This window comes from Staphylococcus sp. GW821-FHT11H10 (assembly GCF_058807855.1).
This window is the reverse complement of the sequence record NZ_JBXARC010000004.1, coordinates 1-57,671: the sequence shown is the minus strand read 5'-3', so window position 1 is coordinate 57,671 and position 57,671 is coordinate 1. Positions and strand designations below refer to the sequence as shown.

General features: G+C 32.9%; 50 protein-coding genes and 1 pseudogene (1 of these 51 running past the window's edge). 18 read left to right on the top strand and 33 right to left on the bottom strand.

The window, feature by feature from the left end:
- The 7 genes from AC1RRU_RS03770 to opp3b all read right to left on the bottom strand — a co-directional run.
- On the bottom strand, window positions 1-40 hold the 5' end (the start) of the coding sequence (locus AC1RRU_RS03770) for an ABC transporter ATP-binding protein (RefSeq protein ID WP_053019857.1). The gene continues 929 nt to the left of window position 1, outside the view; the window shows 40 of its 969 coding nt (coding positions 1-40); its start codon is at window positions 38-40; its stop codon lies beyond the left edge, outside the window.
- 46 nt (window positions 41-86) lie between these two features.
- A complete protein-coding gene (gene opp4A, locus AC1RRU_RS03765) occupies window positions 87-1,799 on the bottom strand; it encodes an oligopeptide ABC transporter substrate-binding protein (RefSeq protein WP_053019855.1) in 1,713 nt (570 codons plus the stop codon).
- A 185-nt stretch (window positions 1,800-1,984) separates the two neighbouring features.
- Window positions 1,985-3,646: a peptide ABC transporter substrate-binding protein gene (locus AC1RRU_RS03760; RefSeq protein WP_053019853.1), complete on the bottom strand. Its 1,662-nt coding sequence runs from the start codon at window positions 3,644-3,646 to the stop codon at window positions 1,985-1,987.
- Window positions 3,647-3,670: 24 nt separating this feature from the next.
- A complete protein-coding gene (locus AC1RRU_RS03755) occupies window positions 3,671-4,615 on the bottom strand; it encodes an ABC transporter ATP-binding protein (RefSeq protein ID WP_053019852.1) in 945 nt (314 codons plus the stop codon).
- Window positions 4,608-5,687: an ABC transporter ATP-binding protein gene (locus tag AC1RRU_RS03750; protein ID WP_053021629.1), complete on the bottom strand. Its 1,080-nt coding sequence runs from the start codon at window positions 5,685-5,687 to the stop codon at window positions 4,608-4,610. The genes AC1RRU_RS03755 and AC1RRU_RS03750 overlap by 8 nt, the downstream gene beginning before the upstream one ends.
- Window positions 5,688-5,704: 17 nt before the next feature.
- A complete protein-coding gene (gene opp3C, locus AC1RRU_RS03745) occupies window positions 5,705-6,772 on the bottom strand; it encodes an oligopeptide ABC transporter permease (protein ID WP_493196447.1) in 1,068 nt (355 codons plus the stop codon).
- Window positions 6,772-7,698, bottom strand: a complete 927-nt coding sequence (opp3b, locus tag AC1RRU_RS03740) for an oligopeptide ABC transporter permease (protein ID WP_037538673.1) — start codon at window positions 7,696-7,698, stop codon at window positions 6,772-6,774. Before opp3b ends, opp3C begins: the two co-directional genes overlap by 1 nt.
- 248 nt (window positions 7,699-7,946) lie before the next feature.
- Here opp3b and AC1RRU_RS03735 point away from each other — a divergent pair, with 248 nt between their 5' ends.
- Window positions 7,947-8,324, top strand: a complete 378-nt coding sequence (locus AC1RRU_RS03735) for a DUF3899 domain-containing protein (protein WP_033079768.1) — start codon at window positions 7,947-7,949, stop codon at window positions 8,322-8,324.
- Between the two features lie 72 nt (window positions 8,325-8,396).
- Here AC1RRU_RS03735 and fabF read toward each other — a convergent pair whose 3' ends face one another.
- Both fabF and AC1RRU_RS03725 read right to left on the bottom strand, forming a co-directional pair.
- On the bottom strand, window positions 8,397-9,641 hold the full coding sequence (fabF, locus tag AC1RRU_RS03730) for a beta-ketoacyl-ACP synthase II (protein ID WP_011276239.1): 1,245 nt from the start codon (window positions 9,639-9,641) through the stop codon (window positions 8,397-8,399).
- A 13-nt stretch (window positions 9,642-9,654) separates the two neighbouring features.
- Complete coding sequence (locus AC1RRU_RS03725; RefSeq protein WP_011276240.1) at window positions 9,655-10,596, bottom strand: beta-ketoacyl-ACP synthase III; 942 nt, start codon at window positions 10,594-10,596, stop codon at window positions 9,655-9,657.
- Between the two features lie 205 nt (window positions 10,597-10,801).
- On the opposite strand from AC1RRU_RS03725, the gene AC1RRU_RS03720 reads away from it, so the two are divergent.
- Window positions 10,802-10,996, top strand: a complete 195-nt coding sequence (locus AC1RRU_RS03720) for a YjzD family protein (RefSeq protein ID WP_011276241.1) — start codon at window positions 10,802-10,804, stop codon at window positions 10,994-10,996.
- A gap of 298 nt (window positions 10,997-11,294) precedes the next feature.
- Here the strand turns inward: AC1RRU_RS03720 and clpB are convergent, their stop codons facing one another.
- From clpB to AC1RRU_RS03705, 3 genes are all read right to left on the bottom strand, one after another.
- Window positions 11,295-13,904 (bottom strand): ATP-dependent chaperone ClpB, encoded by a 2,610-nt coding sequence (gene clpB / locus AC1RRU_RS03715; protein ID WP_049395548.1) that lies wholly within the window; start codon window positions 13,902-13,904, stop codon window positions 11,295-11,297.
- Window positions 13,905-14,198: 294 nt separating this feature from the next.
- Entirely contained in the window at window positions 14,199-16,025 is a 1,827-nt protein-coding gene (locus AC1RRU_RS03710) for an acyltransferase family protein (RefSeq protein WP_011276243.1), read from the bottom strand.
- Between the two features lie 446 nt (window positions 16,026-16,471).
- Window positions 16,472-16,780, bottom strand: coding sequence for a metal-sulfur cluster assembly factor (locus AC1RRU_RS03705; protein ID WP_011276244.1), 309 nt, complete (start codon window positions 16,778-16,780; stop codon window positions 16,472-16,474).
- A gap of 200 nt (window positions 16,781-16,980) precedes the next feature.
- Here AC1RRU_RS03705 and AC1RRU_RS03700 point away from each other — a divergent pair, with 200 nt between their 5' ends.
- Both AC1RRU_RS03700 and AC1RRU_RS03695 read left to right on the top strand, forming a co-directional pair.
- Entirely contained in the window at window positions 16,981-17,805 is an 825-nt protein-coding gene (locus AC1RRU_RS03700) for a Cof-type HAD-IIB family hydrolase (RefSeq protein ID WP_016931172.1), read from the top strand.
- A gap of 81 nt (window positions 17,806-17,886) precedes the next feature.
- A complete protein-coding gene (locus tag AC1RRU_RS03695) occupies window positions 17,887-19,209 on the top strand; it encodes a CoA-disulfide reductase (RefSeq protein ID WP_037570611.1) in 1,323 nt (440 codons plus the stop codon).
- A 73-nt stretch (window positions 19,210-19,282) separates the two neighbouring features.
- Here the strand turns inward: AC1RRU_RS03695 and AC1RRU_RS03690 are convergent, their stop codons facing one another.
- The 8 genes from AC1RRU_RS03690 to AC1RRU_RS03655 all read right to left on the bottom strand — a co-directional run bounded on the left by AC1RRU_RS03690 (window position 19,283) and on the right by AC1RRU_RS03655 (window position 31,709).
- Complete coding sequence (locus tag AC1RRU_RS03690; protein WP_011276247.1) at window positions 19,283-19,684, bottom strand: YisL family protein; 402 nt, start codon at window positions 19,682-19,684, stop codon at window positions 19,283-19,285.
- A 422-nt stretch (window positions 19,685-20,106) separates the two neighbouring features.
- Window positions 20,107-21,012, bottom strand: a complete 906-nt coding sequence (locus AC1RRU_RS03685) for a fumarylacetoacetate hydrolase family protein (RefSeq protein ID WP_016931170.1) — start codon at window positions 21,010-21,012, stop codon at window positions 20,107-20,109.
- Between the two features lie 125 nt (window positions 21,013-21,137).
- Window positions 21,138-24,815, bottom strand: a complete 3,678-nt coding sequence (gene addA / locus AC1RRU_RS03680; RefSeq protein ID WP_016931169.1) for a helicase-exonuclease AddAB subunit AddA — start codon at window positions 24,813-24,815, stop codon at window positions 21,138-21,140.
- Complete coding sequence (addB, locus tag AC1RRU_RS03675; protein ID WP_016931168.1) at window positions 24,808-28,296, bottom strand: helicase-exonuclease AddAB subunit AddB; 3,489 nt, start codon at window positions 28,294-28,296, stop codon at window positions 24,808-24,810. The genes addA and addB overlap by 8 nt, the downstream gene beginning before the upstream one ends.
- Before the next feature lie 163 nt (window positions 28,297-28,459).
- The gene (gene lepB / locus AC1RRU_RS03670) at window positions 28,460-29,032 is read right to left on the bottom strand and encodes a signal peptidase I (protein ID WP_011276252.1); all 573 of its coding nucleotides are present in this window, start codon (window positions 29,030-29,032) and stop codon (window positions 28,460-28,462) included.
- 14 nt (window positions 29,033-29,046) lie between these two features.
- Window positions 29,047-29,571 carry a signal peptidase I gene (gene lepB / locus AC1RRU_RS03665; RefSeq protein WP_011276253.1) on the bottom strand — a complete coding sequence of 175 codons (525 nt, stop codon included), beginning with the start codon at window positions 29,569-29,571 and terminating at the stop codon, window positions 29,047-29,049.
- A gap of 4 nt (window positions 29,572-29,575) precedes the next feature.
- Window positions 29,576-30,148 carry a TVP38/TMEM64 family protein gene (locus AC1RRU_RS03660; protein WP_016931167.1) on the bottom strand — a complete coding sequence of 191 codons (573 nt, stop codon included), beginning with the start codon at window positions 30,146-30,148 and terminating at the stop codon, window positions 29,576-29,578.
- Between the two features lie 229 nt (window positions 30,149-30,377).
- Window positions 30,378-31,709 (bottom strand): glucose-6-phosphate isomerase, encoded by a 1,332-nt coding sequence (locus AC1RRU_RS03655; protein ID WP_011276255.1) that lies wholly within the window; start codon window positions 31,707-31,709, stop codon window positions 30,378-30,380.
- A 333-nt stretch (window positions 31,710-32,042) separates the two neighbouring features.
- On the opposite strand from AC1RRU_RS03655, the gene AC1RRU_RS03650 reads away from it, so the two are divergent.
- The 3 genes from AC1RRU_RS03650 (at window position 32,043) to AC1RRU_RS03640 (ending at window position 35,770) form a co-directional block, all read left to right on the top strand.
- Window positions 32,043-33,245: an argininosuccinate synthase gene (locus tag AC1RRU_RS03650; RefSeq protein ID WP_016931166.1), complete on the top strand. Its 1,203-nt coding sequence runs from the start codon at window positions 32,043-32,045 to the stop codon at window positions 33,243-33,245.
- On the top strand, window positions 33,238-34,620 hold the full coding sequence (argH, locus tag AC1RRU_RS03645; protein WP_011276257.1) for an argininosuccinate lyase: 1,383 nt from the start codon (window positions 33,238-33,240) through the stop codon (window positions 34,618-34,620). Before AC1RRU_RS03650 ends, argH begins: the two co-directional genes overlap by 8 nt.
- Window positions 34,621-34,807: 187 nt before the next feature.
- Window positions 34,808-35,770 carry a glycerophosphodiester phosphodiesterase gene (locus AC1RRU_RS03640; RefSeq protein ID WP_016931165.1) on the top strand — a complete coding sequence of 321 codons (963 nt, stop codon included), beginning with the start codon at window positions 34,808-34,810 and terminating at the stop codon, window positions 35,768-35,770.
- Between the two features lie 182 nt (window positions 35,771-35,952).
- Here AC1RRU_RS03640 and AC1RRU_RS03635 read toward each other — a convergent pair.
- The 6 genes and pseudogenes from AC1RRU_RS03635 to AC1RRU_RS03610 all read right to left on the bottom strand — a co-directional run.
- Window positions 35,953-36,084, bottom strand: a pseudogene (locus AC1RRU_RS03635) (ISL3 family transposase); the annotation flags it as partial.
- A 150-nt stretch (window positions 36,085-36,234) separates the two neighbouring features.
- Window positions 36,235-37,479 (bottom strand): Glu/Leu/Phe/Val family dehydrogenase, encoded by a 1,245-nt coding sequence (locus tag AC1RRU_RS03630; protein WP_029376667.1) that lies wholly within the window; start codon window positions 37,477-37,479, stop codon window positions 36,235-36,237.
- Window positions 37,480-37,586: 107 nt separating this feature from the next.
- Window positions 37,587-38,777: an ornithine--oxo-acid transaminase gene (locus tag AC1RRU_RS03625; protein ID WP_016931162.1), complete on the bottom strand. Its 1,191-nt coding sequence runs from the start codon at window positions 38,775-38,777 to the stop codon at window positions 37,587-37,589.
- Between the two features lie 409 nt (window positions 38,778-39,186).
- Entirely contained in the window at window positions 39,187-40,314 is a 1,128-nt protein-coding gene (locus tag AC1RRU_RS03620) for an NADH-dependent flavin oxidoreductase (protein WP_011276261.1), read from the bottom strand.
- Window positions 40,315-40,489: 175 nt separating this feature from the next.
- A complete protein-coding gene (ygs, locus tag AC1RRU_RS03615; RefSeq protein WP_011276262.1) occupies window positions 40,490-40,870 on the bottom strand; it encodes a S1 domain-containing post-transcriptional regulator Ygs in 381 nt (126 codons plus the stop codon).
- 246 nt (window positions 40,871-41,116) lie between these two features.
- Complete coding sequence (locus AC1RRU_RS03610; RefSeq protein ID WP_016931161.1) at window positions 41,117-41,713, bottom strand: peptidylprolyl isomerase; 597 nt, start codon at window positions 41,711-41,713, stop codon at window positions 41,117-41,119.
- Between the two features lie 68 nt (window positions 41,714-41,781).
- Here AC1RRU_RS03610 and AC1RRU_RS03605 point away from each other — a divergent pair, with 68 nt between their 5' ends.
- The 9 genes from AC1RRU_RS03605 to AC1RRU_RS03565 all read left to right on the top strand — a co-directional run bounded on the left by AC1RRU_RS03605 (window position 41,782) and on the right by AC1RRU_RS03565 (window position 49,405).
- Window positions 41,782-42,162: a kinase-associated lipoprotein B gene (locus AC1RRU_RS03605; RefSeq protein ID WP_011276265.1), complete on the top strand. Its 381-nt coding sequence runs from the start codon at window positions 41,782-41,784 to the stop codon at window positions 42,160-42,162.
- 133 nt (window positions 42,163-42,295) lie between these two features.
- On the top strand, window positions 42,296-44,707 hold the full coding sequence (locus AC1RRU_RS03600; RefSeq protein ID WP_016931160.1) for a Na+/H+ antiporter subunit A: 2,412 nt from the start codon (window positions 42,296-42,298) through the stop codon (window positions 44,705-44,707).
- Window positions 44,688-45,116 carry a Na(+)/H(+) antiporter subunit B gene (locus AC1RRU_RS03595; RefSeq protein ID WP_016931159.1) on the top strand — a complete coding sequence of 143 codons (429 nt, stop codon included), beginning with the start codon at window positions 44,688-44,690 and terminating at the stop codon, window positions 45,114-45,116. The genes AC1RRU_RS03600 and AC1RRU_RS03595 overlap by 20 nt, the downstream gene beginning before the upstream one ends.
- Complete coding sequence (mnhC1, locus tag AC1RRU_RS03590; protein ID WP_011276268.1) at window positions 45,116-45,457, top strand: Na+/H+ antiporter Mnh1 subunit C; 342 nt, start codon at window positions 45,116-45,118, stop codon at window positions 45,455-45,457. The genes AC1RRU_RS03595 and mnhC1 overlap by 1 nt, the downstream gene beginning before the upstream one ends.
- Window positions 45,450-46,949, top strand: a complete 1,500-nt coding sequence (locus AC1RRU_RS03585; RefSeq protein WP_016931158.1) for a Na+/H+ antiporter subunit D — start codon at window positions 45,450-45,452, stop codon at window positions 46,947-46,949. Before mnhC1 ends, AC1RRU_RS03585 begins: the two co-directional genes overlap by 8 nt.
- Window positions 46,949-47,428: a Na+/H+ antiporter subunit E gene (locus AC1RRU_RS03580; protein WP_011276270.1), complete on the top strand. Its 480-nt coding sequence runs from the start codon at window positions 46,949-46,951 to the stop codon at window positions 47,426-47,428. Before AC1RRU_RS03585 ends, AC1RRU_RS03580 begins: the two co-directional genes overlap by 1 nt.
- Window positions 47,428-47,718: a Na(+)/H(+) antiporter subunit F1 gene (locus tag AC1RRU_RS03575; RefSeq protein WP_011276271.1), complete on the top strand. Its 291-nt coding sequence runs from the start codon at window positions 47,428-47,430 to the stop codon at window positions 47,716-47,718. Before AC1RRU_RS03580 ends, AC1RRU_RS03575 begins: the two co-directional genes overlap by 1 nt.
- Window positions 47,696-48,052, top strand: coding sequence for a Na+/H+ antiporter subunit G1 (locus AC1RRU_RS03570; RefSeq protein WP_011276272.1), 357 nt, complete (start codon window positions 47,696-47,698; stop codon window positions 48,050-48,052). Before AC1RRU_RS03575 ends, AC1RRU_RS03570 begins: the two co-directional genes overlap by 23 nt.
- Window positions 48,053-48,238: 186 nt before the next feature.
- Window positions 48,239-49,405 carry an NAD(P)-binding domain-containing protein gene (locus AC1RRU_RS03565; protein ID WP_011276273.1) on the top strand — a complete coding sequence of 389 codons (1,167 nt, stop codon included), beginning with the start codon at window positions 48,239-48,241 and terminating at the stop codon, window positions 49,403-49,405.
- 203 nt (window positions 49,406-49,608) lie between these two features.
- Here the strand turns inward: AC1RRU_RS03565 and AC1RRU_RS03560 are convergent, their stop codons facing one another.
- The 6 genes from AC1RRU_RS03560 to AC1RRU_RS03535 form a co-directional block, all read right to left on the bottom strand.
- On the bottom strand, window positions 49,609-49,986 hold the full coding sequence (locus AC1RRU_RS03560; RefSeq protein ID WP_011276274.1) for a PaaI family thioesterase: 378 nt from the start codon (window positions 49,984-49,986) through the stop codon (window positions 49,609-49,611).
- Between the two features lie 22 nt (window positions 49,987-50,008).
- On the bottom strand, window positions 50,009-51,328 hold the full coding sequence (locus tag AC1RRU_RS03555; protein WP_016931157.1) for a Na+/H+ antiporter family protein: 1,320 nt from the start codon (window positions 51,326-51,328) through the stop codon (window positions 50,009-50,011).
- 189 nt (window positions 51,329-51,517) lie between these two features.
- The gene (locus AC1RRU_RS03550; RefSeq protein WP_016931156.1) at window positions 51,518-52,987 is read right to left on the bottom strand and encodes a M17 family metallopeptidase; all 1,470 of its coding nucleotides are present in this window, start codon (window positions 52,985-52,987) and stop codon (window positions 51,518-51,520) included.
- A gap of 210 nt (window positions 52,988-53,197) precedes the next feature.
- Window positions 53,198-54,406 carry an NAD(P)/FAD-dependent oxidoreductase gene (locus tag AC1RRU_RS03545; protein ID WP_011276277.1) on the bottom strand — a complete coding sequence of 403 codons (1,209 nt, stop codon included), beginning with the start codon at window positions 54,404-54,406 and terminating at the stop codon, window positions 53,198-53,200.
- 365 nt (window positions 54,407-54,771) lie between these two features.
- Complete coding sequence (locus tag AC1RRU_RS03540) at window positions 54,772-55,131, bottom strand: HesB/IscA family protein (RefSeq protein ID WP_011276278.1); 360 nt, start codon at window positions 55,129-55,131, stop codon at window positions 54,772-54,774.
- 12 nt (window positions 55,132-55,143) lie between these two features.
- Window positions 55,144-55,389: a YuzB family protein gene (locus AC1RRU_RS03535; RefSeq protein ID WP_011276279.1), complete on the bottom strand. Its 246-nt coding sequence runs from the start codon at window positions 55,387-55,389 to the stop codon at window positions 55,144-55,146.
- Window positions 55,390-55,741: 352 nt separating this feature from the next.
- Here AC1RRU_RS03535 and AC1RRU_RS03530 point away from each other — a divergent pair, with 352 nt between their 5' ends.
- Window positions 55,742-56,806, top strand: a complete 1,065-nt coding sequence (locus tag AC1RRU_RS03530) for an NAD(P)/FAD-dependent oxidoreductase (protein WP_011276280.1) — start codon at window positions 55,742-55,744, stop codon at window positions 56,804-56,806.
- Between the two features lie 81 nt (window positions 56,807-56,887).
- Here the strand turns inward: AC1RRU_RS03530 and AC1RRU_RS03525 are convergent, their stop codons facing one another.
- Window positions 56,888-57,208, bottom strand: a complete 321-nt coding sequence (locus AC1RRU_RS03525; protein ID WP_011276281.1) for a YuzD family protein — start codon at window positions 57,206-57,208, stop codon at window positions 56,888-56,890.
- A 103-nt stretch (window positions 57,209-57,311) separates the two neighbouring features.
- On the opposite strand from AC1RRU_RS03525, the gene AC1RRU_RS03520 reads away from it, so the two are divergent.
- The gene (locus tag AC1RRU_RS03520; RefSeq protein WP_002433501.1) at window positions 57,312-57,554 is read left to right on the top strand and encodes a NifU family protein; all 243 of its coding nucleotides are present in this window, start codon (window positions 57,312-57,314) and stop codon (window positions 57,552-57,554) included.
- Window positions 57,555-57,671: the final 117 nt, after the last annotated feature.

Genomic DNA, 57,671 nt, shown 5'->3' with positions numbered 1-57,671 from the left:
ATGTTTCTAGATTTTTTATTTCTAATAAATAGCTATCCATAATTTGCTCCAATCAATAAACCTCGACTAAAGTCGAGGTTCATCTTTTATTCTTTAGTTATTTGATATAAATCCTTTTCTGAGCCTATTGAGATATCAACATTTCTCACTTTATCATTTACTACTGTAATAGTATCTAATTGAACAATTGGTAATGCTGGAAGAACTTCATTAGTATGTTTTTGCCATTCTAAGTAAATTTCTTTACGTTTTTTATCGTTATTTCCTACTTTATTGAAATCTAACGCATCATCTAACAATTTATCTGATGTTTTATCAGTAGTACGCATTTCGTTTTGTGGTCTGTCAGTATGATATAAATCAGAAGGGTCTGGGTCTGAACCGCCAGTCCATGTTCTGAAATAAACTTCCATATCTTTAGAAGCACTAGCTAAGTCATCATTATATTTACCAAATTCAACCATTTTCACATTTGTTTTTAATCCTACTTTTTCCCAGAAATCTTTAATAGCTGCTGTTCTAGGTTCAAAGGTAGGATTTGAGCCAGCATAATGTTTTAAATTAATTTCAAATGGTTTACCATTAGGATCTTCTCTGAAGCCATCTCCATTTCTATCTTTATATCCTAGTTTATCTAACATTTTTTTAGCTTTTTCAGGATCGTAACTATAGTTATTTAAGTCTTTTTGATCGGCTGCAATCCAATGGATAGACGGAACAAAGCTATTTAGTTCTTTACCATAACCTTGATAAAATGCTTTAATCCATTTTTTTCTATCAATTGCATATAACATTGCTTGTCTAAGTTCTTTTTCTTTATATTTAGGACGTTCTGCACCAGTTTTATTCTTCTCTTTATCATAATCATGAGATACAAAACCAATAACAGAATAGTCTGTGCCTGGTGTTGATAATACTTTAAGTTTACCATCTCCAGATTTTTTAGCTTCTTGAGCAATACTACCTGTAGTAGAATCAGTCATATCAATTTCGCCATTTTTCATAGCTTTCACAATTTGTGTTTGATCAATAACTTTTAAATTAATTTTGTCTAAACTTGGTTTACCTTGCCAATAATCATTAAATTTCTCTAATTGAACTGCTTCACCTTGAACAACTTTTGTCACTTTATAAGGTCCAATACCAATTGGATGTTTTCTGATTTTATCTGATTTCGCTAAATCTTTAACTGCTACATCGCTTAAATATTTTTTACTTAATAATGGACCAGCAAAGAAGCCTTCAAGATAGTTCACTTTCTTCTCTTTAAAAGTAACTTCCATAGAATAGTCATTTAATTTTTTCAATCCACTAATCGTATCCGCTTTGCCTTCATGTTTTTCTTTAGCACCTTCGATGTTTTCTACGATAGGGAAATAACTGCCTTGATAATCTTTGTCTGCTAAAACATTTAAAGTATAAATCCAGTCATCAATTTTAAACTCATTACCATCTTGCCATTTAATGCCTTTTTTAATTGTAAATTTAATCTTCTTACCTGGATCAATATCTTTCCAAGAAGCAATAAATGGTTTAGGTTTCATATTTTTGTCAAGCTTAATTAATGACTCATTATAATAAGCTTCGACTGCTGAATCCGAAGCATCTGAACTCAATACTGATGATAATGTTCCTGAAGGGGCAGCATTTAAACCGACATTTAATTCTCCACCCTTATGATTAGATGTTTCTGTTTTAGATAGATCTTTTGAATTTTCATCCTGTTTCCCTTTTCCACATGCACTTAATACTAATACTGCTATTAATAAAAGTATTAAATATTTACCAATAACTTTCACTAATATCAAACCTCCTGTTGTTTCTATGATGTTTATCAATGATTTTACTACTAAAAATTTTATTAACAACTTTATTTTAAGAATTTTCAGAAAAATATACTTTTTAAATTTTTGCTTAGATTATAAAAAAACCGCAAAAAAGCCTCAGGCATCTGTTAATACCTAAGACTTTTATTTTGTTATTGCTATTTTTTCTTGCCAGTTTCACGATCAATAGATTTATCCATGTATGCATGTTTTAATGAATAATCTCCACCAATCTGATGATACTCAATCCCTTTTAATTGTGGATTTCTTAACGAAGCGCCACCTTTTTGATAGATTGGTGCTACAGGTGCATCATTTAAGAAAATTTCCTCAGCTTGACGCATTGCAGCATATCTTTCATCTGGTTTTTGAAGTAAACTACTATTGGCTTTTTTCAGTAAATTATCATACTCTTTACTACTCCAATTAGTATTGTTTTGAGCATTTCCAGTTGTCATTGTGTCTAAGAATGTCATAGGGTCAGGATAATCTGGTCCCCATACGGAAAGTGACATTGAATAATTCATAGTCAATTCCGCTTGTAATCTTTGTTTAAATGGTAATTGTTTAACTTTAACCGTTACACCAGGTAAGTTGTTTTCAATTTGAGACTTAATAAATTCTGCAGAAATTTTAGAGTCTGGCGTATCTTCAGTATTAAGTGTGAATGTAAATTTATCTTTACCTAGTGCTTTCTTAGCTTTTTCTAAGTGTTTTTTAGCTTCTTTAGGATTATAAGTTAATGGTGATTTTACTGTTTCAGCATAATCTTTTCCGTCAGGTGTCTTTGCAGTACCTTTAGCTGTAAATCCATCAAAAGGCTTAGCACCTGTACCTAAAACATCGTTTACGTAATCCTCTTTATTTACTGATTGCGCAATTGCGTATCTCATATCTTTGTTTTTAAATTCCGGTTGTTGCTTCTGGTTCATTTTTAAAAATGCAGTAGAAGCTAATAATCTTTTAAATAATGCAGGACTATCTTTATACTTATCTACTTGTTCTGATGTTATACCCGCAACGTCTACGGAACCTGTATCATATAAAGAAGCACCCGCTTGCGTATCTTTTAATACTTTATAATTAACTCGATCTAACTTGACATTATTTTTGTCCCAATAGCCCTTATTCTTAGTTAACATTATCTTATCTTCTACAGCCCACTTATCAATTTTAAAAGGACCATTATATACAGTTTTATCAGCGGTTGTACCATAAGATTTGCCATATTTTTTTACTACTTTTTCATTTTGTGGCATGAAAGTACCAAATGCCAGCATTTGTTGGAAATAAGGAATAGGCTTTGTTAATTCAACTTGTAATGTATAGTCGTCTAATGCTTTTACTCCTAAGTCTTTTGGTTTCTTACCATTTTTATTCAAGTTAATATCTTCTGCATTTTTTATATCGTACATTATGTATGCATATTCTGATGCATTCACTGGATCTACAGCTTTACGCCATGCGAATACAAAATCATTTGCAGTTACAGGATCACCATTTGACCATTTCGCATCTTTACGTAGTTTAATTGTCCATGTTTTATCACCATTTGATTTTTTAGGTTTTCCTTTAGCAACGCCTGGCACAGCTTCATCTTTACCATTAAGGGAGTATAAACCTTCATATACTTGATTATATATAGTAAATGAGACTGTATCTGTCGCTAATGTTGAATCAAGTGTATTTATATCCGAAGATGTGGCAACTCGATATGTTTGACCGCTATCATCATATAAACCTCCACCTTTACCACATGCACTTAATAGTAAAGTTGTTACAATTAATCCTAAAATTACTTTAAAGTTAATATTTTTCATAACTATTATCCCCCTTTCCCAGTCTTAAACGCTTTGCGTCAGATGTTGTTCTTTTAATTGAGCAGCTTCTTCATCAGTGACAAACACATAATGACCTGGTCTTATTTCCTGAAGTTTTCGCTCAGAATTTTTAGATTCATCTTCTTGGTATACTACACGTTTACGTGTTCTCTCACTATCTGGGTCAGGTTGAGGAATCGCTGATAATAATGATTTCGTATAATCATGTAATGGATGATAATAAATTTCGTCAGCTGAACCTAATTCAACAATTTTTCCGAAGTGCATCACTGCGATACGATCTGAAATATATTTAACCATTGATAAGTCATGCGCGATAAATAAGAAAGTAATACCTCTCTCTTTTTGTAATTTCAACATTAGGTTTACTACCTGAGCTTGTATTGATACGTCTAGAGCTGAAATAGGCTCATCCGCAATAATAAATTCCGGTTCCACTGCTAGCGCACGCGCGATACCGATACGTTGACGTTGCCCACCAGAAAATTCGTGTGGATATCTATTCGCATGTTCTTTGCTTAAACCGACTGTTTCAAGTAAGTCATAGACACGACGTTTACGATCTTTTTTACTGTTTGCTAATTTATGAATATCAATTCCCTCTGCAACGATATCCATTACTTTCAATCTAGGATTTAATGAAGCATATGGATCTTGGAAAATCATTTGAATCTTTTTATTAAACTTTAATAAATCTTTACGCTTTGAAATTTTTTGAATATCTTGTCCTTCATATAAAATTTCTCCACTTGTAATATCATTTAGTTTAATAATTGCTTTACCTGTAGTCGATTTACCACATCCTGACTCTCCAACTAACCCTAATGTTTCCCCTTTATAGATATCAAAAGATATGTCCTCAATGGCTCTTACTTCATTACGTTTACCTTCATTAAAATATTGTTTTAAATTTTTAATTTCTAATAATACTTCATTATTTTTATCCATCGAACGACACCCTTTCTACTAGACGTGGTTTGTCGTAATTATTCGGCATTTGACGCTGTCTTTTTACTACCATTTCTGGTGGTTTTACTTTAGGAGCTCTCTCATCTAATAACCATGATTTAACAAAATGTGTTGGTGACACTTTGAACCATGGTGGCTCTTGTTTAAAATCAATATCTAAAGCATATTGACTTCTACGTGCGAATGCATCTCCTTTAGGAGGATGAAGTAAGTCAGGTGGTGTTCCAGGAATAGCAATTAATTCTGTATCATTACTAGTAGTTAAATCAGGCATTGATGATAATAATCCCCATGTATAAGGATGCTTAGGGTCATAGAAGATTTCATCTACATCTCCTGTTTCTATCATTTGACCTCCGTACATAACAGCTACTCTATCTGCAATATTTGCCACAACACCTAAATCATGGGTAATAAATATAATTGATGTATCAATCTTTTTCTGCAAATCTTTCATTAAATCTAAAATTTGAGCTTGCATTGTTACATCCAATGCTGTTGTTGGCTCATCTGCAATCAATACTTTAGGTTCACAAGCTAAAGCTGTTGCGATAACAATTCTTTGTCTTTGTCCACCAGAAAACTGATGTGGAAAAGCTTTAAAACGTTTCTCTGCATTTGGTAATCCTACTAAATTTAATATTTCTAAAGCACGTTTTTTTGCTTCAGATTTACTATAATTTTTATGTTTAATAAGTGGCTCCATCACCTGTTTACCAATTTGCATCGTTGGATTAAGTGATGTCATAGGATCTTGGAATATCATTGAAATGTCTTTTCCACGTAATTTGATTAATTCACTTTCTGATTTAGTAGCTAAATCTTCTCCCAAAAAATCGATTTTACCTTTTTTTATTCTTCCAACATCGCCTTGGAATAACTTTGTAATTGCTTTAGTGGTTACTGATTTTCCAGAACCAGACTCTCCCACTATTGCTAACGTTTCACCTTTGTTCAAATAAAAATCTACGCCTCTAACTGCTTGCACTTCCCCTGCCGTAATGTCAAAGGAAACATGCAAGTCGTTTACTTCCAAAACTCTTTCTGACATACCCTTTGCCTCCTTTTTTATTTACGCATTTTAGGGTCAAATGCATCGCGTAAACCATCGCTAAATAAGTAAAAGAATAAGATCAGCAAACTCAATACTGTTGCTGGAATAAATAATTCATGAGGATGAATTAATAACATTGCACGACCATCATTTACTAAAGAACCTAGTGATGTTTGTGGTGCTGGTACACCTATACCAATGAAACTTAAGAAAGCTTCAAAGAAAATGGCACTTGGCACGGTAAACATTGAAGTTACTACAATTGCACCTAATGTATTTGGCAAGATATGTTTAAAAATCAAATTGAACTTAGATGCGCCCAATGTTCTTGAAGCCATTACAAATTCTTGGTTGTTTAATTTTAAGAATTCACCACGAACAACCCTACTCATTCCTAACCAACCTGTGATTGACATGGCTAAAATAATCGTCCATATTGATGGTTCAAATATAAGAACAAATAAGATAACGACAATTAGATTTGGAATTGAAGCAATGATTTCTAAAATACGTTGCATGATATTATCAATCCGACCACCAAAGAAACCTGATATCGCCCCATAAACAACTCCTATAAAGATATCTAATACAGCAGCCACTATACCGATAAACAATGAAATTTGAGCACCAGTCCATGTGCGTGTCCATAAATCTCTTCCTAGTTGGTCAGTACCAAACCAGAAATTTTCTTTAACTCCTGCGTCTTTATATGCGTTTGTTCCATCTGAGCCTGTTCCATCAAACGGAAGGAAAGGTACCTTATCCAGTACTGGTATCTTAGCCGGTAAATTTCGTCTTGTAACATCTTGTTCAGCATAGTCATGGTCACTTAATAAAGGACCAATAAAAGCCAAAATAACAATTAAAACCAAACCTATTAAACCCAAAATGGCTAACTTATTTCCTTTTAATTGAGTCCATGCATCCTGCCAAAAATTTTTACTTTCTCGCTGCATTTCTGGCTCTCTATTTAAATCTAAATCTCTCATTACGAAATCAGAAGATGCAATGCCTTCAGAGGTATGTGTCATAGCTGCATTTGAATGATCATCAAAAGGTTTCTCAAATTTTTCATTTCCCATTATTTCTTACCTCCCTGCACACGTATTCTCGGATCAATGATTCCGTAAAGAATATCAACGATGAAGATTGAAACAATAAATAAAGTACTAAATAAGATGGTTGTAGCCATAATAACTGAGAAGTCATTGGTTGTAATCGATCTTACGAATTGATCCCCTAATCCTGGAACACCAAAGATATTCTCTATTGTTAACGTACCAGTTAGAATCCCCGCTAACATTGGTACAATAATTGTAATAATTGGTATAAGTGCATTTCTTAATGCATGTCCAAATAGTACACGCATGGATGAATTCCCTTTTGCTCTTGCTAATAATATGTAATCTGAACTTAATACTTCTATCATTTCTGCTCGAATATACCTTGCTACAGTTGCCATCACACCTGCGGATAATGCAAGTGAAGGTAATACTGCTGTTGAAATACCTTCCCATCCTGCTACTGGGAACCATCTTAATCTAACCGCAAAAACATATTGTAATAGTACGGCTAACACGAAAGATGGCACAGAAACAGCAATAACTGAAATCACAGTAGTTGTATAGTCAACCCACGTATTTTGCTTAGTTGCAGCAGCAATACCAAGGATTAGACCTAAAAATACACCAATAATCATGGCGATAATACCCATTTCCATTGATGGAATCAATCTCGGTTTAATTAGCTCCCATACCGGTTGATTATGATACTGGAATGAATACCCAAAGTCTCCAGTTACGACATTCTTTAAATAATGAAGATATTGAATGGCAACCGGATCATTTAATCCATACTTTTCATTAAGGATTGCCTTTTGTTCGGCACCTAATTTTGCATCATTAAATGGTGACCCTGGCATCATTTTCATTAAGAAAAATGTAATCGTAATAATGATAAATAGCGACAAAAACATGTACCCCAAACGTTTTAAAACATATCGCGTCATTACTCCGCCCCCTTTAAATTTTCAAAATTAACATTCCCTTCAAAATTTTCAGAAATATTTAGTAATATTATATATACAATTTTCATATAATTGCAATATAATTTTCACAAAATTAAAAAAGTAAGCGTTTAAATAAAAACATTTTAAGGAGTACTTTGACAATCTTTTTTATTCTAACTATAAATAAGAATATATATTTTATAAAATTTAAGTTACAATAAATTAAACCGTCAACTGGGGGCTTTATTATGAAGAATTTAAAGAACTGGATGATATGGTTGATAATTACTCCCATTTTATCTATGATACTGTGGATTATATTTACAAATCATACTTTTGTTTCATATATTAATACACTTTTTTATTTGTCTCTTATTATATTCATCTCCATTTTTTTCATTTTATTAGTTCAAGAGGGCATTTTTGATGCAACGAGCTATGGTTTTAGAAGAATAAGATATCAACTATCGTCTCGCTCAAAAAAGAGAACAATGGCGGATGATGAATTTTTAAATCCTCAACAAGTTAAAAAGGAACATTATTTTATATCTACATGGATTGCTCCAGCTTTAATATGTAATATTGCATACTTTGTGATGACAATAATAATTTCATTTCTACTTTAAATCATTCTACATACAAAAATAGACCAAGGACATTATCAATTAGTGTCCTTGGTCTAATATCATTTTTCAAAATTAATCTTCAAATTTCTTAAATACTAATACAGCATTATGACCACCAAATCCAAGACTGTTACTCATTGCATAAGTAATTTCTAAATCTTGCGCTTCATTTGGAACGATGTCTAGATCACATTCAGGATCTGGTGTATTCGCATGAATAGTTGGTGCGACTTTAGAGTCACGAATAGATAATGCTGAGAAGATAGCCTCTAAACCACCAGTAGCACCTAATAAATGACCAGTCATTGATTTAGTAGAGCTAACTTTTAGTTGATTAGCAGCATCTCCAAATGTATTCTTGATCGCTCTAATTTCATACATATCACCTACAGGTGTACTTGTGCCATGTGCATTAAGATATTGAACATCTTTTGCTTCAATACCTGCATCATCAAGTGCTGCTTGCATTGCACGTGAACCACCTTCACCTTCAGGAGCGGGAGCTGTAATATGATATGCATCACCAGTTGAACCATAACCAACTATTTCAGCATAGATTTGAGCACCACGTGCTTGTGCCGATTCTAATGATTCAATCACTAAAATACCAGCACCTTCACCCATAACGAAGCCATCTCGACCTTCTTGGAATGGACGACAAGCTGTTTCTTTATCATCATTTGTAGACAAGGCACGACTAGCACTGAATCCTGCAAGTGCCATGTGTGTAATTGGCGCTTCTGTACCACCTGTTATCATCGCATCTGCATCGCCACGTTGTATGATTTTAAATGCTTCACCAATTGAGTTTGTACCAGTTGCACATGCTGTAACTGTAGAACCATTTGGCCCTTTTGCACCTAAATCAATTGATACTTGGCCGGTTGCCATATCAGGAATTAACATAGGTACGAAGAATGGACTTACTCTTCTTGGACCCTTATTTTGAAGTGTTGTATGTGCTGTTTCAAACGTTTCCATACCACCAATCCCTGAACCAATCCATACACCTATGCGATTAGCAGTTTCATCATTGATTTCCAATTTAGCATCTTCAACTGCTTGACGTGCTGCAACTACCGCATATTGTGTGAAACGGTCCATACGTCGAGCTTCTTTCTTTTCAATATGGTCTTCAATATTAAAATCTTTAAGTTCACCTGCTAAATGAACATTATAATCTTCTGTATCTATTCTAGTAATAGTATCGATTCCATTAACACCTTTCAAGGCATTTTCCCAACTTGTCTGGGCATCATTGCCAATAGGTGATAATGCACCCATACCAGTAATTACAACTCGTTTATTCTCAGTCATACATTATATCCTCCTATTTACCCCATTTGATAACCATAGCGCCCCATGTTAGGCCACCACCAAAACCTACTAATACTAGTGTGTCATCATCTTTTATTCTTCCATTTTCTAATTCTTGTGAAATACTTAAAGGTATTGAAGCAGCAGATGTGTTACCAAAGCGATTAACAGATACACTCATCTTTTCTCTCTCTATACCTAGTCTTTCTCGAGCTGATTCCATAATTCTAATGTTTGCTTGGTGAGGTATAAACATATCAATATCATCTGATTGTAGACCAGCTTTATCAACCACTCGTGTTGATGCTTCACCCATAATTCTTACCGCAAACTTGAAGACTTCTCGTCCGTTCATTACTAGTTTACCAGTATCTTTGTTTAAGTATAAGTATTTTCCACCGTTACCATCAGATCCCATTTCATAACTAATGATACCTCGTCCTTCTGAAACTTCTCCAATAACTACTGCACCAGCGCCATCACCAAAAAGGACTGCTGTTGAACGATCTGTTAAATCAGTAATCTTAGATAATTTGTCTGCACCTACTACAAGGATATTTTTATAATCACCTGATTGAACATATTGTTTTGCTGTAATCATAGAATACATAAATCCAGAACATGCAGCTAATTGATCCATTGTTGGTACTTTACGTGTATCCAATTTTTCTTGCAATATATTGGCAACCGATGGGAATGGCATATCTCCAGTAGCAGTTGCAACAATAATCATATCTATATCAGCAGGTGTGATTCCTGCATCTTTAATCGCTTTTTTACTAGCCTCGAATGCTAAGTCAGATGTATCTTGATTTTCACTAGCCCAGCGTCTTTCTTTAATTCCAGTCATTTTAGAAATCCATTCATCTGAAGTTTCTAAAAAACTTTCGAAATAAGCGTTATCAACGACTTTCTCTGGCGCATATGCACCAAATCCTTTTATACCTACGTTCATGAACGTACACCTTCTTACTTCATTTTTTAATACCAGGTATTAATTTAACACATTTTTTTACCACTACTCAAGTAGTTACCCTTTCACAAATACAGATTTCATTAAATAAAATTGATTACAAATTTTTATCAGTTATCTGCTATCTCTATACAAATAGATTACTTTACTTTAGAATGAAAGTATATAAATAATGGAGGTCATCGGTATGAAATACCTCGTAACTTTTATTTGGGCAGTCATCTTATTACAAATGGTTAACTTTGTATTAAATAGTTTAAATGGCGGTGGAACATTAAACTTTATCACGCCAATAGTTTTAGCAGTTATCTTTACAATTGTAATTGCTATTCTAGCTGCCATGATTAAACCAGATGATTTTACCCGTTCAGGTAACAGATAGTCTTATTACTACATAATAATACAATACGTTAAAAACGCTTGGAATTTGAATTTAGTAATCAAATTCCAAGTGTTTTTCTATATTAAACTAGATATAGATGAATCCTTAATATTTTAGCGATACACTACAACCTTCATGACTTTAAAAGGCTTTTAAGTGAGAAATTACTTATTCTTACTAATCTTTGGTTTAAGCTATAATTAGGGCAAGTGAATACAACAATACACTGCAACTGCACTTGAAAACAAAAAAACCTAGAAAGTGCTCATCACACTCCCTAGGTTTACCTAAACATTCATTACTCATTTTCAGGCTTTTGTACATCGAAAGTTAATTCGTGATTGTCATCTAAATCAACATTCACAACAGTACCTTCTGGCATACCTTCTTTAATCATCATACGTGCTAATGGTGTTTCAATTTGACGTTGTACAAAACGTTTCAATGGTCTTGCACCAAATTGTGGTTCGTACGCTTCTTCGCCTAACCATTTTTTCGCGTCATCAGAAACTTCAATTGAAATACGTTGATCCATTAAGCGTATATTTAATTGAGTTAAGATTTTATCAACAATCATACTCATATCATTAATAGATAATGGTTTAAATAATACTATATCATCCATACGGTTTAAGATTTCTGGTTTAAAGAATGCATGTAAGCTATCCATTACAGCTTTTTCAGTTTCTTCAGTAATGTCACCAGTATCTTTAACATTCTCAAGTAATACTTGTGAACCGATGTTACTTGTCATAATAATGATAGTGTTTTTAAAGTCAACACTGCGTCCTTTAGAATCAGTTAAACGACCTTCGTCTAATATTTGAAGTAAAACGTTGAATACATCACTATGTGCTTTTTCAACTTCATCTAATAAAATCACTGAATATGGATTACGTCTAACCGCTTCTGTTAATTGCCCTCCTTCATCATGACCTACATAACCTGGAGGGGCACCAATCAATCTAGAAACTGAATGTTTCTCCATATACTCACTCATGTCGATTCGTATCATATGTTTCTCAGAATCAAACAATGATGCAGCTAATGATTTTGCTAATTCAGTTTTACCTACACCAGTTGGTCCTAAGAATAAGAAACTACCAATCGGTCTATTAGGATCTTTAATACCTGCACGTGCTCTTACAACAGCATCAGATACTAAATCTACTGCTTTATCTTGACCCACAACACGTTCGTGTAAGATATCACTTAGATTTAATAATTTTTCTCTTTCAGTTTCAACTAATTTTGATACTGGAATACCAGTCCATTGACTTACGATGTCTCCAATTTCTTCATCAGAAACAACTTCACGAATCATGCGTTCGCTGTCACCTTGTTCATCTTGATAAGCTTCTTCAAATTCTTTTAATTCATTTTCTAATTGAGGTATTGTACCATATTGTAATTCTGCTGCTTTTTCTAAATTACCCTCGGTTTGTGCATCTTCTAGAGCTTGACGACTGCGATCTAATTCAGCACGTTTTTCTTGTACATTTGCAATTTTTTCTTTCTCTTGTTCAACACGAGATTGTAAAGACGCTTGTTTTTCTTTTTCATTTGAAAGTTCTTCTTGTAATTCTTCTAAACGATGTTTACTTGCGTTGTCAGATTCATTTTTCAAAGCACTTTCTTCAATTTCTAATTGCATAACTCGACGATTAACTTGGTCTAATTCAGTTGGATTTGAACCCATTTCTGTTCGAATAGTTGCACATGCTTGGTCAACTAAATCGATTGCTTTGTCAGGTAAGAATCTATCAGTAATATATCGATCTGATAATTCAGCTGCTGCAACTAGAGCACGGTCTTGAATACGTACACCATGATAAACTTCATAACGTTCTTTTAGTCCACGTAAAATTGAAATTGTATCTTCTACATCTGGTTCACTTACGCCTACTTTTTGGAAACGACGCTCTAATGCAGAATCTTTCTCAATATATTCTCTATATTCATTTAAAGTAGTTGCACCAATACAATGCAATTCACCACGTGCTAACATCGGTTTCAACATGTTACCAGCGTCCATTGCACCATCTGTTTTTCCTGCACCAACTAACATATGAATTTCATCAATAAATAAAATAATGCGTCCATCTGACTCTTTTACTTCTTTAAGCACTGCTTTAAGTCGCTCTTCAAATTCACCTCTAAATTTTGCACCAGCAACCAATGCGCTTAAATCTAATTCAAAAATTGTTTTATCGAGTAATGATTCAGGCACATCTTTTCGTACAATTCGTTGCGCTAAACCTTCAACAATTGCAGTTTTACCTACACCAGGTTCCCCGATTAATACTGGATTGTTTTTAGTTTTACGACTTAAGATTCGAATTGTGTTACGAATTTCTTCATCCCTGCCAATAACAGGGTCCATTTTACCTTGACGTACTTCTTCTACTAAGTCACGACCATATTTTTCTAAAGCTTCATAATTTACTTCTGGATTTTGTGAAGTCACATGATTTCCCCCTCTTACTTTAGTTATTATTTCTTTCACTACTTCTTCTTTATTTCCAACAAATTGTTTAGTAGTATCATCAATATCCATCGCAGCACGAAGGACGTGTTCCATTGAAATATATTCATCTTCATATTCTTTCATATATGATTCAGCTTTATTTAATAATTCATTTGCTTTAGCTCCTATATACTGTCCATATTGAATATTATCTCCTTGTACAGAAGGATAATTTTTCAATTTATTTGTATACGCTTGATTTAATTCATCTGTATCTATATTTGCTCGTTCTAATATGCTTTTAAATAAACTATCAGTTTCTTCTAAAGTTCCTTTTAATATAGCTTCAATTTCAATATTTTGTAATTCGTTTTCTTTACTCAATTCAACGGCTTTTTGTAATGCACCTTGAATTGCATATGTCATTTGATTAATATCCAAATTTGTTCACCCCTATATATTTGATAAGAGCAAGGTCAATTAGTTTGTTTTGACTTTGACTTTCTTTGACCTTAATTACATTATAGACCCTCTTAAATGATTACGCAACACTTACAATCAACTTTTAAAAATTTCTCAAACTGCCTGGTCAAGCTAGTTTGACGTAATTAGTGAGTTTCTTTTATTACTTGTTTTATCACACTTTTTTTGTTATAAACATCAAATATACGTTAAAACTGCAAATAAAATAAACCAGTTCAATGATTTAAAATCACTAAACTGGTCTAGAATGAATTATTTGTTTTTTGAATTTTTCTTTATAGTTTTGATTATTTCATCGGATAAAGCTTTTACACCACTATTTTCAAGATGCACACCATCTGGTGCAAAATATTCAGAATGTCCAGCAGATCGTTGGTACCAATCCACTAAAGTTACATTCTTATGCTTCTTAGCAGCATTAGCTAGTTGTTTATTCACATTATCCTGCCAATCTCGAGGAACACGTGTATTAACAAGGTAAATTTGTGCTTTACCAAACTTATTAATTAATTGATTTAATTCTTCCTCTGTAAAATCACCATTTGTACCTAGTTCTAAAACGACTTTATCTGATGGTTTATTATAATTTGAATAATTGCCTGCTATCGACAACGCTTCTTGTAGGTGACGCCCAACTTTACCATCAATAGTTGCTTTAGGTACTTGAGATTTAAATTCTTCACCAATATCTACCATCACTGAGTCTCCAATAAGTAATGGACTAATATTAGTATAAACTTGTTTTTTACTTTTACTATTACTACTAGAGCCATCGATTTTTATATTTTCCCCAGGCATCATTCTTACTAAATATTTATCTTGATCATTCGTGTTGAATGAATTTGCTTTGTTATCAATTTCATCTTTTCCAAAACGATCGAAGACACCTAAGAATAACAATACTATCGGTATCACAGCAATAATTGACACTATTGTTCTAATAAATTTAGGTCGCTTTAAATAATTGAATGAAAATGCCTTTAAACCTTCTCGTCTAAATGGTGTTTCAATATAACGATATGATAACTCAGCAAATAAAACTGTAAGTATGATATCAACAAAGTACACATAAATAGGAAGTTGCCCATCAACAAAATGAATGTGTATAAAACTTATGACAGGAAAATGCCATAAATATAAACTATAAGAGCGTTTACCTATATAAACAAATATACGATGACCTAATACCTTTGCTAAGATACTAGAAGGGTGTACGACACTAGCAATAATAAATAATGTCATACCTGATATGAGATAAAATCCACCATTATAAATCCATGCACTAGTATCTTTCACTGTAAAGAATAAGTAGATAAGTATTATTAGCCCTAAGATGCCTATACCATCAATAGAACGTTGCAATACTTTTGGTGGATTGGCTTTTAATTTAAATGGTGGCCATACAAATGCTAATATCACACCCAATAATAACGTTTGCAAGCGAGTATCTGTCCCAAAATAAACTCTCGAATACCCAACATTGGGTTGTGAAATAATGACCATCGCTAATAAAGAAACTAAAGAAATAATCCATAATATCAAAGTAACATTGCGATATTTTTTAATCGTTAAGAGTAAAATGACCAACACAAATGGGAAGAACAAATAGAACTGTTCTTCTATTGCAAGTGACCACAAGTGTTTTAATGGCATAAATGAAAATTGTTCGAAGTAGTTAACATCTTTGGCAATATACCACCAATTCGACACATAGAATAATGCAGCGATAATATCATGTTTTACTCGAACGATTTGTTGTGGTTCAAATATTAATGTAGCAATCCCAACAACGATTAATAGCGCAACAACTGCTGGAAGTAACCTTTTAACTCGTCGAATCCAGAATTGTTTAAGGCTAATAATACCTCGCTCTTCGTATTCCTTTAAAAGTAAACTTGTGATTAAATATCCAGAAATAACGAAGAAGGTATCTACTCCTATGAAACCACCTGTAAGCCATTTCCTGTTTAAATGGTAAATGATAATACCTAAGACAGCAATTGCTCTTAGTCCATCTAAACCAGGCATGTAACGCATTTTAGTCTTACGTTGTTTCCCTTTTTCAAAATCTTGTTTCATTGTTCACATTCTTTCCCTATTAAATAATAAATTTTAATAAATTCATTAATTACTAAAGCACTGAAAATCAGGATAAAACGAAAGCCGATGATCAACAACATGAGAAAATATGATTTAAGTTAATATTCTTTTATATTTTAATGTATATGATTGAATCGAGTTTTATACTTAGATGTCTGAGCTTGAACTATAATAATATTTTATAAAATTTGACGCATTTATTATTATTTTTCATAAATGCAAGTACAACTTAAATTATTTTATATTGTAATTCTTATGTATTGTAGTATAACGCTTAAACAAATTCAATTTATATTACAATTATGTCATTTATTAACTTAACTTTGTCACTAAAAGCATTGAAAATGAACATTTAAATTGTTTCTATTATAAATAAAAAAACAATAGTACATCCTAATCGTGTACTATTGTTCAAAAGCGATTAATTAGCCAACGCCTAATGCAATTTTAGCGTATCTTGACATCATATCTTTGTTCCAAGGTGGGTTCCAAACAATATTAACCTCTGTGTCTTGTATTTCTGGAATCTCAGCTAATACTGTTTTAATTTGTTCGATAATTTGTGGTCCAAGTGGGCAACCCATTGATGTTAAAGTCATTTCAACTGTACATAAACCATCATCATCAACATTCACTTTATATACTAAACCTAAATTAACGATATCAATACCTAATTCAGGGTCAATAACCATTTCAAGTGCACCTAGGATACTGTCTTTTAATGCCTCTTCCATTAGTATCACCTCTCATTATTTATCTTTACACTAATATATCAAATATCCGACAAAACGCCAATAAAATGCTATGATACAACTAAGCGAATAAAGACGTTATAATAACATTATAAAGTTGATTTATGTATCAATTTTAAGAGCATTTAATATGAAATGATAATGTATTTTATTCTATAGATATGTAGCTTAAGGAGAAATATATGAAACCTTATTTAATTTGTTTAGACTTAGATGGGACATTATTAAATGATAATAAAGAAATTAGTGACTATACTAAGCAAGTACTTACAACATTAAAAAAGCAAGGTCATCGCATTATGATTGCGACTGGAAGACCATACCGTGCAAGCCAAATTTATTATCACGAATTAAACATGGACACACCTATCGTTAACTTCAACGGGGCTTATGTTCATCATCCTAAATCAGATGATTTTAAAACGACACACGAAGTTCTAGATGTGGACCTCGCTAGAAATATGATTGAAACACTTCAAAAAGCAAAAGTTACAAATATTATTGCTGAGGTTCGCGATCACGTGTTTATTAATAATCATGACCCTAGATTATTTGAGGGTTTTTCAATGGGTAATCCTAAAATTGAAACAGGTAATTTATTAGAAGAATTAGATGAAGCACCAACGTCGTTATTAGTAGAAGCAGAAGAGATTTACATACCTAGAATCAAGCAAATGTTAACGCGTTTCTATGCAGAGAATATTGAGCACAGACGTTGGGGCGCGCCTTTCCCAGTAATCGAAATCGTTAAACGCGGGATTAGTAAAGCGCGTGGGATTGATCAAGTCAAAGACTATTTAGGAATTGAACCTTCACATATTATAGCCTTCGGAGACGAGGATAATGATATTGAAATGATTAAATATGCTAAATATGGTATCGCAATGGACAATGGTCTAGATGAATTAAAACATATTGCAAACCATATTACTTATTCAAATAATGATGATGGTATCGGCCGTTATTTAAATGATTTCTTTAAATTAAATATACCTTATAAAGGTTAAACAACAATTCTTAAGTGAGACAAATGTATACTTTTATAATGTCTCACTTTTTTAATATATTTTTTACGGGGGGAATGTATGATGCGTAAAATAATTGTAGTCGGTGCTGTCGCCGGTGGTGCGACCTGTGCTAGCCAAATACGACGTTTAGATAAAGACAGTGAAATTACTATTTTTGAAAAAGACCGCGACATGAGTTTCGCAAATTGTGGATTACCCTACTTTATAGGTAACATTGTTAATGAACGTAAAGATGTTTTACCAATTACGCCAGACGTGTTTAAAGAAAAGAAAGATATTACAGTTAAAACATATCATGAAGTAATTGCTATTAATGATAAAGATCAAACAGTGACAGTAGTAAATCGTCAAACGAATGAAAAATTTAAAGCGAGTTATGACAAATTAATATTGAGTCCTGGTGCAGGTGCTAATTCTTTAGGATTTGATAGTGATTACATATTCACTTTACGCAATATGGAGGATACTGATGCCATCGATCAATTTATAGATCAACATCAAGCTAAAAAAGCATTAGTAGTAGGAGCAGGTTATATTTCATTAGAAGTCTTGGAGAATTTATATGCTAGAGGATTAGATGTTACTCTAATTCACCGCTCTGAAAAAGTTAACAAGTTGATGGACCAAGATATGAATCAAGTTATCTTCGACGAGTTAGATTCGCGACACATACCTTATCGATTAAATGAGGAAATTGTAAGTGTTAAAGATCATCTGGTTACTTTTAAATCAGGAATTCAAGAAGACTTCGATATAATTATTGAAGGCGTTGGCACACATCCAAATTCGAAATTTATCGAGTCATCTAACGTAGCATTAGATGATAAAGGCTTCGTTAAAGTTAACTATAAATTTGAAACGAATATCCCAAATATTTATGCTTTGGGTGATGTGATTACCTCTACCTACCGTCATGTAAATCTACCCGCACAAGTTCCATTAGCTTGGGGAGCACATCGTGGCGCAAGCGTCATTGCAGAACAACTAGCTGGTAATAAAAACATAATTTTTAAAGGTTTTTTGGGTACCAATATCGTTAAATTTTTCGACTATACATTAGCAAGCGTCGGCATCAAAGTCGAAGAATTAACACATTTTGATTATCAAATGGTTGAATTAAATTCTGGCACTCATGCAGGTTATTACCCTGGAAATACTAATGTCCACTTACGCGTTTACTTTGACACAAATAATCGTCATCTTTTACGTGCTGCCGCAGTAGGTAAAACAGGTGTTGATAAGCGTATTGACGTATTATCAATGGCAATGATGAGCGAATTAACCATTGATGAATTAACTGAATTTGAAGTGGCATACGCACCACCTTACAGTCATCCAAAAGATTTAGTTAATATGATTGGTTACAAAGCTAGAGATTTATAAAAAGTAGCCCTTAAATGATTACTGCAAATTCGATCATTTAAGGGCTATCCCTATATCATTAATAATTTAAATTTTAACTAATTCCAAAAAGGCTACTAATTGGACCCCATGGTAGGATGATACCTAACGACATAGTAATAATTATTAAAATAATTGTTGCCCAGAATAAACCATGACTTGCTTCGTGTTTCTTGCGTTTAGCAATAGATACTTCCATTAGTGCAACTACCGCTATACCACAAAGCATCTTCAATGTTAACAACATATGGTTGCCTCCACCACCATGGCTAGCAGCCATGAATTCTTGAATTAACAACCAGAACCCTGAGAATAAAGTGAGTAACATAAAGACTCTTAATGCCATTTGTAATGGTTTAAACATAGGTGTAGGACCTTGTGATTTTGAAATATGTAAAAATGCAATTACATATAAAATAATTGTCAACGCCCAACTTGCAATATGCATATGTAACAAGACCGAATTCCCCCAATACTATTTATTACCTTTTTACTTACCTATCATATCACATAAACACTTGAACGTATTGTTAAACGATATAAGAGATGGGTGTGGAACTAAAATAATGGTTTTGTAGAATTTCCATGTGAAATTCTCTCTGCTGGGCCCCAACCCCAGCCTGCTTTGCTTGTGGAATTTCCATGTGAAATTCTCTTTGCTGGGGCCCCTGAATTAAAACGCTTGTAACAAGTACGCTTTTATTTCTGACAACTATTGGCAATATATAATTAGAGCCTGGGACATTGATTTATGTCCCAGGCTCACCTGCATTTACTGATTAGAATTAAGAAGTACTTATAATATAAGATGTCTCAATTCAATCATTTATTATGAACTAATTATGATAGACAATCCTTATAGCGTTTTTGAACTATTAATTAATCTTTAGCAATATAAGTAGTTAATGTACCAATATTATCAATAGTAACTTTGACTTCATCACCAGGTTGTAAGAACTGAGGCGGTTGTAAACCTGCACCCACTCCAGCTGGTGTGCCAGTAGCAATGATATCTCCTGGATGTAATGCTACATATTTAGAAATTTCTTCAATTAAATCATCAATTTTATTAATCATTTGACTTGTATTACCATCTTGACGAATATCATTATTAACTTTAGTTACGATATTAACATTTTCAGGTGTTGGTAACTCATCCTTAGTTACAATATAAGGCCCCATTGGGCAACCACCTGTCAAACTTTTAGATAGAAATGCCTGATCTTGTTCATTTTGCGCATTACGATCAGTAATATCATTAATAATTGTATATCCGTAGATGTAGTCTAATGCTAATGCTTTCGGAATTTTTTCTCCAGATTTACCGATTACGATACCTAATTCACCTTCGTAATCTAATTGATCAGTGATATCTTTATGATTTGGAATTGTTGATTCATCACCAGTTAATGATGATGCTGCTTTAGTGAATACGTATAATCGTTGTACCTCATGATTTAATTCACTTGCGTGATCTTGGTAATTACGACCGAATGCAATAACATTATTTGGTGGTGTAACTGGTGGTAAGAATTCAATGTCATTAAAGGCGATTTTGAATTCATCTGCTTTACCACTATCTTCAGCCGCTACAACTGCTTTACGTACTTGTTCTTGGAAATCTAGTGTTTGGTTTTGTTGTAATCCCTCTAATAATGTTTGAGGGTGGAAGTCACCTTCTCCAAATTCCGCAAATACCTTTTTAAGATCCCAAACTGCGTCTTCACGCTTAACTTTTACGCCGTAAGATTCAGCGTCTTTATAATTGAATGATAGAAATTTCATTCAGTATCAACTCCTCATCTATATCTTAATACATATTATAACTTTAATCTTTGCTAAACCACAAATATATATGTCTGAAATTTTAGATATTTAATACACACTTCATTCCTTGGATTAAAAATATGTTAAACATCTTCTTCAATACTCATTTGACCAAATTGGAAGAAATAAAGGTAACCGTATACTTTAGAATTTAAAATTGTTTCTAATGTGTTTTTATAATATTTCATTTGAATTTTGTACTTATCACGAAGTTGTATACCTACCTCTTCATCTGTCATACCTCTACGCTTATTAAATGCATCTGTTTTGTAATCTACAAAGTAATATTGATCGTCTTTTAAAAATATTAAATCAATCATACCTTGAATAATTGACACATCTTCATCTGATTCAGGCATTTCATCTACACGCGCTTGATTTACGACAAATGGTAACTCTCTATAAACTTTGTCAGCTTGTGTAATAGTCATATACAAGTCACTTCTAATAAAATTCATAACTGCTTCAAATTGAATATCTTTTTTAGCATCTTCTTCAATAATATGCTTTTCAATTAATTCATTAATATAGTCATTCAATTCTGTTTCAGTCATACGCGTTTCTTTAAATGGTAGATGTTGCATGACTGTATGCATTAAAGTACCAATTTCATTTGCTTTACGCTTTTTATTTTCACGTAAAAACTTAGGTCTCTCATAAGTTGATACACCTATACGGTACTGTCTTACCCTTTCGTAACTTGTACCACTTTCTTCTGTTTCTAATTGACGCTTTAATTCTGAAACAGACTGTTTAGATGGTTTCTCCGTATCTTTTAAATACGGATATTTAAATGACAATTGATCATTAATTTGTTGTTTTAACGTATCATCATGTGAACCTTCTACTTCTAAATCTGAAATATTTCGACTTTCTTGTTCTGATTCACTGTCCTCAATCGAAAGTTCTTCAAATTGTGCAATTTTAATATCTACAGTAGGACGCAGACTCTCATCTAAATTATCAATGGATTTCTCAAACTGATACTCTGGTAATAAAGATGTAGATTGGTATTTAGCCAAAATACTATATATTAAATCAAAAGGTCGATCTGCTGATAACCGCTTATGCAATGCAATTTGATTACCTGAAATTGGCAATCGCTCAAGTTTTTCTAATGTTTCTTCCTTATCAATAGTACCAATAAGAATGAGTTGCTCTTTCGCTCGCGTTAAAGCTACATACATCAATCGCATTTCTTCAGAAATAAGTTCTTTTTCAGTAATTGATTTAATGACAACTGACGATAATGACGGATAGGTTACATTTTGTTCTAAATCAAAATAATCAATACCTAGACCATATTTTTGATTTAAGATGAGTGGTTTACGTAAGTCGCCTTTATTAAAATTCTTTGAAAGTTCCGAATAAATAACATATGGGAACTCTAAACCTTTACTACTATGAACTGTCATCATACGTACCACATTATCATTAGGACCTATAACATTCTCTTCACCAAAGTCTTTATTGCGTTCTATTAGTTCGTCAATAAATCTTATAAATTGATACAGCCCTCTAAAACTTGAATTTTCAAATTCTACTGCTTTATTAAACAATCCATATAGATTCGCGCGTCTACCTTTACCACCAATAAGACCACTAAAATATTGAATAACGTAATGATCATTATAAAACTTATCAATTAGTTGATACACAGGATGAGATTGACTATATTCTTGATACATGTTTATATCATCCATAAAATGTTCTAATTTCTCAACTAACAAAGGGTTCGCTTCTTGATCTTTCATATAATGCAATATAGATTGATAGAAATAATCATCGTTCATACTTTGAACTCGAATGTTTGCTAATTCATCTTCCGTAAATTGGTATATAACCGATCTCATCAATCCTACTAAATATATATCTTGTAAAGGATTATCAACGGTTCTTAAAAATGATAAGACGAGACGTACTTCAGTTTGTTCAAAGTACCCTTCCTTACTATTTACATGGAACGGAATATTATAGTCTTTAAATACTTGTTGTAAATTGCGCGCATTTTTCAACCCTCTTTCAAGTATGACGATATCTTTGAAAGTAGCTTGTCTATAAGTTTCTGACTTCATATCATAAACTTGTTTATGCTCAATAATATATTTAACTTGCTCAGCAATATAGCGAGCTTCTTGTTCTGACTTTTCTAAATCATTATCGCTACTTTTATCTTGAATTAATGCATGTAGTTCAAGAGGCATAGATTTATCAGAATATTTAGTAGCACCAAAATAAAGTCTCGCATCAGCATCGTACTCAATTTCACCTACTTCTTCATCCATCATATGGTCAAATAAGTAGTTTGTTGTGGCGAGTACTTCTTTACGTGAACGGAAATTCTTAGATAAATCGATACGTAATCCTGATTGATCGCCATCTTTTGTGAAACGATGATATTTATCCATAAATAACGTTGGATCAGCCTGTCTAAATTTATAGATAGATTGTTTAACGTCACCTACCATGAATAAATTCCCATTAGATTCGTCACCACGTTTAATTTTAGATATGATTGCTTCTTGTACTTGGTTCGTATCTTGGTATTCATCTACTAAAATCTCTTCAAATTGTGATCGATATTCTTTAGCAATAGGCGAAGCATTGCCCTCTTGGTCAGTTAATATTTGTAAAGCGAAGTGTTCATAATCAGAAAAATCCAGTACATTGCGACTACGTTTTTTTTCAGCAAAGCCATTAATAATATCCTTAACGATTTGTACAAGGTATTGAATTCTAGGAGCCAAACGTTTCATATCTACTTTTAAATCTTCATAAGAACGCATTAGATACTTATTTTTTACTTCCGATAATAGTTTTTTATAATCATCATAAAAATCTTTAGCGTTTGTTAAAAATTGAGAACTTATACCTTCATCTTCATTAGTATCTTTTAATTTTTTTGTTATTGTAGGCAATTTTTCAGAGGTATAATTAATGATTTCTTCAAAATTTATCACATTACCCTCAATCATTTTTTCGCATTTAAATTTTTCTAGCTTGATAACATCTAAATGCTTTTCCGCCTCTATACAATTTAGAAAGTTATTTTCCGCTTCTAACAAAGTATGATATGCAGCTTTGATATAAATTTTCGATAATCTTTCTAATTCGTCTAGATATAATTTATGTTTATTATCGTCCGTGTAAATTTCAACTAATGAATCCAACCACTCAAACGGTGAAGGATTGGCTATACTGAAATTATAGAAACGTTTTAACAAATCTCTAAAATTATCATCATTACGATCACTTGATAATTGTTCTACTAAAGTAAGAAATTCAATATCCGGTGTATCATAATGTTTTTCTAAAACTTCATCAATAGACTGTTCAAGTAACAGCACATTCTCTACATCACTAATTGTGCGAAAATTAGGATCCAAATCAATGACATCATAATGTTGTTGAATAATCTTTAAACAGAAGCTATGTAATGTCGAAATTTGTGCTTGATGAATTTTAATGCGTTGATTCTTTAAATGTTCATTGTTAGGATTTTCTATTGACGCTTGTTGAATACGCTGATCAACACGATGCTTCATTTCTCTCGCACTTAAATTAGTAAAAGTAACAACGAGTAACTTATCAACATCTATTTCATCTCTAATGATTTTTTGAATAATTCTTTCTACTAATACTGCAGTTTTACCAGACCCCGCTGCTGCAGCTACTAATATATCTTGACCATTAGCATATATACTCTTCCACTGTGCATCTGTCCATTGAGCATCTTTAGGTTTGATGGGGATGTTATTCATTATGATCACCGCTTTCTAACTCGACATCTTGTATAGCTTTGATAGGATCTATAGTTTCATCTACATGGCGATAATGTTTACTATCAATAATAGTATCCACATGGCACACTGATTGAAAATTACAAAATTGGCATGGTAATTGGTCATCGAACTTAAGTGGTGCAACTTCGGTATGACCTTCCATAATATTTGTAGCAGTCTTTATAAAGTTGTCTTTATTATGTTTGATAAATTTATGAATTGTTGTTTCATCAGCAACACTGCTCCCTCTACTTCCAATACTTCCATCTTTCTTCAGGCTAACTGGAACAATGTCGGATTTGCTAATTTCTTCTAAACGAATATCCAATGCGTCTACTACATCCATATCGCTATTAACTAAGCCACGTAATTTATATTCTTTTAAAAATGCTTGTTCAAGTTTGTCCTGTGTTAAAGCATCATCTTCCAATTCTCCCCAGTCTTTAAAACTGAGACGTTCATCATGTACATGGAAATACAATAGGCCACCTGGTTTAATTTCATTAGATAATCCCAGACGTTGGGCATTTTGCAAAGCAATATCCATATAAGTCATCATTTGCATTTGTTTACCATAATAAACCTTTTTTAAATCTAATTTCGCACTGGGATTAGATGACTTATAATCAATAATATTAATGTAGCTCTTATCATCTTTAGTGTAAGCATCTATACGATCAATTTGTCCTCGTATATTAACTGGAATGCCTTGTTTTGTAATTAATGGTTGTGCAATAAGTTCTTCACTGTTGTTCGGTGTCTTTCTAAACCCTGCTTCGAAACGTTGTGGTTTGAACTTTGTATTTTTATTTTGATAGCGTAATGCTTTCAAAGTACTTTCGACAATGACACCAATTCGTTTTGACACATACCGATAGTATGCATTTGAATCCATGAGATTAAATTGGACTTGAGGTAAAACATTTTCTAAAGCTTCAACAGTTAAAGCATGTATCTTCTTATTATCAAGATTTTTAAAGTCTCCATCTACCTTATCCGAAATATACTTCAATGCTGTATGGAAAATATTTCCTAAATCAAAATTTTCAAGCTTATATTTCGTACGCTTATTTAACCTTAAACCATGATTCGCATAATGTTTAAACGGACAATCATTATACCCTTCAAATCTAGATACACTTGCGTTAATTGTTGAACCATATAAAGATGCAGCCAATGGTTCATCTAATTTCACTGTTTCGTTGTCATATGTCAACGCAGTTAATAGGTACTCTAAACCGTTATTCAATTTGTCATTATCACGCATGACTTGATAAGCATCAACCCATACATCAGCGACCATCTCTGCCTCTAGCCAAGCTTTTAAAGATTCGAATAAGACGACTTTAGTTTGATGTGGATGCTCCATTAACGATAAAGGTTGTGCATTATGTTGATAATGAATATTCATTACTTCTAACCCATTGAACAACCCTTGTATTTGGTCTATAAATGGACTTTTTTCTTTATCCTCACCTTGTGCACCCATTAAACTATATGAAAATGTAACTTGTTCACTGCCTCGTGTCATTGCAATATAACAAACAAACGCTTCATCCATTTGTAAGATATCTGATGTAGGACTTAATTCAACTTGTGCTTGTTGTTCAAACACTTTCTTTTCTTCATCTGTTATTAGACTAGAAGAAGAAACCGGTTGCGGCATAGCACCATCGTTCATTCCAACCATATAAATATGTTTTTTATTGTCTACTTTCGCTAAGTCCATTGTCCCTATACTCACTTGATCGAGGGTTTGAGGAATCATTACAAATTCTAATTGTTCTAAACCAATATCAAATACCTCTAAAAAGCGTTTAAGAGTCATTTCTTCATTATCAAATACAGTGACTAAATCATCTAAAATTTGAATAAGTCCATTCCAAATTTGATCTATTTCTTCAGCTTCTTCATGACGACCATCGACGTCCAATTGGTCACGGTGAGTCATTAAATATTTAGGTAAATCAAATGCCTCCATTGTCTCATAGAAAGCTGTCGCAAAACCTCTCACATTTTCTGCTTCGTTCATTGCTTTTTCAAAAGTTAATATTTTATCAATAATATCATTTTTTAAATGAACTACTTGCTCGAAATCTTCTCGCTCTTCAGTAGTTAATTTATGTTCTTTACGTCCCATTTTCGTAAAGTTATCAATACTAAACAGTTTTTCATCAAGCCAACGTTTGCCATAAACACCACGTTCAACGACAAAGTTCTCTAATAAATCAATTAAATATGCACTATCCTTAAAGTGATTAGTTAGAATATTGGTTTTAATTAAACGCATCATAGGACTAATATTCCAGTTTGTTTGAATAACTTCCAAAAGTGAGCGTACCATTTCCATGATCGGATGATGTGTCATTGATCTTTTAGTGTCAATATTAAATGGAATATCGTACTGTGGAAGAACAGAGTCAAATAAATATGCATAAGCTTCATCACGATACAAGATAGCAATGTCTTGATATCTATATTGCTTATCACGTGTATCTTTAATAATTTGGCGAGCTACTTCATTAACTTCTTCACGTATACTTGAGGATTCTAAAATATTAATACTGCCATCGTAAGCGATAGGATTAATTTGCAATGCGTCAAATTGTTGTTCCAGTTGTATTAAATCTTTATTGTTAAAACGATATTGTTGTTTAAAGAATTGTTGTTGTAATTCTATGTTTAAATCTTTAGCAATTTCCTTTAAATGTGTTAATACCTCTGAGGGTTTTCTGAATAAACTAAATGGATCTTCATTACCATCAGTTGTTAAAAGAACAGTAACTTTTTTGGCGCTTTGAACGAGTGCTTTAATAATTTGATATTCCAATGTAGAGAAGTTGTGGAATCCATCTATGTATACCTCTGCTCTTTTAATCCATTCTGATTGACTTAAAATATCAATAAAATGATTTAAACTATCCTCTGAAGTAATAAATTCGCCATTTATGCGTTCCTCAAAATACTGATAAATAAGCGATATATCTTCTAATTTATGTCTAGTTCTCGTCTTCAAGTCATTATCTTGCAAAAATGTATGTAAATGTTCTGGCGTAACAGAATATTTCTTAAAATCTTGAATTTGTTCACTTAACTTCTCACTAAAACCATAATAATTTACTTGTGATTGATATAGTTTTAATTCCGATTTATGTTGTTGAACTAAATCATAAATCATCATCTCGGTAGCCGCTTGCGTTAGTCGTTCTTCAGTTAATCCTCCAACCTCTTGAAAAACTCTATAACTTAAGCGTTCAAAGTGAAGCACTTCAGTTCTTAGACTTCCATTCAATTCTTTATCATTAACAAATGCTTGTTCTAATTGAAAAGTACTCTGTGTTGGTGCTATTAAAACAATTGGATCGCCTAGAGGATCCTCTTTCATTTGTTGCTTAATATTATCAATCATATGATGAGATTTGCCTGTCCCTGCTCTGCCAATGTATGCGTTCAACTCCATTATGCCCACACTCCTTTGAACTTATTTTAACACAGAACATACGTTCTTAAAAAATGTTTTGTTAGGTCGAAATATTGAACAAAAAAAGACTGGCGGAACCTCTATGAACATTCCATTACCAGTCTTGCTATGTTAAAAATTAATTCATTAATACTAATTTTCCTTATTTTTCATTATCTGGATTAAAATTAAACTTAAATTCACTGAATGGCCAAAATCTAAATGATACTTTACCAACAATTTGATCTCTATCAATTAAACCAAACGCCCTACTATCCTTACTGACTTCTCTGTTATCACCTAAAACTAAGTATTTACCTTTTGGTATGATATTTGATTTAGGATTTGCATTTAGTAAATCTTTAGTTTCAAATGAACCCGTAATATATTCACCTTGTTTACGTTTTTCATTGTAATCAAGATAAGGTTCATTTATCTTTTTACCATTAACATATAGTTTATCATTTTTATAAATAACGTTATCGCCAGGTACACCAATGACACGTTTAACATAATCGTCTTGTTGATTCGCATGAAATACGATTACATTACCTTTTTTTATGTCTCCAACTTTATATCCTAGAATGTTAACCATGACGTGTTCGCCATCTTTTAGTGTTGGATCCATTGAATCGCCTTTTATAGTATATGATTTAGCTACGAAGTTAACCATTACCCATACAAGTAATAAACCTACCGCTATGGCAACAATCCATTCAACTATTTCTTTCTTCAATTTTAACACCTCCTCTACTTATTAAACTGATAGGTAAATTCTTTAAACGGATAATACTTTAAACTAACATCTCCTACGATATCGTCCTTATCTATTAATCCATATGTTCTTGAATCACTTTGTTTATCACCATTATCATTTAAAATAAAATATGAATTTGGCAGAATAATATCACCATCAGAATCATGTAAATCTCTTATTGCAAAATTATTAATATCTCTATTTTTAGCATAAAATTTATTAACTTGTCTATCATCTCTATACAATTTACCGTTTCTAACTTCAATTGATTCACCTGGCTTGCCGACCAATCTACCAAAGTGTAATTGATTATTATGTCGATACATGATAATATCTCCATCCTTCAACATGTTAAAGGTAACTTTAATTTTATTAATAATGACACGGTCACCTTTATTCAAAGTTGGTGACATATCATCAGTTTGAACTACAGCACTTTTAACTAAGAACATTTGTATAAACATGACAAACAGACAAGCAAATAGGAATGCTACAATCCAACTTGTCACTCTACGCACTTTGTCACTCCTTGTCTGAACCCATGAAATAGCCCTCGACTTTCTTACCAACAAACCATAACGCTATAGTAACTATTAATACCATTATTGCTCTAACAGGATGTGTGAAAAATGAGGTTACACTTTTTCCCATAATCGCCAAAAATGTAATAGAAATTAACTTAGATATAAGTAAAATTATAAAATAATATTTGCCTCTAATATGAGAGAAACTTGCCACAAAATTAACTAGTGTATTAGGTGTAAACGGAAAACACATTAATATAAATATTGGTACTAAGCCCTGTCTATCAATAAAATGAATAAGGCGTTCAATTGATCGTCTTGATTTAATCCGCTTCATAAAGTTAGCATTAACAAATTTTCTACAGAAAAAGAACACTGTATAAGTACCTGCTACAACACCTAACCAACTAATAATCGTACCTGCTATAAAGCCATACGCATGAACACATAAAATAACATACAATGTTAAAGGAAGTACTGGCACAATGGCTCTAAAAAATAAAATAATAAATCCAGCCAGATAACCAAAACCTTGTAATAAATCAAACCATTGTTCAATTTGATGAAACATAGTTACATCAAATCCTTCCTATTGGATTAACAGTTATTATTTCATAGAAATATTGTACACTGTTTCATTTATAAATCTACCTATATAATAATAAATCAGTCACAGGTAGTAGTTAGAACTCATTCCTTAGCTTTAATATAAAGATATATATTAGAAAAGTCGATACGGAATTTAATCCATATCGACTTTGTAAGACATATTTAATTGACGCTATTGAATGACTAGAGAATTATAAACGCTCTTCTAATTCTTTCTTCTTATCTTCAAATCCAGGTTTACCTAATAATGCAAACATGTTTTGTTTGTATGCTTCTACTCCAGGTTGGTTAAATGGATTAACACCTAATTGATATCCACTCATTGCACACGCTAATTCAAAGAAGTATACAACATAACCAAATGTTTCTTCGTCTAAGCGTGGAATATTCACAACAACATTAGGAACGCCACCATCAGTGTGAGCTAATAGTGTACCTTCAAATGCTTTAGTATTAACTTCATCAATTGTTTTACCTGCTAAGTAATTTAATCCATCTAAATCATCACTATCTTCTTCAATTGTAATATCGTGTTTAGGGTTGTTTACTTTTACAACTGTTTCAAATAAGAAACGACGTCCTTCTTGGACATATTGACCTAATGAATGTAAGTCAGTTGTATAGTTTGCACTAGATGGATATATACCTTTAAAGTCTTTACCTTCAGACTCACCATATAATTGTTTCCACCACTCATTGAAATATTGCATTGACGGTTCATAATTAATCAACATTTCAGTAGTGTATCCTTTGCTATATAAAATATTACGGATTGTCGCATATTGATAAGCAATATTTTCATCTAATTTATCTGATGATAATTCTTTACGCGCTTTGTTTGCACCAATCATAATTGATTCAATATTTATGCCAGCTGTTGCAATCGGTAATAGACCCACAGCAGTTAATACAGAATAACGACCACCAACATCATCTGGTACTACAAACGTTTCATAACCTTCATTATCTGCTAATTGTTTTAATGCACCTTTTGCTTTATCTGTAGTAGCAAAGATACGTTTTTTAGCTTCTGCTTTACCATACTTATCTTCAACTAATTGTTTAAATAATCTAAATGCTACTGCTGGTTCTGTAGTTGTACCAGATTTAGAAATAACATTTACTGAAAAATCTTTATCTGATAAGTAGTCTACTAATTCTTTAGTGTACGTTGATGATAAATGATTACCCACGAATACAATTTCAGGGTATTCATTTGAATTGCGGAATGATGAAGTTAACATTTCAATAGCAGCACGCGCACCTAAATATGAACCTCCGATACCAATTACTACTAATACATCTGAATTAGATTTTATACGTTTTGATGCTTCCACAATTCTTGAAAATTCTTTCTTATCATAGTCTTCCGGAAGATTCACCCAACCTAAGAAATCACTACCTGCACCAGTACCTTCGTGAATCGTTTTATGAATTGTTTTAACGATATCTTGTTGTTGATCAATTTCATGTTGACCAAAGAATTCCAATGCTTTTCCATAATCTAATTGAATATGAGTCATTTTATAAAAGCCTCCTGTATGTCCTTGTTGATTTAATTTTACTAACTTTAAGCCTTCTATTCAATTGACATGACTGACTATTCGAATATTTTCAAATTAATTCAACAATTTTAAGACATTTTTTAATAATTTTAAAATGAATAATTTCTAAATAAAATAATACTTATATTTCCATATCAATATGTAACATATCCTTTTATACAATTGATATGTTGATGATAAGAGTATTTTCAAATTTTTGTATATTTATGTAAAAAAATGGTTTTATTTTCATTTAATATCTGTTAGTATAAATTTATATCAATTTTCAGAAAAATTATGAGGTGAATTTTAATGAAAGAGAAAATCGTATTAGCATATTCAGGTGGATTAGATACAAGTGTAGCCGTTAAATGGCTTATAGATAAAGGCTATGATGTCGTAGCTGTATGTTTAGATGTTGGTGAAGGTAAAGATTTAGATGTTGTATATTCTAAAGCACTAGATATGGGTGCAGTTGAGTGTCATATTATTGATGCTACTAAAGAATTTAGTGATGACTTTGTAAGTTATGCAATCAAAGGTAACTTAATGTATGAAAATAGTTATCCACTCGTATCAGCTTTATCTCGTCCACTTATCGCTAAGAAATTAGTTGAGATTGCTGAACAAACTAATTCTGTCGGTATCGCGCATGGTTGTACTGGTAAAGGTAATGACCAAGTTCGTTTCGAAGTTGCTATTAAAGCATTAAACCCTAACCTAAAAGCATTTGCGCCAGTAAGAGAATGGGGTTGGAGTCGTGAAGAAGAAATTGATTATGCCATTAAACACAATATCCCTGTTGGCATCAATCACGATTCTCCTTATTCAATTGATCAAAACTTATGGGGTAGAGCAAATGAGTGTGGTATTTTAGAAGATCCGTATGCTGCCCCTCCAAAAGACGCTTATGATTTAACAGCAGAGTTAGAAGATACACCAGATACACCTGATGAAATTATCCTTTCATTTAAAAACGGTGTTCCAGTTCAATTAAATCATCAAGATTATGACTTAGATCAATTAATATTAACTTTAAATGAATTAGCTGGAAAACACGGAATTGGACGTATCGACCATGTAGAAAATCGTCTTGTTGGTATTAAATCTCGTGAAATATATGAAACTCCAGGTGCAGAAGTAATATTAAAAGCACATAAAGCACTTGAAACATTAACGTTAACTAAAGATGTAGCTCATTTTAAACCAGTGATTGAAAAACAACTTGCTGAACAAACTTATAATGGTTTATGGTTCTCACCATTAACTGATAGCTTAAAATTATTCATTGATAGCACGCAACAATATGTTGAAGGTGATGTTAGAATTAAATTATTTAAAGGTAATGCCATTGTTAATGGAAGAAAATCTCCATACACGCTATATGATGAAAAATTAGCAACATACACTAAAGAAGATGCATTTAATCAATCGGCAGCGGTAGGTTTCATCGATATTTATGGTTTACCTACTCAAGTAAATGCATATCTTCATGGAGGTTATAGTAATGAGTAGTAAAGCATGGGGTGGCCGTTTTCAACAACAGCCGGAAGATTGGGTAGATGAATTTAATGCTTCCATAGATTTCGACCAAACATTGTTGGATGAAGATGTCCAAGGTAGTATTGCACATGCTACCATGTTAGCTAATCAAAATATCATTTCACAAGATGATAAAGACGCAATCATTAATGGCTTAAAAGAGATTCAACAAGACTTTCATAATGGGAAGCTTGCGTTTAAAAAATCGCTTGAAGATATTCATTTAAACATTGAACATGAACTCATTCAACGTGTCGGTGACGCTGGAGGTAAGTTGCATACAGGTCGTAGTAGAAATGACCAAGTGGCTACTGACTTGCATCTATACGTAAAAAAAGAAGTACTTGAAATTCAAGACCTTATTCGATCATTCCAAACATCCATTCTTAAACTAGCTCAATCACATGTGGATACAATCATGCCAGGATATACACACTTACAACGTGCTCAACCGATTTCTTTTGCACACCATGTTATGACATATTTCTGGATGCTAGAAAGAGACTATTCACGTTTCGTTGATAGTATGAAACGTATTGATATTTCACCATTAGGTGCAGCTGCATTAAGTGGTACAACACACCCTATCGATAGACACGAAACGCAACAATTATTAGAATTTAGTTCAGTTTATGAGAATAGTTTAGATGCAGTGAGTGATCGTGATTACATTATTGAAACTTTGCATAATATTTCATTAACTATGATTCATTTATCACGTTTTGCTGAAGAAATTATCTTTTGGTCTACGGATGAAGCGAAATTCATTACCCTATCTGATGCTTTCTCTACAGGTTCATCTATTATGCCTCAGAAGAAGAATCCAGATATGGCAGAACTTATTCGTGGTAAAGTAGGACGTGCTACAGGACATTTAATGAGCATGCTTGTAACATTAAAAGGGTTACCACTTGCATATAATAAAGACTTACAAGAAGATAAAGAAGGTTTATTTGACTCAGTACGTACTATAAAAGGTTCACTACGAATTTTTGAAGGTATGTTAGATACAATGACCGTTAATACAGACCGTTTAAACGAAACTGTGCATCAAGACTTTTCAAATGCAACGGAATTAGCTGATTATTTAGTAGCTAAAGATGTACCATTTAGAAAGGCGCACGAAATTGTTGGTAAAATTGTCTTTGAGTGCATTCAACAAGGTATCTATTTATTAGATGTACCTCTTGAACGTTACAAAGAATTAAATTCAAATATAGATCAAGATGTTTATGATTATCTTAAACCGGAAAACTGTCTTAGCCGAAGAAAAAGTTATGGTTCAACAGGCCAAGACGCAGTACGTCATCAACTGAAAGTTGCTGAAAAATTATTAAATAACGATTAATTTTAGAGGTTGGGTATGGGCCAACGAATTCTGAATGAATTCTATCCATTCTCAACCTTTTTGTTAAATATATTGAGTGAACATTAATTATATTATAGTTATTTAAAGCTTCTGCAAATTCACTTTCTTACACAAAATATCACTGATAGATTTTAATTATACATTTAACTATGAAAGGATGAGTTTGTTGAAAGCAAGTAATAAAGGTATCATTTCATGTTTAACAGTAGCCAGTTTGAGTCTAGCGATTATACATACGCCCGTTGAAGCAAGTGGTGGTGAATCATCAAACACTACAACTACGAACCTAACTAATGCATCTAAAACTCAAAACAATCATACTAATTGGTCAAGAAATTTAACAGGAGAGCGCCATACTACTATTGCACATCGTGGTGCTAGTGGCTATGCACCAGAGCATACTTTTGCAGCGTACGATAAAAGTCATAATGAATTAGGTGCCTCATATATTGAAATAGATTTACAACGCACTAAAGATGGTCATTTAGTTGCAATGCATGACGAAACAGTTGATCGTACAACAAACGGCTCAGGACGTGTCGAGGATTATACATTAGCTGAATTAAAGAAATTAGATGCAGGTTCATCATTTAATGAACAAAATCCTCAATTAGCCAAAGATAGTTATAAAGGTGCTACAGTTCCAACATTAGATGAAATTTTGACACGTTATGGTACAGATGCCAATTATTATATTGAAACAAAGCAGCCTGATGTTTATCCTGGCATGGAACAACAACTGCTAGACACACTAAACCGACATAACATGCTTACTTCAAATTCTCTAGAAAATGGACATGTCCTGGTACAATCATTTTCAGAAGCTAGCTTATTAAAAATGCATCAATTAAATTCAAATGTGCCATTAATACGCCTATTGGATAAAGGTGAATTAGCTCAACAAAGTGAAGCAGATTTACAACGTATTCGTTCTTATGCAATTGGTGTCGGTCCTGAATATAGCGATTTAAATGCACAAAATACAGCTCATTTAAAAGACTTAGGTTTTCTCGTACATCCATTTACGGTGAATGAAACTGCCGATATGCAGCGCTTGAACCAATACGGTGTTGATGGTGTCTTTACAAATTATGCTGATCAATTTAAAGCAATAAGTGCTCAAAAATGAAAGTATAACTATGGTTCATAAATTAATAATTTAGAGAACAACAAAATAAACGCTATCGCTTGTTTATGTATCAAAACAAACGATAGCGTTTTAATTATAAGCTCTTCGTCAAATCGGATTGATGAGTCCTAATGTTGAGATTAATCAACCTTAAGTTGTTTAATCTCTTTTTGCATAAATAGCGTAGGTTGATAAGTGGGCTCGGCATAGTAGAACAAGCTCATTCGTCCTTTATGTTTTTTCTCAATCACTTCATCTGAAAAATTTAGATTTTTATCTTTAATTCTTAATGTATTTAATATAGACTTACACATAGGCGCATTACCTTTCTTTTTATTTTGTTTGGTAGCTAATAATTATAGAGGTGATTGCGCCATTTTTGTATTCAAACATAAAAATTGGACTGATGATTTTTAGTCATCAGTCCAATTTATTATAGAGCCTAAATATATTAATATTATGGTTTATGCCCAACCACGGTAGCGAGCTGCTTCTGCAGTACGTTTAATACCTACAATATAAGCTGCTAGTCTCATGTCAATTTTTCTATTTTGTGCTAATTCGTAGATTGTATCAAACGCATCTACTAATTTTTCACGTAATTTATCGTTAACTTCCTCTTCAGACCAATAATAACCTTGGTTATTTTGCACCCATTCGAAGTATGAAACTGTTACACCACCAGCACTTGCTAGTACGTCTGGTACCAATAAGATACCACGTTCAGTTAAAATTCGTGTAGCTTCAGGTGTAGTAGGTCCGTTAGCCGCTTCAACAACAATATCGGCTTTAATATCATTCGCATTATCTTCAGTGATTTGGTTAGAAATCGCAGCTGGTACTAGAATGTCACAATCTAACTCGAACAATTCTTTGTTAGAAATTGTGTTATCGAATAAGTTTGTAACTGTACCGAAACTATCACGACGATCTAATAAATAATCGATATCTAAACCTTCTGGATCATGTAATGCACCATAAGCATCAGAAATTCCTACGACTTTTGCACCCATGTCATATAAGAATTTAGCTAGGAAACTACCTGCATTACCAAATCCTTGGATAACTACGCGAGAACCTTTGATTTCCTTACCACGACGTTTAGCTGCTTGTTCAATAGCAATCACTACGCCCAATGCAGTTGAACGATCGCGTCCTTGTGAACCACCTAATACGATAGGTTTACCTGTGATAAACCCAGGTGAGTTGAATTTATCTAAAGCACTATATTCATCCATCATCCAAGCCATAATTTGAGAGTTAGTAAATACGTCTGGTGCTGGAATATCTTTTGTAGGACCAACGAATTGAGAAATTGCACGTACATATCCACGAGATAAACGTTCAACTTCATGAATACTCATTTGACGTGGGTCACATACGATACCACCTTTACCACCACCGTATGGTAAATTAACAATACCGCATTTTAAAGTCATCCACATAGATAATGCTTTAACTTCTTCTTCATCTACTTCAGGATGGAAACGAACCCCACCTTTAGTTGGACCAACAGCATCGTTATGTTGAGCACGATAACCTGTAAATGTTTTAACAGTACCATCATCCATGCGTACTGGGATACGAACTTGTAAAAATCTTAATGGTTCTTTGATTAAATCATACATACCATCGTCAAATCCCAATTTGTGTAAAGCTTCTTTAATGATACTTTGTGTAGAAGTCACTAAATTATTATTCTCAGTCATGATCACTTTCGCCTCTTTTTAACAAATGATTTCGCTTTCATACATATTGTAACACATGTCTTTGCTTTTTAAAGGGTTTTCAAAATGAATGTTACAACTTTTTGAACTTAATTAAATACGCTTCTGATTCTATCTAATGCATCATCTAATTCTTCTTTAGAAATAACTAAAGGTGGAGCAAATCGAATCACCGTATCATGAGTTTCTTTACATAATAGTCCTTTTTCTTTTAATGCTTCACAGAAAGGTCTAGCACTTTCATGTAATTCAACACCAATAAAGAGACCACGACCACGTACTTCTTTAATAGCTGGGTGATTAATTTTTTGTAATTCAGATTTAAAGTATTCCCCTAATTCATGTGAACGGCCAGGTAAATCTTCATCTAATATGACATCTAACGCAGCGATTGAAACGGCACAAGCTAATGGATTACCACCAAACGTAGAACCGTGTGAACCAGGTGTAAATACATCCAGTACTTCGTTATCAGCTAAGACTACAGAAATAGGTAGTACGCCGCCACCAAGCGCTTTTCCTAAAATATAAACATCAGGTTTAACATTATCCCAATCAGTAGCAAATAATTTACCAGAACGTCCTAAACCAGCTTGAATTTCATCGGCAATAAATAGAATATTATGTTCATCACATAATTCTCTGATAGCTTTTAAATAACCTTCAGGTGGGATATTAATACCTGCTTCACCTTGAATCGGTTCAACTAAAATAGCAGCTGTATTCTCATTAATAGCTTCTTTTAATTTATCAACATCACCGAAATCTACTTTGCGGAAACCATCTAATAACGGACCATAACCACGTTGGTACTCAGCTTCTGATGATAAAGATACTGGCGCCATAGTACGACCATGGAAATTACCATTAAATGCGATAATTTCAGCTTTATCTGGTTCAAGACCTTTTACATCATATGCCCAACGACGTGCAGCTTTCAATGCAGTTTCAACTGCTTCCGCACCAGTATTCATTGGTAGTGCTTTATCTTTACCTGATAATTTACAAACTTTTTCATACCATTCACCTAAATTATCACTATGAAAAGCACGAGAAACCAAAGTTACTTTGTCAGCTTGATCTTTAAGTGCTTGAATAATTTTAGGATGACGGTGTCCTTGGTTAACAGCTGAATAAGCTGAAAGCATATCCATATATTTATTACCTTCTGGATCAGTTACCCAAATACCTTCCGCTTCTGCAACAACGATTGGTAGTGGTACGTAGTTTTGAGCTCCATAATGGTTTGTTAATTCAATGATTTGTTCTGACTTAGTCATAATATCTCCCCTTTGCTTAATTTATATTAAAACTAATTGCCATACGATTACGGCTTTCGATGTCATATACAAAGAAGTATATTCGCAAAATTAATAAGAGCACTAAATGACTCATTGTTACATCAAATATGCCCTTCGTTTCTAAATGAAAGCCCTTACAGATATAATGACATACCTATCAATATTTTTACAAGCAAAATATTAAAAATTTTCCGATAAATAAAATGAATTAAGATTCCTTTGGTATTTACATAAAAAAAGATTATGACAAGAATGATTGCCATAATCTATTATAAACTCTAAGTTCATCTACATTTATCAAATTAAATTTATAAAGATATTTTGAACATCTTCTTTTTAACTAGATTAAAACTAACCGCAAAGTTTAACATTTATTCACTCATTAATACTATTTATCTTTACGAGGTAACGGATAAAAACCTTGGTTAAATTGTTTCCACAAATTAGGTGTTAATTCATGCTTATCTTCACGATGAGGGTCAAATTCTGATAAAATTTCATCTTCTTTTCCTTCTTGAATTTTGCTGATGAAATTATAGTCTAATAATATTTCACGACCAAGTGCTACGAGTTCAACACCTGTTGATTCAATAGCGTCTAATGCATCATCAGCTGTAAATACAGATCCTACACCAATAACTGGGATACGACCATCCACCCATTGGTGAATTAATTTCAATCGCTCTTGTCCTGCATACTTACCTTCTCTTGTAGTTGAATGAATATCTCCAAGAGATATATGAACATAATCAATTGATTTTTCAGTAATTGTATTAATTAATTGTTCGGTAATTTCCATTGAAATACCTGGTGATTCAGCTTCTTCAGGAGAAAGTCGATACCCTACTATGAAATCATCGCTCGCATATTCTGATTTGGCCTTTAATACTTCATCTATAACAGCAGTTGGAAACTTCATGTGATCAGACCATTCATCATTTCTTCTATTATAATATGGAGATACAAATTGGTGAATTAAATAGTGATTAGCACCATGAATCTCTACGCCATCAAACCCAGCTTCGATTACTCGACGCGTTGCTTCACCGAAATCTTTAATTGTTTGTTCAATTTCTTTAGGGGTAATTTCTCTAGCATCATGTTCATGTTGTTGTCCGAAGCTTTTTAAAGTGATAGGACTTGGTGCAACAACATCTCCATTCGGTGTTAAATTAGCTAATGCTTGTGCGCCACCATGATGAATTTGAACTAAAGCTTTAGCACCATTCTTCTTCATAGCTTGTGCTAAACGCTTGAGTCCTTCTATATCTGAATCATGCGCAACAGAAGGTTGTCCTGGAAAAGCTTTACCAATATCGTTAACATTACTTGCAGCATTGATAGCTAAGCCAACATCTTTAGAGCGCTTTTCAATATACGGTATTTCCACGTCAGAAATTGTACCATCATCATTAGATGAAATATGCGTTAATGGAGCCAATACAAAACGATTTTTTAATTCAACCCCATTTGGCAAAGTTACGGTTTCAAATAATTTTTCATATTTTTTATTCATAGGTAAGTCCTTTCCTTTTTAATTATGACTAGACTATAGCACGCAGAATTAAAGCTCTTCCAATATTCTGCTTGACTGTACATGCATATATTTGTGTCGCTTTTTTATAATCAAACGCATAAAAAAGCTAACGTTATATTAAAATATAACGTTAGCTTAGCGTGTTAACAGTCAATCAATTATTACGAATCGCACGTTTAGACTGTTTAATCCAGACCGGTAGGCGTTCTTCAAGTGTTTGAAACCCATACTTTTCTGTTTCTTTAATTTCATCTAATACTGACTGCTTTTCTTTTTTTCGTTCATAATTCTTAAAGTAATCATTATCTTTAAGAGACAAATTTAGTTTTCCTTCATCATCAATTGATAAAATTTTTGCTTTAACGATTTGTCCTTCTGATAGAAATTTTTTTAAGTTGTGGACGTAATCATCCATAATTTCAGAAATATGGATAAGTCCTTCAGTATGGTCAGGGGTCTCAACAAAAGCGCCATACGGTTGAATTCCAGTCACACGCACTTTAATATGCTGACCTTCTTTATAGTGATTATTCAACTTGATAACCCCTTACTTCGATTTACTTAACATAATTATAATAGCATAAATCACAAACTTGGACTAACTATAAACCAATAAAAATCCACATTTTTTCAAAAATATAATAACCCTTTCGACAAATACTAAATTAACGTTCGCATTTAAGGTTATCGTTTTAAAAATTGCAATTGAATTGAAAGTTAAACCATAAAAAAACGAATCGACATCAACCGTCGATTCGAAAGATTTGTTCATAATCAATTATTATTTATCTTCTACATCAATAGATTCAATAACTACATCATGTACAGGTTTATCTTGTGCACCTACTTTAGTATTTGCAATATCTTCTAAAGTTGCTTCGCCTTCAATTAGTTGTCCGAACACAGTGTGTTTTTGATCTAACCAAGGCGTGCCACCATTATCCGCATATGCTTTGGCAATCGGTTCAGGCCAGCCACCATCTACTAATTGGTTAACCATAGATTCTGGAACTTCTTTCATTTGAACAACAAAGAATTGAGAACCATTTGTGTTTGGTCCTGCATTTGCCATTGAAAGCGCACCATATAAGTTAAAAGCCTCTAAAGAGAATTCATCTTCAAAAGAACCTCCATAAATACTTTCACCACCCATACCAGTTGCTGTAGGATCTCCTCCTTGAATCATGAAGTCATTAATAACACGGTGGAAAGTAATACCGTCATAATAACCATTTTTAGCGTGTGTCACAAAATTTTCTACAGTTTTCGGCGCGATATCTGGGAACAACTTAAATGTCATATCGCCTTTATTTGTATGCATAACAACTTTAATTTCATTGTCTTGTATTTCTTTGTTTAGTTGTGGATAGTTAGTCATTTCAATTCTCCATTCATGTTATGATGATATAGATACATCTTAACACATTTGAAAGGAAGTAATATAGCATGTTATACCGATTCTCACATAAGACTGGCGCTTACGGCGTTACTATTAAAGAAGAGAATGACGACCAAGTTCTAGTTCAAGTTGAACAAGTGATTAAACATCCAAAACAAGGTGATTTACATAATCCAGGACAAACTGAAGGTGTCTTTTTCCATGAAAGACGTGCTCTAAGTCACTTTGAAAAACGTTATGCAACGCGTTCACAATTGCGTGAGTTTAATGTTGAAGAAATGACTTATGAAGCGTCACTTCAACAAGCTATTACAAAAATGGAAAATGATTTAAAACAACAAAATACTGAATTTGCAAAACAAGCCTTAAACAATCTTGAAAATTTAAAAAATGACTATTCAATTCAATATAAACAAAAATTTTTATAGGTCATTTGAACGTGTTTCTTCTTATTTAACAAGTTCTGAAAAATCACTACTCATATGAGTTTTCGGCGTTTTTCAGAACAATATGATTCATGTATAATATATTGCATAAATATTTTTTAAGGAGGATAACATAGTGAGTTTGTTACATATTGCGGTCATTTTACCGTTAATATTTGCACTCATTATTCCAATTCTATATCGATTCTTTAAAAAGATTCATTTAGGTTGGTTTGTATTACCTATTCCTGTTGTCTTATTTATCTATTTCTTATCTCTTATTTCGACTACTCAGTCAGGTAATACAGTAATAAAAACATTAAACTGGATGCCACATATAGGTATGAATTTTGATTTATATCTTGATGGCTTAAGCATTTTATTTAGTTTACTTATAACAGGTATAGGATCGTTAGTGGTTTTATATTCCATTGGTTACTTAAGTAAATCTGAACAACTTGGTAATTTTTATTGTTATTTATTACTATTTATGGGTGCAATGTTAGGCGTTGTCCTTTCAGACAATTTAATTATTTTATATCTATTTTGGGAATTGACTTCGTTTTCAAGTTTTTTACTTATCTCTTTCTGGAGAGAAAAAAAGGCATCTATTTATGGTGCACAAAAGTCATTAATCATTACCGTATTTGGTGGATTAAGTTTATTAGGGGGATTCATTTTAATTTCTCTAGCAGGTGATTCACTTAGCTTACACGAGCTAATTGCTAATGCATCTGAAATTCAACATAGTCCATTATTTATCTTCGCAATGGTACTTATTATGTTGGGTGCATTCACTAAATCTGCACAAGTTCCATTTTATATTTGGTTGCCTGACGCTATGGAAGCACCTACCCCAGTCAGTGCATATCTACACTCGGCAACAATGGTGAAAGCAGGATTATATTTAGTTGCTCGTGTTACACCGCTTTTTGCGATATCACAAGGATGGATTTGGACAATTACTTTAGTTGGTCTAATCACGCTTTTCTGGGCATCTTTAAATGCCACAAAACAACAAGATTTGAAAGGTATACTTGCCTTCTCAACAGTATCTCAACTTGGCATGATTATGTCGATGTTAGGTATTGGTGCCGTAAGTTATCATTTCGAGGGAAGTCAAAGCCAATTGTACATTGCTGGATTTACTGCAGCAGTGTTTCATCTAGTGAATCACGCCACATTTAAAGGTGCGTTATTCATGATTACAGGTGCTGTAGATCATGTTACAGGCACAAGAGATGTTAAAAAACTTGGTGGTTTACTAACGATTATGCCTATTTCATTTACAATTACTGTTATTACAGCATTAAGTATGGCAGGCATTCCACCGTTTAATGGCTTCCTTTCTAAAGAAAAATTTCTTGAAGCCATGATTGAGATTTCTCACGCTAATGTTTTCAGTTTAGATACATTAGGTATTGTTTTTCCTATTTTAGCTATTGTGGGTAGTATATTTACATTTGTTTATTCAATTAAATTTATTATGTATATTTTCTTTGGTAAACATCAACCGAATGCTTTACCTAAAAAAGCACATGAAGCTTCAATATTAATGTTATTATCTCCAATCATTTTAGCAGTACTCGTTGTTGTCTTTGGGTTATTCCCTGGATTATTAACGCAATCTATTGTAGAACCAGCGACAACTGCAATTAGTGGTATGAGTAATGTTAATGCGGAATTCCACTTATTCCATGGTATTACGCCTGCATTTATTTCAACATTAATTATTTGGATATTAGGTATTCTTTTATTACTAACATTTAGTTATTGGATCCGACTCTTACACGCTCAGCCAACACGTTTAACGTTAAATCATTGGTATGATTCTACTGGAAAATACTTGCCTAATTATTCAGCGAATATGACGAATAGTTATGTAAATGGTTATGTTAGAGATAGCTTAGTCATTATATTCGGTATGCTTATTGTCGTTACGATTGTGACGCTACTAAGCGTTCCTTTTGACTTTAATTTTAAAGATATAAATAATATTCATATTTATGAAATAGCGATTTTAATATTATTAATTATCGCAGCATTTATGGTTGTTATTGCTAAATCACGTTTATTTAGCGTTATCATGCTAGGTGTGGTCGGTTATTCAGTATCTGTGTTATTTGTATTTTTCAAAGCACCAGACCTTGCCTTAACACAGTTCGTAGTAGAATCGATTTCTACAGCGTTATTCTTATTATGTTTCTATCATTTACCTAATTTAAATCGTTATAATGAAACACGATCATTTAAATTAACGAACACACTTATTTCAATTGGTGTCGGACTTGTTGTCATTATCTTAGGTTTAATTGCGTACGGAAACAGACATTTTACATCTATTGGAGAATACTATAAAGCACATGTTTATGATTTAGCTCACGGTAAGAACATGGTAAATGTCATACTTGTTGACTTCCGTGGTATGGATACTTTATTTGAATCATCTGTATTAGGTATTGCAGGTTTAGGTGTGTATACAATGATTAAGTTGCGTCGTAAACATCAATCAAGTGAGGTGAAAAGTGATGAACAGACAGAACAATAATTTAATGTTTCAATATGCCGCTGTTATTATCGCCTTTCTAATCGCCTTATTTGGGGTCACTTTATTCTTTGCAGGACATTATACACCTGGTGGTGGCTTCGTAGGTGGCCTACTATTATCATGTGCACTAACTATCATCGCAATTGCGTTTGATATTAAAACGATGGAAAAGGTATTCCCGTGGGATTTTAAAATTTTAATTGGAATTGGCTTATTATTCTGTGTTGGTACTCCATTAGCGAGTTGGTTCTATGGTGAAAACTTTTTCACACACACGGAATTTAATATACCGTTGCCCCTACTTCAACCTGTTCATATGAACACACCGATGTTCTTTGATTTCGGAGTTCTTTGCGCAGTAGTTGGAACGATTATGACAATTATTATAACGATTGGAGAGAGCGAATAGTGGAAATAATCATGATATTTGTATGTGGCATCCTCGCTTCAATTAGTGTCTATCTCGTTTTATCTAAAAGTTTGATACGAATTGTTATGGGGACAACTTTAATTACACATGCATCAAATTTATTTTTAATTACTATGGGTGGATTGAAACATGGCGAAATGCCAATCTATGAAAAAAATATTAGTCAATATGTCGATCCTATCCCCCATGCATTAATACTAACGGCAATCGTTATCGCGTTTGCGACAACTGCCTTTTTCTTAGTCTTAGCATTTAGAACATATAAAGAATTAGGTACTGACAACGTAGAAAGAATGAAAGGAGTGTTAGATGATGATTGAAAATAACTTAGTCGTCCTTTCATTAGTCGTACCTATCTTTACAGCAATTATATTGGTCTTTTTAGGACAACGTTATCGTGCGAAACGATATGTCACTTTAACTGGTCTAGTCCTGACACTAATTGTGGCAATAATCAATTTAAGAAATGTATATGTCGATGGTCCGCTTAAAGTAGAATTGGGTTCTTGGCCTGCACCTTATGGCATTATCTTTTTACTAGATAGTTTTAGTGCAATGTTGATTGTGACTAGTATCATTATCACCATTTTAATTACTGCATTTTCAAGTACCACAGCAGGAATAGATAGAGAACGTTATTATTATCACTTCTCTATCACATTTATGTTAGTAGGAATTATAGGTGCATTTACAACTGGAGATATATTTAACTTATTTGTATTTTTCGAAGTCTTCCTAATGTCATCTTACGCACTACTTGTACTAGGTGGCACTCAAATTCAATTACGTGAAACTGTCAAATACTTATTAGTTAATATAGTTACCTCAACATTCTTTGTAATTGCAGTAGCGATTTTATATTCCATCGTTGGTACGTTAAACATGGCAGATATTAGTGAAAAATTATCTACATTGTCTAACACACATGGCGGACTCTTAAGTATAGTCTTTATTTTATTTATCTTCGTGTTCGCAACTAAAGCTGGTGTTTTCCCTATGTACGTATGGTTGCCAGGTTCATATTATGCACCACCATTTGCAATCATTGCATTTTTTGGTGCCCTACTAACAAAAGTAGGCGTATATGCGATTTTAAGAACTTTGAGCTTGTTCTTCCACAACACAATGAGTTTCTCGCACTATACAATTTTATTCTTAGCGTTATTAACGATCATTTTTGGTTCAGTAGGTGCGATTGCATACGATGACACTAAAAAGATTATTATTTATAATATCATGATTGCTGTCGGAGTTATCTTAGTTGGCGTAGCAATGATGAATGAAGCAGGTATTATAGGTGCGATTTACTACACAATTCATGACATGTTAGTCAAAACTGCCCTATTTTTACTTATAGGTGTGATGTATCAAATTACGAAATCTACAAGTCTTAAAGACTTTGGCGGTTTAATTAAACACTACCCTGTACTAGGATGGACTTTCTTCATCGCAGCACTAAGTCTCGCTGGTATACCGCCTCTAAGTGGTTTTTATGGTAAATATTACATTGTACAAGCAACCTTTGAAAAAGGGTTTTATGTAAGTGGTATTATCGTTTTACTTTCAAGTTTAGTTGTACTATATTCAGTCATTCATATTTTCTTAAAAGGCTTTTTCGGGAAACCTAAAGGTTATGAGCCTACTCAAAGTGTTAACGTTAAACACGCAACTACTATTTCAATAATTGCTGTCGTCATCACAGTCGTATTTGGATTATCTGCTGATTTATTATATCCATTAATTTCTGAGGCGGCTCAATCGTTTTACGATCCTAGCATCTATATTGAGAGTGTCTTAGGAGGTAGATCATAATGGCTATTCAAATTATTTTAAACTTTATCTTAGCTTTTATTTGGATTTTCTTAAGTGGTAGCTATACATTAAATAACCTCTTACTCGGTTTCATACTAGGACTCGGATTTGTATATTTATTTAGTAGAATATTACCAGGAAGATTTTATTTCATAAAAATTTATAAGATATTAAAATTAGCGGTTGTATTTTTTGTAGAATTATTAAAAGCTAATATCGACGTCTTAAAAATTGTTCTACAACCTAAACTTAAGAATGAACCAGGATTCTTCGTATATCACACTGACTTAAAAACTGATTGGCAAATCGTTTTATTATCTAATTTAATAACATTGACGCCTGGAACAGTCGTATTAGGTATAAGTGATGATAGAAAAAAAATATATATTCACTCTATAGATTTTAGTACTAAAGAAGAAGAAGTTGAAGGTATAAAATCTTCATTAGAGAAAGTAGTTAGAGAGGTGGGCGAAGACTAATGTTAAAAATCATCATGATTATTGCTTTAATTGTTGTTGCAATATCAATGTTAGCGATGTTTGTTCGTATCATCAAAGGTCCCACATTAGCCGATAGAATTTTAGCACTTGATGCAATCGGTTTACAACTAATGGCGTGTATCGCCTTATATAGTATATTCATAGGTTCAGAATATTTACTCGTAGCTATTTTATTAATTGGTATTTTAGCCTTTTTAGGAACAGCCGTCTTCTCAAAATATATGGATAAAGGTAAGGTGATTGAACGTGATAACGAACATCATCATTAGTTTAGCTGTTATCTTTGTCATTTTAGGAGCTATTATAAGTGCCGTTACTGCTATTGGTATTATAAGATTAAAAGATATTTATTCGCGTGGTCATGCTGCAGGCAAATCAGCAACTTTAGGTGCTATTTTCCTATTGTTTGGCACATTCTTATACTTTATCGCTACAGATGGATATATTAATATGCAGTTAATCTTTGGTATTCTTTTTATTCTTATAACTGGCCCACTTTCAAGTCATTTAATAATGAGAGCAGCTTATAATAATAAAACACCTTATACTAAAGATACGAAGATCGATGAATTAAAAAATGAATTTAAAGATAAGATGATTTAACTAATACAGCAACTTACTAAATTGAAAAAGTTCTTATAGCAAACTTTATATAGCTCAAGTCACAATTGCGGGTGGAGACAGAATTCAAAATGATTTCTGTCCCCGCCCTTTTTTTATTGTCTAGTCTACATATTTATGATAATATAAATCGTAATTATTACGTTTTAAAAAGAAAGAAGTGTTATTATGCATTGGACAATTATCGGTGGCGGTTTACAAGGTACAACAATTGCGATTCAACTAAGAGAATTAGGGCTATCTAGAGATAAATTAACAATTATAGACCCTTATGCCACACTATGTGAACAATTCAATGATTTTTCTCATCGTATCAGCATGCCCTATTTGCGTTCACCAATTGTACATCACATCCACCCTAACCCATTCCATTTAAAACAATTCGCTAAAGTTCAACAATATGCGCACGGTACATATGGTCAATACCAACGTCCACAAACAGATATGTTTATGCATCATGTTCACGAACAAGTTCATCATTATGATTTAAACGAAAATCATATTCAAGGCTATGTAGAAGCATTAGCGAAGAAAGATGGTCAATGGCAAATACAATTAAATGATAATCAAGTCATACACACGGATTGCGTTATATTAGCAAATGGATGTACGCATAAACCCTATATTCCTAATATTTATCAAGATGCTGATGATGTGTGCCACATTTTCGATAAATCATTTAATACAACTATGTATGGACATAGTTCTCACGTTATAGGAAGTGGTATTTCTGCTGCCCATTTAACTTTAAAACTTATAAATCAATCTCATGATAAAGTTATTCATTTATGGATGAATAAAGACATTGATATCCAACATTTCGATGCAGATCCAGGTTGGTTAGGTCCTAAAAATATGAATCACTTTTTAAATATTGAATCTTCTTTAGAACGGCAGTCTATCATTCAACACGAAAGACATAAAGGTTCAATGCCTAGAGAGTTATATTTACGACTTAAGAAACATATTCAATCTGGACGACTTATAATTCATAAAGAGAATATTTTATCAGTTGACCAACATCAAATTCATACAGAACAAGCGGCTATCCCTTATGATTTCATTTTATTAGCAACCGGTTTTGAACCAACACTATTAAAACAGCCTATGATTCAATCATTAATTAAAAATGAAGATGCTCCATTAACACGCTGTGGATTACCTTCCATTAGTTCTGAATTAGAGTGGTTACCTCAATTGTTTGTGTCAGGTGGTTTAGCAGATTTAGAACTGGGTCCTTTTGCTAGAAATATCATGGGTGGAAGAGAAGCCGCTCAAAGAATTAAACAGGCCTATAAACGTTTATCGGCTCAACCTATCCAAAAACATGCTTAATTTCATTAGAAGTAATTGTCAACGTAACAACTATAAACTATTTTTAAATACGATCTCTTGTATATTTCTTATAAAAAAGCAGGCGTAGGATAGAATTCTTTATGAATTCACCGTCCCACGCCTGCGTTTTTTCTTAAACAATTACTTTTATAATTAGGATATTTAAAACAATGCTTAATCGAACTAAAGCAGCGTTTGGTATTTTATAGCTTTAAAAGTTTAATTCCAATTGTTCCTCTCATAACACTTATCAATTGGCCTTGTTCACTTTTTATTTCTATATTCCAAACTTGAGTTGTGCTTCCTTTATGAATAATCGTTGCTGTAGCAATAACACGACCTTCTTTAACCGAATGAATATGGTTAGCATTCATTTCTAAACCTAGTGGTATGAACGATTTCGTATCGATTAGATTAGCAGCGCCTAATGAACACGCTGTTTCACCTAAAGCAATTGTTGCACCACCATGCAAATAACCGAATGGTTGTTTAACTTTATCAGTAACAGGCATTGAAATTACTACTTTACCCTCTGATGTTTCTTCAATCTGCATTTCGAAAGTTTCCAATAAGTTAGTCATTTAATTGTTCACCTCATTACACCTATAATATCATAGCTGCAATCGTACCAAATACCATTAAAGGTATATTATAGAATAAGAAATTCGGGATACATGTATCGCGAATATGATCATGCTGTCCATCCACATCTAACCCAGCTGTTGGCCCTAGCGTAGAATCACTTGCAGGAGATCCTGAATCACCTAAAGCACTCGCAGTTCCTACTAGAGCGATTAGAGCCATAGTACTTAAGCCGAGTGAAGCACCAAGTGGAATAAATAATGTCGCAATTATAGGAATCGTTGCAAATGATGAACCAATTCCTAAAGTTACAATTAAACCAATAATGTACATGATGACAATACTTAATAACTTGTGACCACTTGAAATATCAGTCAAACTTGATACTAATTTTTCGATATCTCCTGTTGCATTCATGACACCTGCAAAACCGTTAGCTGAAAGAATAACAACACCTATAAATGACATGATTTTAATACCTTCAACAAATTGGCTATCCAATTCTCTCCATTTGTAGACACCCGAAACAAAGAATACGAGTACACCCGCTAATGCACCAAAAATCATTGAATCTGTAAAAGTTTGAACTAAGAATGTAGCTAATATAGCGACTATTGTAACTACGAGTACATACGGTTTAATTTCATTAATTGTATTCTCATCTTCTACATAAGTTTCTGTTTTATATTCTCGTGGTTTACGGTAATAAAACATACCCAAGATTAAACCAACTATATAACCAAGAGAAGGAATCAACATGGCTTTCCAAATCATATTAAATTCGATAGGATGATGTGCTTTTTGGAAACCGCTTTGAATAATTTGGTGAAAAATTTGTCCAAAGCCATATGGTAATAGGACATACGGCCAACATAAACCAAATCCGATGACTAGAGCAATAAGTCTTCTATCAATTTTTAAATCATTAAACAGACTTAATAGTGGCGGTATAACTATTGGAATGAAAGCAATGTGAACCGGTATAAGGTTCTGACTCATTATACTCATCGCAAGTAAAGCTATGATAATAATGATTTTTACTTTTATTCTTGATAGTCTGCTATTTTCAGAGTGAATTGCACGGATTATCTTAGTTACAAGATAATCTGTAATACCACTATATGAAATCAATGCTGCAAATCCACCCAATAATGCATAGCTTAGCGCTACCTCGGAACCGTCTACAATATTTTTTCCAAATACACTGATTACCTTTTCAACACTCATTCCAGAAATGAGACCGCCTACTAATGCACTAATGAACAGACTAATAACTACATTTAGTCTACATAAGCATAAAACAATCATTAATAATACGGCTATTACAACTGCATTAAACATAACAACACATCCTTTATCTCTCTACCGAACTAAAGTATTTAATATGTTCTTTATCATACCAAGTAGCTGATACGTTGTCAATGTAGAATTACATTCTTAGTTAATAAGATTATGCTTATTAAATAAGGAGTATAAACACGCAATAGCACATGTTTCTACTCCTTAAGCAAATGATTTCTATTTTTCTATTTATCTTAACCAGTTTAATACAGTAGTAATCATACTGCCGGTTGGGCCTTTTGGACCTTTATAGCTAGTCTTGTTAGTTGTCGCTGGACCAGCAATATCGAAATGGATGTGTGGTGTGGATCCACTAAAATGAGTAATAAATGTGGCTGCAAAGAGTGCTTTTCCATGACCGTTTGTATGATTGACTAAATCTGCAACGTCAGATTGACGTATTAATCGTTGTTCAGTTTGAGTCATAGGTAATTCAAAAGCATATTCATCCATTTCTTTAGCACTAACTCGTATTTCCTCAATCTCTTTATCTGCATTAGAGTTAAATAAAGCTGCTTTATCTTCACCTAGTGCTGCAACTGCTGCTCCTGTTAATGTAGCGAAATCTAAAATAATCTTAGGTTGAAATTGATTAGCATAGAATACAGCATCTCCTAGTACTAAACGCCCTTCCGCATCACTATTTAACATTTCAACTGTTTCACCATTCAATGCCGTCAATACATCATCAGGTTTCATTGCATTACTACTTATCATATTTTCAGCAGAAGCAATAACTCCTACAATATTGATAGGAAGTTGCAAGCGTGATATCGCATCAATCATTCCAACTACATTAGCTGCGCCACACATATCAAATTTCATAGTCTGCATACCTATCTTCGATTTAATGCTATAGCCACCTGAATCATATGTAATACCTTTTCCTACTAATGCAATTGGTGCGTCTTCACTGTCACCACCATTGTATGTCATAGTTATTACAACTGGAGGATTCTCCGACCCTTTACCAACAGCATGAATAAGTCCGAATCCTTCATCTAATAATTGTTTTCCATCTTTAATATCAACTTTTACAGATGTTTGATCAAAGTGTTGCGTAACCTGTTCAGCAAAATAATTAGGCGTCAGTATATTAGGTGGCATATTGCTATAGTCACGTGCAACATTAACCGATTGTCCGATAATAGCACCATTGATAAAATATCGCTGTAAGTCCTCTTTATTCGTACTTATGTTTAACTCTAATTGATAGGGTGCAAATTTATCAGATTTATAGTTGTCAAAACTGTAAACTGCCTGTTCACTTTGTAGTCCCATAACCTCTGCGACTTTGGTTTGCTCTATTTTCTTTGAAATCAATGTATCGAATAATACATCTGCTTCAGTTACACGTTCTTCTTTTAAAAATTGAAATAAATTGCCGAAAGCTTTCAATAGCGCACCATAATCAAGCGTCTTTAAATTTCCTAATCCAACAGTAATAAGTCGTTTTGACGAGTCTTTTAAAGGTAACAAAGTTGAAGATATTTTACCTAATTGACTACTAATTAAATGATGATGACGGTATGTATCAATTTGTTTTGTTATATCTTCATTATTGTAACTAATATAACCAAGTTGATTGATGTGTTCAGGCAACCCTATAATAAGTACTTCTGAATTTAAAACTGTATTACTCAAATTGAAATTAACCATAATCTCTACACTTCCTTTTTATATCATATAAAAGAAGGAGTGGAACAGAATTCACAATGAATTCGTTGTTCCACCCCCATAAGGATAACTAGAAATGAGAAAAGCTTGATTTATGTGCTTTTTCAGTTCAGTCAGCTACTGCGAATTTGCATTGTAGCTTTAAATTAATATTTATTTTCAAAATCATATTAGATAATTTATATGAGAAACTTAGAATTTACCTTTTTTGAATGCTAAGCCTACGCCACCGATTTTGAATACTGCACGAGTATCGATAACTTTTTTCATGAATGCAGCTTTTTTACCAGTAATGTCTCTACCGTATACGATACCAACACCATCATGTGCACCTAATGAACATACAGTACCACGATCAACATATTCAAAGTCGGTAGCTGCTTGACCGTTTAAGATGTTTTTAATGCTTTTCGCAACGTGTTCACCTTGTTGCATAGCAATTTGTGCTGTAGTTGGTAATGGACGTTCTTCACCAGCTGGGATGAATGCTGAAACGTCACCAATAACAAAGATATCATCATGACCTTCAATAGTTAAATCTTGTTTAGTCACGATACGACCACGTTTAACACCTTCGAATGATTCTTCCATTAATTTACTACCACGAACACCAGCAGCCCAGATCGCTGTGCCAGCTTCTAATTGTTGTTCTTGATCATTAATTTTAACTACGAAACCTTTTTCGTTACAAGCAACGATTGGTGTAGCAATTTTGAATTCAACACCACGGTCTTCTAAGTAGTTAACTGCGTAATTAACTAATTCATCAGAGAACATTGGTAACATTTTTGGTGCAGCTTCAACACAAGTTACTCTAACTTTGTTTTGATCAACACCGTATTTATTACATAATTCAGGAATTCTTTCAGTTAATTCACCTAAGAATTCGATACCTGTAAAGCCTGCACCACCAACTAAGATAGCTAAGTCTTTATCATCTTTTTCTTTAGAAGCTGCATAGTTTGCAAATTTATCTTCAATGTGACGAGATAATTTACGTGCAGTTTCAATATTTTCAATTTGGAATGCATAATCTTTCATACCATTAATTCCAAATGTTTCACTTTCGAAACCTAATGCTACTACTAAAATGTCGTAATCATAGATACCGTGATTAGTTTCTACTTTTTTAGCGTTACGGTCGATTTTAGTTACTTCTGCATTGATAAATTTAACTTTATCTTCTTTAATTACACTTTCAATTGGGTAAATTAAATCTTCATAGTTTAATGTACCAGCTGAAGCTTCATGTAACCAAGTTGCTTCGTAGTGATATTTATTTTTGTTAATTAATGTAATATCCGCTTCGTCAGCAGAAAGTTCTTTTTGTAATTTAGTTACTGTTTGTAAACCAGCATAACCTGCACCTAAAACAAGTACTTTTTTACGATCTTGTGCCATTTCATTCACCTAAGCTTTCATAATTATTTTCTTAAATGTAGAAAAAGGCTACAAATTTCAGAACATAACAAAGTTCAGATGTAACAATATATTTTACCTTAATATATGTTTATCTGATTCATTTAAAAGACTTTGCACTTAACCTATTGTTCATCCCCATTTATAGTCTTAGTCAACACTTTCTTTTTCAGTTCGATTTTATGAACTTTAGTTCACAAAAAAGACAAAGTTCAATCCATCTTCAATTTTATAGCTTTTATAGTTCATTTTCAAGCAACAACAAGACTATTATTAAAATAATCATATTATCCTGAAGATTACTGTCTTACTGCATTACTCTTTGTCATATACTACTTAAAATTATATTAGCATTCCTCAGGGTTCCCAGCTACTTTAGCAGTTCTAAATGAACTACCACAACCACATGAAGCGATTGCGTTAGGGTTATCAATTTGGAATCCTCCACCCATTAAAGATTGTTTGAAATCAATTGTCGTACCATTTAATACAGGCACATCATATTTGTCTACTAGTACTTTTAATCCATAAAATTCAAGTACTTCATCATTTTCTCCTGGTTGTTCTTCAGCTGACATACCATATGTTAGACCTGTACAGCCACCACCGTTTACTTTAATCTTTAAATATCCACCTTCCATGTCATTACTTTTCAACATATCTTTTACTTCATAAGCTGCTGCTTCAGTTAATGTTACAGTTGACATAAACCATTCCTCCTATAATAAGTTAGTAAAGTCATTCTCTTCTATATGTTTATAAATATTTTTTAATAACTCATCTGGTGTATCACCTTCAACAGTATCACCATCTACCAATGCATACAACCCACATGAACATACGCTACAATTATTTAAACATCCGTATTCCAATACATCCACATCAGGATCATTCTCAAGTTTATCGTAAACGTAGTCTCCGCCTTTTGCCATATTTGAAATGCAAAATTCGACTAATGGAAACATACTTCACCTTCTTCTTCATTTTTTAATTACATTATTATAACAAATCTTAACTTGGACTGCATTGTCCTCGCTCATCATTTTATATTATTTAGAACAACAATACACACATATCTCTTCAGCTTAGTTTCCCTACCACACATTTCATTGTAGTCGTTTTGAAAAAAAGATATAATAATCATATACATATATCACACACTTTATTGTTAGGGGCAATAAATGTGATTGATCAATTACTATACTTGTTTGAAGTTTTAAAATAAAAGTTTAGGTAATTTACAAAAGTTTGCTTAATTCAAAGGGTATTAGTCAAAATTATTTCGGAATAACAAATTTTTATAAAGGGGTATAACAGATGAAAAATTTAGTATTACTTGGTGGCGGCTATGGTAATATGCGTATCATGTCGCGTATCTTACCTGATTCATTACCAGAAAATTATACTTTAACGTTAATTGATCGTATGCCATTCCATGGCTTGAAACCAGAATTTTATGCTTTAGCTGCGGGTACTAAGTCTGATAGTGATGTTCGTATGAATTTTCCTGATTCAGAACGCGTTAATACAATTTATGGAGAAATTAATGATATTGATTTAGATGCTCAAATCGTATCTGTTGGTAATACAAAAGTAGATTATGATGAATTAGTTATTGGCTTAGGTTGTGAAGATAAATATCATAATGTTCCTGGTGCTGAGGAATACACGCATAGTATTCAAACACTCTCCAAGGCACGCGAAACATTTCATAGTATTAGTGAATTACCTAGTGGCGCTAGTGTAGGTATTGTTGGTGCTGGTTTAAGCGGCATCGAGTTAGCAAGTGAGCTTCGTGAAAGTCGTGAAGATTTAGAAGTCATACTATATGACCGTGGTGAGCGAATTTTAAGGAATTTCCCTGAAAAGTTAAGTAATTATATCGCTAAATGGTTCCGTGAAAACAATGTTAAAGTAGTGCCTAATTCTTTAATTGATAAAGTAGAACCAGGAAAAATTTATAATAGTGGTACACCAGAAAATGTTGATTTAGTTGTCTGGACTGCTGGAATTCAACCGGTTGAAGTTGTAAGACATTTACCGATTGATATCAATCGAAGTGGACGTGTCATCATCAATCAATATCATCAAGTGCCAACATACCTTAATGTATTTATAGTTGGAGATTGTGCTGATTTACCTCATGCACCAAGTGCACAATTAGCTGAAGTTCAAGGTGATCAAATCGCTGATGTACTTAAGAAACAGTGGAATAATGAACCATTACCAGATAAAATGCCTGAATTAAAAGTACAAGGTTTCCTTGGTTCTCTCGGCGAGAAAAAAGGCTTTGCCTATATCATGGACCGTACAGTTACCGGACGTCTTGCACATATACTTAAATCGGGCGTCCTATGGTTATATAAATATCATAACGGTTAGTATTAAAATAAGGGGTAGAATAGAATTCATGATGAATTCTATTCTACCCCCGACCTTTTTTCTCAAGAATTATACTTTAAATTAATTTGCAAAATGTTTATCTACAAAGTTTGTAATTTGCTTTGTTTGAATGTAACCATCTGCTACATACTCATCATTCATTGTAATTAAAGGATAAAATAATTCATCTTCCTCAATTTGTTCAATATACTGTTGGTCATGATCACTTAGATTATCTGTTTGATTTTGAAAATCAATGTATGTGTATTCAAATTGAATGTCTGGATACTTTCTTTCTAATAAAGGCTTAATCCATTCAAATGTATTAATAGATGTTGGTGCATTAACGCAACTTGCACATACGACATCAGCGCCATATACTACCACGCTTACTTTAGTCATACTCAAATCCCCCGTTTTGTTTTATAGATTTTTCTTTCTTTATCTATTATAATAAATAAATAATGAATTTATGAAGTAATTTACTTGAAAGGAGACATATCTCATGCCTACTGAGAATGCAACAATGTTTGATCAAGTAGCTGAAGTCATTGAACGTTTACGTCCATTTTTATTACGTGATGGTGGAGACTGTACATTAGTAGATGTAGAAGATGGTATCGTGAAATTACAATTACATGGAGCTTGTGGTACTTGTCCTAGCTCAACAATCACATTAAAAGCCGGCATTGAACGTGCGTTACACGAAGAAGTTCCAGGCGTTATTGAAGTTGAACAAGTATTCTAAGCGTCTAACATATATGATATATATTTAATAAAGCACCAACGAGTCTGGGACATAAACCCTAGAGAAATAGCCAGTAAATGAGTTTTAACAAATTCATTTACTGGCTTCTTTATTTAC

What these genes read in the sequence shown, in the direction of transcription:
- AC1RRU_RS03760 (WP_053019853.1), bottom strand. Translation starts at nt 3,646, where the DNA reads ATGAAAAATATTAACTTTAAAGTAATTTTAGGATTAATTGTAACAACT.
- AC1RRU_RS03755 (WP_053019852.1), bottom strand. Translation starts at nt 4,615, where the DNA reads ATGGATAAAAATAATGAAGTATTATTAGAAATTAAAAATTTAAAACAA.
- AC1RRU_RS03750 (WP_053021629.1), bottom strand. Translation starts at nt 5,687, where the DNA reads ATGTCAGAAAGAGTTTTGGAAGTAAACGACTTGCATGTTTCCTTTGAC.
- opp3C (WP_493196447.1), bottom strand. Translation starts at nt 6,772, where the DNA reads ATGGGAAATGAAAAATTTGAGAAACCTTTTGATGATCATTCAAATGCA.
- opp3b (WP_037538673.1), bottom strand. Translation starts at nt 7,698, where the DNA reads ATGACGCGATATGTTTTAAAACGTTTGGGGTACATGTTTTTGTCGCTA.
- AC1RRU_RS03735 (WP_033079768.1), top strand. Translation starts at nt 7,947, where the DNA reads ATGAAGAATTTAAAGAACTGGATGATATGGTTGATAATTACTCCCATT.
- fabF (WP_011276239.1), bottom strand. Translation starts at nt 9,641, where the DNA reads ATGACTGAGAATAAACGAGTTGTAATTACTGGTATGGGTGCATTATCA.
- AC1RRU_RS03725 (WP_011276240.1), bottom strand. Translation starts at nt 10,596, where the DNA reads ATGAACGTAGGTATAAAAGGATTTGGTGCATATGCGCCAGAGAAAGTC.
- AC1RRU_RS03720 (WP_011276241.1), top strand. Translation starts at nt 10,802, where the DNA reads ATGAAATACCTCGTAACTTTTATTTGGGCAGTCATCTTATTACAAATG.
- AC1RRU_RS03710 (WP_011276243.1), bottom strand. Translation starts at nt 16,025, where the DNA reads ATGAAACAAGATTTTGAAAAAGGGAAACAACGTAAGACTAAAATGCGT.
- AC1RRU_RS03705 (WP_011276244.1), bottom strand. Translation starts at nt 16,780, where the DNA reads ATGGAAGAGGCATTAAAAGACAGTATCCTAGGTGCACTTGAAATGGTT.
- AC1RRU_RS03700 (WP_016931172.1), top strand. Translation starts at nt 16,981, where the DNA reads ATGAAACCTTATTTAATTTGTTTAGACTTAGATGGGACATTATTAAAT.
- AC1RRU_RS03695 (WP_037570611.1), top strand. Translation starts at nt 17,887, where the DNA reads ATGCGTAAAATAATTGTAGTCGGTGCTGTCGCCGGTGGTGCGACCTGT.
- AC1RRU_RS03685 (WP_016931170.1), bottom strand. Translation starts at nt 21,012, where the DNA reads ATGAAATTTCTATCATTCAATTATAAAGACGCTGAATCTTACGGCGTA.
- addA (WP_016931169.1), bottom strand. Translation starts at nt 24,815, where the DNA reads ATGAATAACATCCCCATCAAACCTAAAGATGCTCAATGGACAGATGCA.
- addB (WP_016931168.1), bottom strand. Translation starts at nt 28,296, where the DNA reads ATGGAGTTGAACGCATACATTGGCAGAGCAGGGACAGGCAAATCTCAT.
- AC1RRU_RS03660 (WP_016931167.1), bottom strand. Translation starts at nt 30,148, where the DNA reads ATGTTTCATCAAATTGAACAATGGTTTGATTTATTACAAGGTTTTGGT.
- AC1RRU_RS03655 (WP_011276255.1), bottom strand. Translation starts at nt 31,709, where the DNA reads ATGACTCATATTCAATTAGATTATGGAAAAGCATTGGAATTCTTTGGT.
- AC1RRU_RS03650 (WP_016931166.1), top strand. Translation starts at nt 32,043, where the DNA reads ATGAAAGAGAAAATCGTATTAGCATATTCAGGTGGATTAGATACAAGT.
- argH (WP_011276257.1), top strand. Translation starts at nt 33,238, where the DNA reads ATGAGTAGTAAAGCATGGGGTGGCCGTTTTCAACAACAGCCGGAAGAT.
- AC1RRU_RS03630 (WP_029376667.1), bottom strand. Translation starts at nt 37,479, where the DNA reads ATGACTGAGAATAATAATTTAGTGACTTCTACACAAAGTATCATTAAA.
- AC1RRU_RS03625 (WP_016931162.1), bottom strand. Translation starts at nt 38,777, where the DNA reads ATGACTAAGTCAGAACAAATCATTGAATTAACAAACCATTATGGAGCT.
- AC1RRU_RS03620 (WP_011276261.1), bottom strand. Translation starts at nt 40,314, where the DNA reads ATGAATAAAAAATATGAAAAATTATTTGAAACCGTAACTTTGCCAAAT.
- AC1RRU_RS03610 (WP_016931161.1), bottom strand. Translation starts at nt 41,713, where the DNA reads ATGACTAACTATCCACAACTAAACAAAGAAATACAAGACAATGAAATT.
- AC1RRU_RS03605 (WP_011276265.1), top strand. Translation starts at nt 41,782, where the DNA reads ATGTTATACCGATTCTCACATAAGACTGGCGCTTACGGCGTTACTATT.
- AC1RRU_RS03595 (WP_016931159.1), top strand. Translation starts at nt 44,688, where the DNA reads ATGAACAGACAGAACAATAATTTAATGTTTCAATATGCCGCTGTTATT.
- AC1RRU_RS03585 (WP_016931158.1), top strand. Translation starts at nt 45,450, where the DNA reads ATGATTGAAAATAACTTAGTCGTCCTTTCATTAGTCGTACCTATCTTT.
- AC1RRU_RS03580 (WP_011276270.1), top strand. Translation starts at nt 46,949, where the DNA reads ATGGCTATTCAAATTATTTTAAACTTTATCTTAGCTTTTATTTGGATT.
- AC1RRU_RS03575 (WP_011276271.1), top strand. Translation starts at nt 47,428, where the DNA reads ATGTTAAAAATCATCATGATTATTGCTTTAATTGTTGTTGCAATATCA.
- AC1RRU_RS03565 (WP_011276273.1), top strand. Translation starts at nt 48,239, where the DNA reads ATGCATTGGACAATTATCGGTGGCGGTTTACAAGGTACAACAATTGCG.
- AC1RRU_RS03560 (WP_011276274.1), bottom strand. Translation starts at nt 49,986, where the DNA reads ATGACTAACTTATTGGAAACTTTCGAAATGCAGATTGAAGAAACATCA.
- AC1RRU_RS03555 (WP_016931157.1), bottom strand. Translation starts at nt 51,328, where the DNA reads ATGTTTAATGCAGTTGTAATAGCCGTATTATTAATGATTGTTTTATGC.
- AC1RRU_RS03550 (WP_016931156.1), bottom strand. Translation starts at nt 52,987, where the DNA reads ATGGTTAATTTCAATTTGAGTAATACAGTTTTAAATTCAGAAGTACTT.
- AC1RRU_RS03545 (WP_011276277.1), bottom strand. Translation starts at nt 54,406, where the DNA reads ATGGCACAAGATCGTAAAAAAGTACTTGTTTTAGGTGCAGGTTATGCT.
- AC1RRU_RS03540 (WP_011276278.1), bottom strand. Translation starts at nt 55,131, where the DNA reads ATGTCAACTGTAACATTAACTGAAGCAGCAGCTTATGAAGTAAAAGAT.
- AC1RRU_RS03535 (WP_011276279.1), bottom strand. Translation starts at nt 55,389, where the DNA reads ATGTTTCCATTAGTCGAATTTTGCATTTCAAATATGGCAAAAGGCGGA.
- AC1RRU_RS03530 (WP_011276280.1), top strand. Translation starts at nt 55,742, where the DNA reads ATGAAAAATTTAGTATTACTTGGTGGCGGCTATGGTAATATGCGTATC.
- AC1RRU_RS03525 (WP_011276281.1), bottom strand. Translation starts at nt 57,208, where the DNA reads ATGACTAAAGTAAGCGTGGTAGTATATGGCGCTGATGTCGTATGTGCA.
- AC1RRU_RS03520 (WP_002433501.1), top strand. Translation starts at nt 57,312, where the DNA reads ATGCCTACTGAGAATGCAACAATGTTTGATCAAGTAGCTGAAGTCATT.